Source organism: Halomonas alkalisoli (assembly GCF_021412585.1).
Classification (GTDB): Bacteria; Pseudomonadota; Gammaproteobacteria; order Pseudomonadales; family Halomonadaceae; genus Halomonas; species Halomonas alkalisoli.
This window is the reverse complement of the sequence record NZ_JAKCMI010000028.1, coordinates 1-56,399: the sequence shown is the minus strand read 5'-3', so window position 1 is coordinate 56,399 and position 56,399 is coordinate 1. Positions and strand designations below refer to the sequence as shown.

Genomic DNA, 56,399 nt, shown 5'->3' with positions numbered 1-56,399 from the left:
GATGCAGCCCGCTCAGGGCGGAGAAACACAAATCGTCATCGGCACGGCCAGTCCGACCGGGGTCTATCACATTACCGGCCAGGCATTCTGTCGCCTGATCGAAGGCCCTTGCCATGCCCGCCCGTCGGAAGGCTCGGTAGCCAATCTACACAGCGTACGTCAGGGCGACGTCCCGATCGCGCTGGCCCAATCGGACCAGCAATACTATGCCCTCGAGGGCCTGGAAAACTTCGCCGACGCGGGCCCCGACGATTCGTTGCGCGCCCTGTTCTCGGTGCACAGCGAACCCTTTACCCTGGTGGTACGCCGGGAAGCCGGCATAGAGAACTTCAACGACCTGGAGCAGCGAGCGGTAAACATCGGCAACCCCGGTTCCGGGCAGCGGGCCACCATGCTGCAGCTGATGGCGGCCAGGGGCTGGACGCTGAGAGATTTCGCCATGGTCAATGAGCTACCCGCCGATCAGCAGTCGCTGGAGCTGTGTCACGGCAATATCGATGCCATGGTCTACACCGTGGGTCACCCGGACCTGACGATTCGCCAGGCCGTCGATCTATGCAACGCCGCCGTGGTGGGCGTCGAGGGGGATTTCGTCGAGGCCCTGGTGGCCGAGGCCCCCTACTACAGCCTGGCCGAAATACCCGCCGGGCTCTACTACCCCGAGCAGCCGGAAGTGAAGACCTTCGGCGTCCGCGCTACCGTCGTGGCCAGCGAAGCCACCGATCCGGATCAGGTCTATACCCTGGTAGCCGCCGTGTTCGACAATTTCGAGCGCTTTACCTCCTTTCATCCCGCCTACTCGGTGCTCGAGCCCGAGCGAATGATCAAGGAGGGGCTCTCGGCCCCGCTTCACGAAGGTGCCCTGCGCTACTACCGCGAGCAAGGTTGGATCGAGGATGAGGCCAACGGCGAAGGCAATGACGCAGCCGAGGAGGTGGAGACCAACGCTGCGACGGACTAGAAGCCTGGCGCTTACGCCTTCTTGACGAACATAGACTTCAGCTTCATCGGCCCGATGCCGTCGACCTTGCAATCGATGTCATGATCCCCCGGCACCAGACGAATATTCTTCACCCTGGTGCCGACCTTGACCACCGCGGAAGAGCCCTTGACCTTGAGGTCCTTGATGACGGTGACCGTATCGCCATCGGCGAGCGGGTTGCCGTTGGCATCGCGTACGGCAACCTCATCCTCTGTCGCTTCGGCCCCCGCCCCCTTCGACCACTCATGCCCGCACTCGGGGCAGACGAACTGCAGGCCGTCGTCATAGGTGAACTCCGAGGCGCAGGCCGGGCAATGGGGCAGGTCACTCATGGGCTATATCCTGATGGCAGTGGAGACGAGCCAGCGCAAACACGGCACAGCGGACTGCGCGAGCGAATCGCTGGGTTGCGCGGCGTCGAGGAAAGGCGCATAGCCTACACGGCAGGCCGATGCGACTCCAGCCATCGCGGTCAATCTGGCGTACGCTGAAGCAGTCCGCTGGCACAGACGACACCCAGCACGACCATTGCCATACCGAAGGCCGAGAGTGGATCGAGGCTCTCGTGCCATAGCAGCCAGGCCAGCAGGGAGGCACACACAGGGGTGAGCGAGCCGATAGCGGCGGTGGCCTCCGCCCCCAACTGACGAATGGCGTAGCCATAGAGAAAGCTCGACCCCAACCCCACGGCAACACCCTGCACGACGAGCTGTACCCCCCATTCACTGGCTGGCAGGTCATGCAGCGACAGCGGCGTTCCCGCCAGCCACCAGTACAGAAGCACCAGCGCACCGTTGGGAACCGTCACCACGGCCGCAGCCTCCAGCGGACTCAGGCCGCTCTGTCGCATCGACACCGTGAACACCGCCCACAGCAGGCTGCAGACCAGAAACAGCAATTGCCCCTGGCCCAGTGCGGCGGCCTCTCCCAGCCCCGCGGCAATCAGACAGGCCACCCCCGCCAGCACGGCTGCCAGGCCCACCCGGCGCCAGCGAGAGAAACGCTGGCGGAATACCACAACTGCCAGCAGCGTCACGAACAGCGGCGCCGTACCCGGTATCAGGGTGCTCCCCTGCGCCACGGGTGCCCAACCCATGCCGATGGCGCCGAGCAGGAAGAACGGCAGCCCCGCGCCAAGACTCATACCCAGCAGCCAAACCGGCGAAACCGCACGAATCACCGGCCAGCGGCGCAGCAGCAACGGCAGCAGCAACAGACCCGGCACTGCGTAGCGGAACAGCGTCATGTCCAGTCGCGCCAGGGGCGAAAATGCCCCCTGCCGCAACGACAGGAAATAGGCGGACCAGATCAGCACCATTCCCAATGCCGCGCCGCATCCCATCAGCCGATGAGAATGACTCACGAGGAGGGGACGAACGATGGTCAGGGAGTGAATTCGAGTGTTCATGGGCGCTTGGCTCGGAGAATCGAGTAGAAGCCGACAGTGTGCGCCAATACCACTGGCAAACATGGGCAATCTTACCCAGAATCAAAGAGACTATTAGCCGTCCCAGCCAAGAAATAACGAAAAGTTACACTGATGAGGCAAGGACATGCGCATCTTGAAGCTCGACCGCATCGACCGCATGCTGCTGGAGGCCCTGCAGCAGGACGCCCGCCTGACCACTGCGGAGCTAGCGGAGCGCGTCAACCTCTCGCCCTCCCCCTGCGCCAGACGCATTCGACGACTCGAACAGGACCGCCTTATCACACGCTATCGCGCCGAGCTGGACAAGGAGCGGCTGGGCCTTGATGTCACCATCTTCGTCCAAGTACGCCTCAGCCAGCATCAGGATGCGCTGGTCGAGCAGTTCGAAGCGTCGGTGAGCGAAATGCCGGAAGTCATCAACTGCCACACCATTTCCGGCGCCTTCGACTACCTGCTCCAGGTGGTGACCGCCGACCTGCGCGGCTATGAGCAGTGGGTGAGACGACTGCAGAAGCTACCCATGGTCAACAGCGTGGACAGCAGCTTCGCCATACGCGCCGTCAAGGAGAACGGGGCGCTGCCCCTGCCGCCGGGTTGAAGCATCTAGCCCTTTTGCACCGCTCATGGGCCGCCTGGTAGGTCAAGAGCCCACTCGGGAAAGGATGAAGGGAGTCAACGATGTCGAACGGCTGCGTCACCGTCTTCGGCGGCACCGGCTTTCTCGGCAGCCACGTGGTTCGTGAGCTGGCGGAGGCCGGTCGCACGGTACGCATCGCCGCACGTCGGCCCGCCCTGCCCGACTGGGCGGAACCCGGCGATCCGCTGGAGCTCGTAAGCGTCGATATTCGCAGCAAGGCCGATATCGCCAAGGCGCTCGAGGGTGCCGAGGGTGTGGTGAATGCGGTCAGTCTCTATGTGGAAAGCCGCAGCGCGCGCTTCCAGACCATTCATGTGGACGCTGCCGGGCAACTGGCACGGCTCGCCCATGAGACGGGTATCCAGCGGCTGGTACAGCTATCGGGCATCGGGGCCGACCCGGCCTCGCGCTCGGCCTATGTCCGTGCGCGAGGCCATGGCGAAACGGCAGTGGTCGCGGCGCTTCCCAAGGCCATCATCCTACGACCCAGCGTCATGTTCGGCCCCCATGACGCCTTCCTGTCGGCCCTGGCGGGCTTGACGAGGCTGCCGGTCATTCCCCTGTTCGGCCATGGCGAGACGCGCCTGCAGCCGGTTCACGTGATGGACGTGGCCCGCGCCATCGGCCGGCTGCTGGGCAGCGACCCGCCCGAGCGACGCCTCTTCGAACTCGGCGGCCCCGATATCATTCGCTACCGGGAAGCGGTGGAACTGGTCATGCGCGAACTGTCGCGGGAACGGCCGCTGCTTCCCATCCCATTCCCGCTGTGGCACCTGCTGGCGCTCATGGCCTCCCCCCTGCCCAATCCACCGCTGACCCGCGACCAGGTGGTCTTGATGGCCCAGGACAATGTCGCAAACGACGCCGTTGGCAGCTTCGATGACCTGGGCATACTGCCACGCTCGCTACGAGACAGCCTCCCACTATGCCTGGCGGCTGATGCGGGTTGACCCTACCCCTGCCCGCTCAGCCGTCGTCGTCGGCCTCGGAATAGAAATCCAGGTCTTCCAGCCTTCCCAGAACGGCCGTGGCAATATTGGCCAAGTGAGCGGCCACGCGCTTGTAATGCCGCGCCAGCAGCGAATAGGCCACCGCCTCGTGAAACTCGATCTGAAGCTCATCGCGAAACAGCTCCTCGATCAGGCGATCGCTGCGCTGACGTACCTCCACCGCCTTGGAGAGCGCCTGGCGGGCCTGCTGCTCGTCGGAATTCCGCGTCGCCTTGATCACCTTGTCGAACATGCCGCCCATCTCTAGCGCCATGTTATCGAGCGGCTCCTGGTACTTGGGCACATGGAAGCCTTCGCTGTAGAAATGCCCCACCTCGAAGACATTCTTGCAGTAGTCCCCGATGCGCTCGGCATCCTTGGCCACGCTCATCAAGGCCAGGCAAATGGCGACATCATGTCCGGGATTGACGGTCAGGTGACGCAGCACCTTCCGGCGAATCGAGCGCTCCAGCTCGTTGATTGCCCGGTCGCGGTCATAGAGCGGCTGGCGCACCTCATCGGCCGATGCCTTGCTGTGCAGGACCTCGTTGGCGCGGTCGAACATCCAGGCACCGTGCTTGAGCATCTGGGTCAGATCCTCGAAGGCCAGATTGAGCGTGTTTTCCGAGGTCAGGGCGCTGTATAGCTGTCGAAACATGGCAGAAATCTCCTGAGTCGCCGCGCTCAGCGCAGGCTCGTGAACAGTTCAGTGGCACCGATCCCCAGCAGCGGTATCACCAGGAATACGCCGATCAGGAAGACGAAGGCGTAGCGGGTCTGCCGCGCCGCCAGCCGGCCATACCAGATAGCAATCCGAAGCGGGATATAGCGCAGCGGGTACCAGATGGCGGTGCCGGTCAAATTGAAGATGACATGGAACAGGGCCACGGTCATCGCGGCGGCCACAGGATTCGCCGTGGCGGCCAGCACACTCGTAATCGTAGTACCCAGGTTGGCCCCCATCATGAAGGGCAGCACGCGACGCAGGCGAACCACGCCGGCGCCGGCCAGCGGTACCATCAGGCTGCTGGTGATGGTGCTGGACTGGACCAGGATGGTGGAGACCAGGCCGACACCGTAGGCACGCACATCGCTGCGAAAGAAGTAGGTACGAAACAGGCCGTCCATGTGGCGTAGCAGCGCGCCGCGCAGGTTCTGCACCATGAAGATCAGCGCGGCGAACATCAGCAGCATGCCGAGACCGGCCACCAGCAGCCCCTGGGAAGCGGGGGCCGTCGTCAGGAGGGAAGCGATACCGTTGGCGGCATCGACCACCGGCGCGGTGATCACCTTGATCGGGCTGTTGGGTCGCGCCACCTCTTCCAGGCCGATCAGGTCGGCCAGCCAGCCCGCCATCCGGGTGAAGATCCCCCTTCCGGCCTCGTGAAAGAGGCCGCTGAGCAACTCCAGGGGAAAGACGATCGCCACGGTAAGGATGTTGAAGAAGTCGTGCATCAATGCCGCCGTGAACGAGCGGCGGAAATTGCGCTTGATCCGCACGTTGGCCAACGCCACGATCACCCCGGTGACCGCCGTCCCGATATTGGCCCCCATGATGGCGAACACCGCCGTGCCCAGCGTCATCTCGCCGCTGGCGACCAGCGTCACGATCAGCGCCGAGGTGAAGGACGAACTCTGCACGATCATGGTGACCAGCACACCGGCCAACAGGGCGATGAAGGGGTTCTCGCCGTAGGCGAAGAGCTGGGTCAGGAAATCGCTGGCCCTGCCAAAGGTTCCCAGCCCCGAGCCGAGTACGTTCAGCGCCGCCAGGAAGAAATAGAGACAGAGACCGGCGTAGATGCCGCGCAGCCAGGCCGGTACCTCACGAATCTGCTCGCGGGTGAGAGCCGCTCGGTTCGTGTCGGGAATAGAGGAATCTGGTTTCGACATGAAAAGGCCGTTGAAAGGTTACACGTTCAGGATGACGGGCATGTGACACCCACGTTACTGTCCGCGCACGGTAACCGGGACATGTGACAGTTTCATGACAGCCAGGCACATCGCCTCGCCGGCATGGGTCCGCCTTCCGGTACGGTGCGCTACTCCCCGATGTCTTCGTTCCAGAGTTCGGGCGATGCCTCGATGAAATCGGACATCATGTCGATGCAGGCCTGCGACTGCAGCACCGCGACGTCGACGCCCCGAGAGCGCAACAACGCCTCTTCACCCATGAAGGTCCGGTTCTCGCCAATGACCACCCGGGGAATGCCGTAGAGCAGGATGGCGCCACTGCACATCGGGCAGGGTGACAGCGTCGTATAGAGCACGCAATCCCGATACACTGAGGCTGGCTGGCGCCCCGCATTCTCCAGGGCATCCATCTCGCCATGCAACACCGTGCTGCCCGACTGCACCCGCCGGTTATGGCCCCGCCCCAGGATGCGTCCACGGTAGACCAGTACCGAGCCGATGGGGATACCCCCTTCCGCCAGGCCCCGACGAGCTTCATCCAGGGCAGCTTGCATATACTTGTCCATGGAAGGCTGACTCCAAGTCCATGAGATGGGAAAACGCCGATCGCCGCGTGACCATAGCAAAACAGCGGCAACTCTGCGCGGTGACCGGCCGGCGAAGCGCAGAGTGTAGCAACCTGCCGGCCGGGCTCATCCAAATGACGAAATGGCCCAGGGAGATCCAAGATGTCAGACCAGACCACCGCAGCTCGAATCCTGGTATTCGCCGGAAGCACCCGGGAAGCGTCCTTCAACAAGCGGCTGGCCCGCCTGGGTGCCCGCCGCCTGGACGCGCTGGGCGCCGAGGCCACCTTTATCGACCTGCGCGACTATCCGATGCCGCTCTACCAAGGCGACCTGGAGGCCGAACATGGCCTGCCCGAAAACGCGCTGGCCCTGCGCAAGCTGCTGGCCGAGCATCGGGGCCTGCTGATCGCCTCCCCGGAGTACAACGGCTTTATTACCCCATTGATGAAGAACACCATCGACTGGATCTCGCGTCCCCATGAAGGCGAGAGCGGCCTCAAGCTGTTCGCGGGCCGGGTCGCAGCGCTGCTCGCAGCCTCGCCCGGTGGACTGGGCGGCATGCGCAGCCTGGCGCTGATGCGCCAACTGCTGAGCAATGTCGGGGTGACGGTACTCCCGGACCAGCTGGCCGTGGCCAAGGCGGGTGACGCCTTCGATGACCGCGGGGCCCTGACCGACGAAAGCCAGCAGCAGAAACTGGACGCCATCTGCCAGCGTCTCGCCGAGACAACGAGGCTGTTCGACCGGGCATGAGCGAGTCCGCGCGTAGCTCTGGCAAAGCCAGCAGCAGCTACTCCCAGCGCCAGCCGTGCCGCTGCCACCATGCCAGCGCTATTTCGCGGTTCTCGCGGTTGGTAGCTTCCGTCAGCACCGTACCCAGTTGGATGTAGTCGCCCCCCGTCGCCGCCAGGAGTGCAGGGTCCTGGGTGGCCAGCTGTAGCGCGTAGAGCACCAGCATCAGCTCATAGGCATCGGTAGTATCAATCAGGCCGAACAGCAGCGGCACGGCCGGCTCACCGATCTGCCCAAGCCGCTCCGCGGCGATATACCAGACCCGCGGATGCTCGTCGCCCCCATAGGTGTCGATGAAGCGCCGATCCGCCAGCCGGCTGACGTAGTAATGCGCCTCATCCTGCTCGGTGGCGAACAGGGCCGGCAGCCAGTAGCGATCTTCCCGTGCCGTGCCGCTTGGGGGCGGTTCGGCTTGGGAGGAAGGCGGCGGTGCCTCCGCCTGCGGTGGTGGCGGCTCGGAACGCCCGGCACAGCCAGCGGCCAACAGCGCGGTCAGCAAGCCCAGGCCGGCGAAAAGCGTGCGAATTGACATAGTGCCCCTTCTCCCTACGTTCGGCATGTCATTGCCGGTAACTTTCAAGCCGGCCACCGCCCCTCCCTGCCGGTAGAAGAGGGACGAAACCAGCCGGATTCTATCGCGGTCGCGGCAAACCGCACAGCACTTCACGGGCACTGACGAGCGCTTGCCGTTACACAGGGCTGTCACAGAAGGTTCATCAAACCCCCGGCTTTTGTCACCGAAGTGTCATCCGCTCTCCCTATAGTCGCAGCCATCGGTCATCGCGAATGTGATCGAGATTCCAAGCTGGATGCCAACGCTGCGAAATAGTGGAGAGAAAAAATGAAACTGAAGGTAATGGCTGCTGCCGTCATTGGCGCCTCGTTCATTTCGATGCCTGTCCTGGCGAATGTCGATCCCGATCTGCCCGAGTATGAGCGGGTCAGCGGTATCTCCGGCAACATGACCAGCATCGGCTCGGACTCCCTGAACAATCTGATGACCCTGTGGGCCGAAGAGTTCGCCGGCTTCTATCCCAACGTCAATATCCAGATCCAGGGCGCTGGCTCCTCCACCGCGCCGCCGGCCCTGGCCGAGGGTACCGCCAACTTCGGGCCAATGAGCCGCGAGATGCGCGCCTCCGAGATCGCCGAGTTCGAAGAGCGCTACGGTTATCCGCCGACCATGGTGCCGGTGGCCATCGATGCCCTGGCGGTCTATGTCAACCAGGACAACCCCATCGAGAGCCTGAGCATTCCGCAAGTCGATGCGATCTTCTCCGAAACTCGCCGCTGCGGCTACGACGAGGACATCACCCGCTGGGGACAGCTGGGCCTGGACGGCGCCTGGGAGAACCGTGACTTTACCCTCTATAGCCGTAACGCTGTCTCCGGCACCTACGGATACTTCAAGGAAAACGCGCTGTGCGGCGGTGACTTCAAGGCCTCGATCAACGAGCAGCCAGGTTCAGCCTCGGTGGTGCAGGGTGTCAGCGAGTCGGTCAACGGCATCGGCTACTCCGGCATCGGCTACATGACCTCTCAGGTGCGTGCCGTGCCGCTGTCCCGGGAAGACGGTGGTGAAGCCTTCGACGTTTCTGCTGAGAACGCTGTATCCGGGGATTATCCGCTGGCCCGCTTCCTGATGGTCTACGTCAACAAGCATCCCAACGAGGATCTGGCACCGCAGCAGGCCGAGTTCCTGCGCATGGTGCTCTCCAAGGAAGGGCAGGAAGTCACCCATCGTGACGGCTACATCCCGCTGCCCGAGGCGGTTGCCAGTCGCGTGCGCGGTGAACTGGGCCTCGACTGATCCGGGTGATCGAGCGGGCCATACAAGGGGCGCTTCGGCGCCCCTTTTACTTGGATGTCAGCCAGGGTTGTCACGGTTCTGTCATCTATGCCCCTTACGCTTGCCCTACCCTTTCGCACTCGCCGGGACTGCCAATCCATCATGAATGACATTTCCCAGTCACCTGAACGTCGACAGATCGCCCCGGGTGGCAGCCGCTCGCTGCTACCTTCACCCGATCAAAGAGAGAGGCTGCGCAAGCGGCGCGCCTTCAAGGATCACTTCTCTCGCTACGGAATCGGCATCGCCGGGATCGGCGTGGTCGCCGCCCTGGCGATGATCTTCGTCTACCTGTTCTCTGAAGTGGCTCCGATGTTCCGGTCCGCCTCCGTCAGCCCTCAAGCCAGCTACAACGCGCCCGGCGTCGACGCAGACGACGAGCTCGTACACCTTGCCTTGGAGCGCTACAACATACTGGGCTCCAGTTTTTCGCGCTCGGGACGCGCCACTTTCTTCGAGATCGCCGACGGTGACGTACGCGCCAGCTTCGAACTGCCGACGCCTGATGGTGCCGAAGTCTCGGCGGTCGGCGTCGGTGCACCGCGTTCGCAGTCGATCGCCTACGGCTTTGATAACGGTCAGGTGGCGCTGGGGGTGGTCGAGTACGAGATGACCTTTCCCGACAACCAGCGACATATCGAGCCGAAGCTGACTCAGCCACTGGGCGATGAACCAATCACCCTCGATGAGCAAGGCCGAGCGCTGAGCGTGATCGGCGTACAGGTCAGTGACCGTGGCAGCTACATTGCTGGTGCTACCGACGATGGTCGGCTGCTGGTCGCCTCCTTCGATACCCGCCAGAACCTGATGACCGGTGAGGTCACAGTGGAGCAGACCGTGGTGGAGTTGCCGGGCATCGAGGGCGAGCCGCAGCAAATCCTTATCGACGGCCGCTTTCGCCACCTCTATGTCTCAGACGAACGCGGCTATATCCACCACTTCGATATCAGCAACCTGAATAACGTCGAGTACGTCGAGGCGGTGCAGGTCACCGACAGCGGGTATGTCTCGAGCATGGCCTACCTCAACGGCACGGTGTCAGTGATTGCCGGCACCAGCGAAGGGGAGCTGAGCCAGTGGATCCCGGTGCGCGATAGCCACAATGCATATAGCCTTGTGCGCATTCGCGACTTTGCGAGCTATAACGGCGCGATTCGGCATATTCAGCCGGAGTATATCCGCCGCGGTTTCCTGGTCGGCGATGACCGGGGCAACGTGGGCATTCATTACACCACCTCCGGCCGCGATCTGTTCCAGTCGTCGTTAAGCGATCAAGCGATTCGCATGACCGCCATCTCGCCATCCAATAACCTGGCCCTGATCACCGATCAAGGCAACCAGCTGCAGGTGGCCGAAGTCAGCAACCCGCATCCGGAAATATCCTTCTCGGCACTGTGGAACAAGGTCTGGTACGAGGGGCGCAGCGAGCCGCGCCATGTCTGGCAGGCTTCGTCGGGCAGCAACGAATTCGAGCCCAAGATGAGCCTGATGCCGCTCACCGTCGGCACCCTCAAGGCGGCCTTCTACGCCATGCTGTTCGCCACCCCGCTGGCGCTGATGGGAGCGGTCTACACGGCCTACTTCATGACCCCCAGACTTCGCGGCAAGGTCAAGCCGACCATCGAGATCATGGAGGCACTGCCGACGGTGATCCTCGGCTTCCTGGCCGGCCTGTGGCTTGCCCCCTTCATCGAGGGCAGCCTGCCTGCCGTGTTCAGCATCCTGATCTTCATGCCGCTGGCGATGCTGGCCACTGCCTATGCCTGGAGCCGGCTGCCGGAGAACCTGCGCAATGCGATTCCCGATGGCTGGGAAGCAGTGCTGCTGTTACCCACGATCTTGCTGGTGGGCTGGCTGAGCGTGGCCATGAGCCCCTATCTCGAGATCTGGCTGTTCGACGGCAGCATGCGCCAGTGGCTGACCAATATCGGCATCAACTACGACCAGCGCAATGCCCTGGTGGTGGGCATCGCCATGGGCTTCGCGGTGATCCCGACGATCTTCTCGATCGCCGAGGACGCGGTATTCAACGTGCCGCGCCACCTGACCCAGGGCTCGCTGGCACTGGGGGCCACCCGCTGGCAGACGGTGATGGGCGTGGTGTTGCCCACCGCCAGCCCCGGGATGTTTTCGGCGGTGATGATGGGCTTCGGCCGTGCGGTGGGCGAGACCATGATCGTACTGATGGCTACCGGCAACAGCCCGATCATGAACTTCAACATCTTCGAGGGCATGCGCACCCTATCGGCGAATATCGCCGTGGAGCTGCCGGAAACGGCAGTGGGGTCGAGCCACTTCCGCGTGCTGTTCCTTGCCGCCTTGGTGCTGCTGGGATTTACCTTCGTGATCAATACCGCTGCCGAGATCGTTCGTCAGCGCCTGCGCAAGCGCTACAGCAGCCTCTAACCCGGAGATGAAGATGAAACAGTGGTTCAAGAGCGGTGCGCCCTGGATCTGGCTGAACGGTGGAGCCGTGGCCCTGTGCATGGTCATGGTCCTGGGGCTGCTGGGGCTGATCGCGGTGCGCGGGTTCAGCCACTTCTGGCCGGCCGAGATCGTCGAGTTTCGCGTCGGCAACGACAGCATCGGCCAGGGCCAGCAGGTCGTCGGTCAACATGTGCGCTCCCAAACCATTCCGGTCCAGGTGGCGCGGGATGCCGGCATCGCCGTGCCGCCTGATCTAGGCGAGGACGAACTGGTCACTCGTCACCTGATCAAGCAGGGCAACCGCGACGTCACCGGTCGCGATTTTGCCTGGTACCCCGAGATCCAGATGACCGAGTGGATGGCCCCCCCGGATGTCATAATGCTCGAGCGCCGTGAATGGGGCGATTTCTACGGCTTCCCGAGGCGCTTGCTCGAGGATGGCGAGGTGGTGGCAGAGGGCGACGGTCTGTGGGATGCCCTGCAGGAGCGGGTGGCGCGCAGTAATGCACTGTTCCGCGAGATCCGCCGTATCGAGCGCCGCGATGTCGGTATCATCAGCGAGCGCATGGAGGAGCTACGACTTCAGGAGCGTGGCCTGCAGCGCGACCCCGATATCGATGAAGCGGTGCTCGCCGATCGCCTGGATGCCATGCATGCCGAGCGTGAGGTGCTGGAATCGGAGTTCCGGGTATTGCGTGCCGAACTCGATGAGCTGCATGCCGCCAACCGCCGAGACACCTTGGTGGCAATGATCGCAGGCGGCGAGGAAGTCGAGATATCGGTAGGCGATATCGTGCGCGCCACCAAGAACAATGACATGTCGCTGGCCAGCAAACTTCGGGAATATATGTACCGCTTCTGGCATTTCGTCAGCGGCGAACCGCGCGAAGCGAATACCGAGGGCGGCATCTTCCCCGCGATCTTCGGCACCGTGACCATGGTACTGCTGATGTCGCTGATCGTCAGTCCCTTCGGCGTACTGGCAGCCATTTACTTGCGCGAGTATGCGAAGCAGGGGCCGCTGCTCAAGTTGATCCGGATCTCGGTCTACAACCTCGCCGGGGTACCGTCGATCGTCTATGGCGTGTTCGGCCTGGGTTTCTTCGTCTACACCCTGGGCGGCTCCCTCGATGAGCTGTTCTATTCCGACCGCCTGCCCTCGCCCACCTTCGGCTCACCGGCGCTGATCTGGGCCTCGCTGACCCTGGCGCTGCTGACCCTGCCGGTGGTGATCGTCTCCACCGAGGAGGGCCTGGCGCGGATTCCCTCCTCGGTGCGCCAGGGCAGCCTGGCCCTGGGTGCCACCAAGTCCGAGACGCTGTGGAAGGTGGTGGTGCCGCTGGCCACCCCGGCGATGATGACCGGCATGATCCTGGCCATTGCCCGGGCGGCGGGCGAGGTGGCGCCGCTGATGCTGGTGGGCGTCGTCAAGCTGGCGCCGACGCTGCCGGTGGACGGGACTTTCCCATTCGTGCACCTGGACCGCCAGATCATGCACCTGGGCTTTCACATCTACGATGTCGGCTTCCAGAGCCCCAACGTCGAGGCCGCGCGGCCGCTGGTCTATGCCACGGCATTGATACTGGTGATCCTGATCATCGTGCTCAACATGACGGCAATCAGCGTGCGCAACCGACTGCGCGAACGCTACCGCGCCGCGTCCGATTGACGCCAACCCGACTGCATGGCGGCGGCCTGGGCCGTTGCCACAACACCCAAGAGGTGAGAGATGACTACCATGACGTCAGCCATGACCACCGCCAGCCATCGTGACGCCATGCTCGGCATGGGCAAGACCACCTTCAAGGTGCGCGACCTCAACCTGTTCTACGGTAAGGATCAGGCGCTCAAGGGCATCGACCTTAATATCCCGGCCAACAAGGTGACCGCCTTTATCGGCCCCTCGGGCTGCGGCAAGTCGACCCTGCTGCGCTGCTTCAACCGCATGAACGACCTGGTCGATATCTGCCGCATCGAGGGCGAGATCCTGCTCGACGGCGAGAATATCTACGCCCGCGGCGTGGATGTCGCCGAGCTGCGCCGCAAGGTGGGCATGGTGTTCCAGAAGCCCAATCCCTTTCCCAAATCGATCTACGAGAACGTCGCCTACGGCCTGCGCCTGCAGGGCGTCAACAACAAGTCGGTGCTCGATGAGGTGGTGGAGCGCTCGCTGCGCGGTGCGGCGCTGTGGGACGAGGTCAAGGACCGGCTCGGCGACAACGCCTTCGGACTCTCCGGCGGCCAGCAGCAGCGCCTGGTGATCGCCCGGGCCATCGCCATCGAGCCGGAGGTGATCCTGCTCGACGAACCGGCCTCGGCGCTGGACCCGATCTCGACGCTGAAGATCGAGGAGCTGATCCACGAGCTCAAGGAGCAGTACACCATCCTCATCGTCACCCACAACATGCAGCAGGCGGCGAGGGTCTCCGACTACACCGCCTTCATGTACCTCGGCGACCTGGTCGAGTTCGGTGAGACCAACACCATCTTCACCGAGCCGGAGAAGAAGCAGACCGAGGATTACATCACCGGACGCTATGGATGATGCCGGCACCCACCGTCGTCACTTCCACCGGGTCGCCGGGTGCGATAGCGCTGTCATCGGAATGACATGATATCGTGCTGTTATCGTCATCGACCCGCTACTGAGCTAGAGGCCCCGAATGACAGCCAAGACCGTTCTGATCGTCGATGATGAAGCGCCGATCCGCGAAATGATCGCCGTGGCCCTGGAAATGGCCGACTACCGGGTGCTCGAGGCCGACAACGCCCAGACCGCCCACGCCATGGTCGTCGACCACCAACCCGACCTGCTGCTGCTCGACTGGATGATGCCCGGCACCAGTGGGATCGAGCTGGCCCGTCGCCTCAAGCGCGAGACCGCCACCAGCGAGCTGCCAATCATCCTGCTCACCGCCAAGGGCGAGGAGGACAACAAGATCCTGGGGCTCGAGGCCGGCGCCGACGACTACATCACCAAGCCCTTCTCGCCGCGGGAACTGGTGGCCCGGCTCAAGGCCGTGCTGCGCCGTTCCACCCCGAAGGGGGTGGAAGACCTTGTCGAGGTCGAGGGGCTGCAGCTCGACCCGGTCAGCCACCGGGTCAGCGCCAACGGCAAGTCGCTGGAAATCGGACCCACCGAGTACCGCCTGCTGCAGTTCTTCATGACCCACCAGGAACGAGCCTATACCCGCGGCCAGCTGCTGGACCAGGTGTGGGGCGGCAATGTCTATGTCGAGGAGCGCACCGTGGACGTGCATATCCGTCGCCTGCGCAAGGCCCTGGGCGATGACCATCAGCATCTGATCCAGACCGTGCGTGGCACCGGCTACCGTTTTTCCATCAAGGTCTGACATGCGCCTATGGAGCCATGAAATCTGGCGGCTAGGGCTGATGGCCGGGGCCGGCGGCCTGATCGGCTGGTTCTTCTCGGCCTTCGGGCTCGGCCTTGCCGCCGGCATGGGCGTCTACCTCTACCGCCACCTGCGCCGGCTTCGCGCCCTTCACCGCTGGCTCACCCGCAACCCCCAGGCCGAGCCACCCGCCGCCAATGGCCTGTGGGGGGAGCTGTTCGATCGGCTCTACCGCTATCAGAAAGGCCAGCGCCATACCCAGGAACGGCTTCGCACCACGCTCAAGCGCATCCAGGAGTCCTCCGAAGCCATGCGCGACAGCGTGGTGATGCTCGACCAGCATGGCGACCTGGAGTGGTGGAACGGCGCCGCCGACCGCATGCTGGGCCTGCGCACCCACCAGGATCGCGGCCAGCACATCACCAACCTGGTGCGCGATCCGCGCTTCGTCGCCTACTTCAATGCCCGCGACTACCGTGACCCCCTGACGCTGCCCTCGCCCATCGACGAGCGGATGGTCCTGCAGATCCAGATCACCCTCTACGGTGACGACGAGCGCCTGTTGATGGCGCGGGACATCACGCGCCTGCATCGCCTGGAGCAGATGCGGCGCGACTTCGTCGCCAACGTCTCTCACGAACTGAGGACCCCGCTGACCGTGCTGGCCGGCTATCTCGAGACCTACGCCGACAACGCCGACCAGCTGCCACCCCGCCTCGCCCGCAGCCTCGCCCAGATGCAGGGGCAGACCACGCGCATGCAGAGCCTGGTCAACGACCTGCTGCTGCTGTCACGTCTGGAGCTCGAGCAGAGCGGTGACGACCACGCGCCGCTGGACATGAGCGAGCTGCTCGAGAGCGTCCGCCACGATGCCGCAGCGCTCGCCAACGGCCAGCAGCAGATCTCGGTGGAAATCGACGAGCAGCGGCCGCTGCTCGGCAGCGAACAGGAGATACGCAGTGCGGTATCGAACCTGGCCTACAACGCCGTGCGCTACACCCCGGCAGGCAGCCATATCGTCCTGCGCTGGAAGGCGTGCGGCCCAGGTGCCTGTATCGAGGTAGAAGACAACGGCGACGGCATCGACCCGGAGCATGTGCCCCGGCTCACCGAGCGCTTCTACCGGGTCGACAAGGGTAGAAGCACTGCCACCGGCGGCACCGGCCTGGGGCTGGCCATCGTCAAGCATGTGCTGCTGCGCCACGACGCCAACCTGGAGATCGATACGCGCCCCGGCCAGGGGGCGCTGTTCCGCTGCATCTTTCCCGAAGGGCGGCTGGTCTCACGGCGCCTCAACCACGACGCTTGAGCGCATCCTCATCGATCTGATCCGGGTCCATGTGACGAATATCCAGCCCCTTGACCAGGTAGATGACGTACTCCGCCAGGTTGTCGGCATGATCACCGACCCGCTCCAGGGCACGCAGTATCCACATCACGCTTAGCACCGGACCGATGGCGCGGTTGTCCTCCATCATGAAGGTCATCAGCGAGCGCATGGCGCTGCCGTATTCGTCGTCCACCGCCTCGTCCTCCCGCACCACCTGCAGCGCCAGCTCGGTATCGAAACGGGCGAAGGCGGTCAGCGCATCGCGTAGCATCTTGCGCACGTGCTCGCTGATGTGGCGAACTTCCACCAGTCCGCGCACGGTGGTGCCGCTTTCGATCAGGCTCAGGGCGTTGCGGGCGATCTTGCTCGCTTCGTCGCCGATCCGCTCCAGGTCCGCCGTGGCACGGATCACCGCCAGTACCAGGCGCAGGTCCGACGCCGCCGGCTGCCGGCGCGCCAGCACCCGGGTACACTCGTCGTCGATCTTGAGCTGCATGTCGTTGACCTGGCGATCTCTGTCGCGGACCTTCTCGGCCAGCCGGCTGTCGCCCTCGAGCAGGGCCCTGACCGCCTCCAGGACCTGGTTCTCGACCAACCCCCCCATGGTCATCAGGTGGGTCTTGAGCTCCTCCAGCTCCTGATTGAACTGCCGGGAGATATGCTGGCTATGGGTGTCGCTGGTAATGTCCATGTGACTCTCCTGATGAGCGTCGAGGTCAGGCCATACGGCCGGTGATGTAGTTTTCGGTGCGCGCCAGGCGCGGGTTGGTGAACAGACTGGCCGTGGGGGCGTACTCCACCAGTTCGCCGTCGTGGAGGAAGGCGGTATAGTCCGAAACCCGCGCCGCCTGCTGCATGTTGTGGGTGACCAGCACCAGGGTCAGCTGCGACTTCAGGCTGCGAATCAGCTCCTCGATCTTCAGCGTCGAGATCGGGTCCAGCGCCGAGGCCGGCTCGTCGAGCAGCAGAACCTCGGGGCGAACGGCCAGGGTCCTGGCGATCACCAGGCGCTGCTGCTGGCCGATGGAGAGCGACCAGGCCGAGGCACGCAGGCGATCCTTCACCTCATCCCACAGCGCCGCCGCCTCCAGCGCCCACTCGACGATGTCGTTCATCCGGCGCCGCGTCAGGCCGCCCTGCAGCCGGAGTCCGAAAGCCACGTTCTCGTAGATCGACATGGGAAACGGGTTGGGTGCCTGGAACACCATCCCCACCCGGCGCCGCAGCTCGTCCACCGCCACCTCGGGCGCATGGATCTCCTGTCCCTCCAGGCGGATGCTGCCCTGCCGACTCACCGCCTCGTTGAGGTCGTGGAGCCGGTTCAGGGCCCGCAGCAGGGTCGACTTGCCGCAGCCGGAGGGCCCGATGAAGGCCGTGACCCGGTGCCGCGGCACCCGCAGGGTCAGGTCGCGAAGCGCCGGCTTGCCGCCGTAGGCCAGGCTCAACCCCTCGACATCGAGACAGCTGACATCGGGGGCGAAATCGATGATCGGCCCCGCTGAGTTGGGGCGACCCGATTCCAGACGACTGGCATCCGATCGCTGGCTTGGCTGTGAGAGCGGCAGTTCGGGCATCGCTTGGCTCTATCCTCGGTCAGTGGCGCGACAGCGCACCGTGACGCGCCCTGAAATAATGGCGCAGAAATATTGCAGTCAGGTTAAGCACCACCACCACCAGAACCAGCAGCAGCGCGGTGGCATAGACCACCGGCATGGCCGCCTGGATATCGTCGCCATGGAACGCGGTATCGTAGACGTGATAGCCCAGGTGCATGAACTTGCGATCAAGATGCAGGAAGGGGAATTCGCCGTCCACCGGCACCTGTGGCGCCAGCTTGGCGACACCCACCAGCATCAGTGGCGCCACTTCGCCGGCGGCACGGGCGACGGCCAGGATCACGCCGGTCAGCATGGCGGGTACGGCCATGGGCAGCACCACCCGGGTCAGCATCTCAAGACGCGTGGCTCCCAGCGCCAGCGCGCCTTCCCGCTGGTGGTCGGGAATCCGCACCAGCCCCTCTTCGGTGGCCACGATCACCACCGGCAGGGTCAGCAGCGCCAGGGTCAGCGAGGCCCACAGCAGGCCCCCGGTGCCGAAGGTGGGCGACGGCAGCTCATCGCTGAAGAACCACTCATCGAGAGAGCCGCCAATCCCGTAGACGAAGACCCCGAGGCCAAACACGCCATAGACGATGGAGGGCACGCCGGCCAGGTTGCGTACCGCGATGCGTACCCAGTTCGTCAGTCGGCCCTGGTGGGCCACCTCGTTGAGGTAGACCGCCGCCAGCACGCCGAAAGGCGTGACCAGCAGCGACATCAGCATCACCATCAGCACGGTACCAAAGATTGCCGGCCATACGCCGCCGGCGGTATTCGCCGCCCGCGGCCCCTCGGAAAGGAAGCGCCACACGCCCCGCGACCAGGCGCCGATCTTTTCCGGCAGCGGCATGGCATTGGGCCGCCAGGCCCTGAGCACCTCGTCCAGGGTCAGGAGCAGTCGCCGGCCATCGGCGCTCTCCAGCACGACCACATCCCTCCGCATGCTCTCCTGAAGCCCACGAACCCGCTCGTTGGTCTCGGCCAGCCTGCGCTGCGCCGCCCCATCGCCGGGGTCCTTCTCGAGCCGGCGCACCAGCGGCTGGATCACGCCGTGCTGGAGGTCATCGCGCTCGCCACGCAGCGCATCGACCGCGGCTAGGCGCGCCTGGAGCGCTGCCCAGGCCGCTTCGCCGCCTGCGGCTGTCCGAGCCCCTGTCTGCCCCGCGGGTCGCACGTCGACCAGGCGGCCGATGAAGTCACCATGGCGCAGACGTTCCATGACCACAAGCTCACGGGGGCGGTCGCTTTCGACGATGCGGTCGACTTCTACCCACTGCCAGACATGGCCGTCGAGATCGCGATTGCCGGTAAAGTAGAGCCGCTCCCGGCCCCCGCTTGCGCCATCCGCTGCCGGCAGCGGCAGTTCGCGCACCGCACGGCCCGCGAACACCTGGCCATCGTCGAGTTCCACCAGCGACACTGATGCCGGCCAGAAGTGTGCGAGGCCGCGCACGGCGATCAGCGTCAGCAGTCCCCCGAGCAGCAGCAGCGACAGGGCCACGCTGCCGGCGGCCAGCCAGGCCCAGGCCCCCTCGCCCCGGGGCAGCCGGGCGCGCCTCGTCAACGCGGCCGGACTCATGACAGGTCTCCCAGCCGACGATAGCGGCGCCGCAGCCGGCTGCGCACCACCTCGGCCAGGGTATTGACCAGGAAGGTGAACAGGAACAGCAGCAGTGCCGCCAGGATCAGCAGCCGGTAGCTATCGCTGCCCGCTACCGCCTCGGGCAATTCGATGGCGATGCCCGCCGCCATGGAGCGCATCCCCTCCAGCGGGCTGAGGCTCATCAGTGCGGTATTACCGCTGGCCATCAGGACAATCATGGTCTCGCCCACGGCTCGTCCCGCGCCGATCATCACGGCGGCGAAAACGCCAGGCGCCGCCGCCGGCAGCACCACCTTCCACAGGGTCTGCCACCGGGTTGCCCCCATGGCCTGGGCGCCCTCTCCCAGGCTGCTCGGCACCCCCGACAGGGCGTCTTCCGCCAGGGCGTAGACACTGGGCATCACCGCAAAGCCCATGGCCAGGCCGACGATAAGGGCGTTACGACTGGCATAGTCGATGCCCAGCTCGGCATCCAGCCAGCCCCGCAGGTCACCGGCGAAGAGCCGTGCCTCCAGCCAGGGGACCAGTTCCAGCGCAGCCAGCCCCAGCATGGCCAGCCAGGGCACCAGCCATAGACCGGCCCAGGCCAGCGGCAGTCGCTGGCGTAGTGCAGGGCTCAGCCATCGCCAGGCGCCACCCGCCATCAGGATGCCCAGCGGCATCACCAGCAGCAGGGCGAAGGCCCCGGCCAGGTGGCGCTCCACCCAGGGGGCCAGCACCAGGCCCGCCACGAAGCCGATGACCACCCCGGGCAGGGCTTCCATCAGCTCCAGTGTGGGCTTGATCCGGCTGCGCAGCCCTGGAGACATATACACGGCGGAATGAATGGCCGCCCCCAGCGCCATGGGGACGGCGAATACCAGCGCCCAGAAGGCCGCCTTCAAGGTCCCCCAGGCCAGCGGCGACAGCGACAGGGTGATCTGCTCCTGGCCAAGTGCGCCGCTGAATAGTGACGGCACCACTTCAATCGCCAGGAAGGCGCCAATGGCCAGCACCGCCAGGATCACGCCGATACCCCCCGCCGCAATCAGCCCCGTCGCCAGGCGATCGAGCAGATGGCGCCGCGGAGACCGGTGTGCAGGAGAAGCGGGAAAGGGCTTGGTCATGAGCAGGAGAATATAACGGCTTGATGACAATTGGATGACAAGCTCACGGCGCCAGGCCGAGGTCATGCCGCTGGCGCGACAGTGTTGCTTCTGGCAAGGCCACGAAGCCCAGGGACGCTACCGTCTCCTGCCCCTGCGGGGAAAGCACCAGGTCGAGAATGGCCCGCTCCGGCGCCGGCAACACTTCGCCCGGGGGGAGGTTGAGGTAGAGATAGAGCGAGCGCCCCAGCGGATAGTCACCGCGTTGCACGCTCTCGGTGTCCGGGGTGTGCAGCGCTCCCTCGGCATCCACCAGGCCCAGTGCCTTGACCCCGGGGGTCAGGTGGTTGAGGCCGGCATAGCCGATGGCGTCGAGGCTTTCGGTGACCGCCGCCACTACGGCCGCCGAGCCGGGGTGCTCGTTCAGCCTGTGCCGATACTGGCCGCCGCACAGCGCACGCTGGCGGAACAGGCCATAGCTGCCCGATGCCAGGTTGCGGCCATGCAGCTCGATGCGCCGAGTGGGGAAGTCGAGGCCCAGCTGTTCCCAGCGATCAATGGCATGCTCGGCGCCACAGCGACGGGTACGCGAGAAGATCGCATCGAGCGCCTCCAGCGGGAGGACTTCGAGTGGATGATGGCGATGCACCACCACCGCCAGGGCATCGCGGGCCACCTCGACCTCAAGTGGCGGATAGCCGTGACGCGCCATGAACGCCTCGCGCTCCTCGCCGGTCATGCGGCGCGACATGGGGCCCAGCCGGGTGGTGCCGGCAGTCAATGCGGGTGGGGCACTGGCGGAACCGCTGGCCTGCAGTTGCAGGCGTACGCCGGGGTAATGGTGGGTGAGCTGTTCGCCCCAGCGCAGCATCAGCCCGGCCAGGGTATCGGAACCCACCGCACCCAGCGTTCCCGTGGGAATATCGTTACGCGCCTGCGCAAGCGGCTGGCCTTGGACAAACAGCAGGGCAAGGCAAGCCAGCGCAACCCGAAGGCCGAGCCGCCAAGGTGACAGTCGCATCAAGGCCAGCGTCACTTCTTCGTATCCTGCATTAATCGGCCACGCACCCTACACTCGAACAAGACGCCTCCTTCACTTTACAGGGTTTTACTGACGTAGCGCTGCCACTGCATCATCTGGCGCATGGAGTCCGGCAGCTCGTCCATGTCGCCCTTGAGGATATACCCTGCGGCACCAGCCTCGAAGGCCTCCCGGCCACGGAAAAAAATGGCCCATCGCCGATGGAACCGATTTCTGCATCGACGGACATTATCGCTATTCTGATAACCATACCCCCGAAACTTACTCCAATCGAAGGAGGCAGGATGAAATTCGCAATCATGGGCAGCGGTGGCGTCGGTGGCTACTTCGGGGCCCGACTGGCCGAAGCGGGCGAGGACGTGACCTTCATCGCCCGTGGCGAGCATCTGGCCGCCATCCGCCAGGATGGGCTGAGCGTCACCAGTATCAAGGGGGATGTCTCGATCAAGCCTGCCCAGGCCACCGACGACCCGGCCAGCGTCGGCGTGGTGGATTGCGTGATCGTGGCGGTGAAGGCGTGGCAGGTGCGCGAGGCGGCGGAAGCAATCCGCCCGATGATCGGCCCGCACACCATCGTGCTGCCGCTGGAGAACGGCGTGGAAGCCGCCGACACCCTGATCGATGTGCTGGGCTCGGCACCGGTGATCGACGGCCTGTGCGGCATCCTGGCCTGGCGCGAGGCCCCGGGGCATGTGCGTCACGCCGGGGTGGATCCCTTCGTGCGCTTCGGCGAGTGCGACAATCATGCCAGCGAGCGAATCAGCCAGCTCAAGGCCGTCTTCGATGGGGCCCGGGGTGTCAGCGCCGAGATCCCCGATGACATCAAGGTCGCCCAGTGGAGCAAGTTCCTGTTCATCTGCGCCATGAGCGGCATCGGCAGCATCACCCGCGCGCCCATCGGGGTGACGCGCCAGCTGCCGGAGACAAGGGCCATCATCGAACGCATGCTCGAGGAGATCGATGCCGTCGCCCGCGCCCACGGGGTGGGCTTCCCCGAGGACGCCGCCGTCCGTGCCATGCAGTTCATCGATGCCATGCCGGCGGAAAGCACCTCCTCCATGCAGCGCAACATCATGGCCGGTCAGCCCTCGGAGCTGGAGTCGCAGAACGGTGCCGTGGTGCGTCTCGGCCGCGCCGTGGGCGTCGCCACACCGACCCATGAGTTGATCCACGCCGTCCTGCTACCCCAGGAGCTCGCGGCTCGCGACGAAGCGGCGAGCGACCGATAGGCCGGTCCACGATGCCCCCTGTCCGACGGCCGTTCAGCAAGCCACTGGAATGAGCGCCACGGATGGCGGGGTCGCATTAATGCGGTAATCTAGGTGAAACAACAACTCACCCCCGGAGGCACCATGAACGACGTCCCCCACAACGCCCCCGGGCAGCATTGGCAGGCCAGTGGCTATGCCCATCACGCCGACTTCGTTCCCGCCCTGGGCGACGAAGTGGCCGCGCTGCTGGCTCCGAAGGCCGGCGAGCGCATCCTCGACCTGGGCTGCGGCGACGGCAGCCTGACCGAGGTCCTGGCCAAGTCCGGTGCTACGGTCATCGGTGTGGATGCGTCCCCCGACATGGTCGAGGCCGCCAGGGCACGCGGCCTGGACGCGCGAGTGGTGGATGCCCACCACCTGCCCTTCGATCATGAGTTCGATGCGGTATTCAGCAATGCCGCGCTGCACTGGATGCTCAACTACGAAGCCGTCATCGCCAGCGTGCACCGCGCACTCAAGCCCGGGGGACGCTTCGTCGCCGAATTCGGCGGTCACGGCAACGTCGCCGCCATCTGCACCGCCTTGCTGGCCGCGCTCCAGGCTCGCGGCATCAGCGGCAAGGCGCGCTTCCCCTGGTTCTTCCCTACCGTGGAGGAGTACAGCACCAGCCTGAAGGCGGCCGGCTTTACCATTGATTCCATCGAACTGATCCCGCGCCCCACCCCCCTGCCCACCGGAATGGCCGGCTGGCTGGCCACCTTCGCCAATCCCTTCCTGCATGGCCTCGAGGAAGAGGTGCGCGCAGCCATTCTCGACAACGCCGTCGACCTGCTGTCCCATAGCCTGAGCGACAGCCGCGGTAACTGGACCGCCGACTACGTCCGCCTGCGTCTCAAGGCATACCGCTGAGGAACGAGGCAGGGGCCGGGTGCAGGATGAGGATCAGATTCCGGTGTCAGCCGGGCCAATCCAGACGAAGGGATTGTGGGCCACCTCCCAGAGATAGCCATCCGGGTCGGCGAAATAGCCGGAGTACCCACCCCAGAACACCTTCTCGGCCGGCTTGACCAGCGTCGCCCCCGCAGCCACGGCCTGGGCGATCAACTCATCGACCTCCGCTTCCGAACCCAGGTTATGCGCCAGGGCGATGCCGGCAAAGCCGCTGCCTTCTGGTGAGACGCCGGCATCCGCCGCCAGCGCTTCGCGGCCATACAGGCCCAGCCAGCTACCGTTCAGGGTAAAGAATGCCACTTCCGGTGGCGACTCCATGCGCGGCAGTCCCAGCCCCTGTTCATAGAAACGAACGGACCTCTCCAGGTCATCTACACCGAGTGTGATCATGCTGATTCTGGGCTGCATGGCAAACCTCTGGCTAATCTCTAGGAAACGCTGCACAAATCGTAGTTTCTGGCTGATCTTCAGGCGAGCATTTCGGGCCTTGCCGGCTGCTTACGGGAATCGCCAACAGGCAGTAACTCGCTGTCGGGACTGTTGGGGAAAGCGTTCATAGCCCCTGGGCGCCTCGACGCAGCCAGTCATGCATGAAGACAAGCTTGCGGCGCGACATTTCGGAAAGCACGAAGGGATACAGGTCCAGCAACCCCATTGAGCGATTGGTGTGATTGACCCCCATGACCAGATGAGTCGCAACATGGATCAAGCGCTCGGCATCCGCCTCCATGTAGGGATCCCACCCGTAATGCGGCAGGTCGGCAGAGGAAAGGCCGGCGGCAACGAAGCTATCGGCGATATCCGTGAGATGCAGCAGATGGGCAGCGGTTTCTGCCCAGTCCTCATGGGGATGAGCGGAGGCATAGGTGCTGACAAAGTTCGAGCGCCAGCCCGCAGGCGGGCCTTGTCTGTAGTGCCGCTGCAGGGCCTCGGCGTAATCTTCACGCTCGTCTCCAAACATCGCCCGGAAGGCGTCGAGAAAGTCGTCTCGCAGGCTGAGTCGCCACCAGAGCATATGCGAAACTTCGTGCCGCATATGGCCGATCATGGTCCGGTATGGCTCTTCAAGCGCCTCACGACGGGTGGTTCGCAGCACAGGGTCCGCTTCCGCCACGCTGATGGTGACTACCCCCCCTACATGCCCCATGGCAACGGGCGTTGGCCCTTCGGCCAGCAGATGGAACACCGGGGGAGCCCCGGGATCTTCCGGCCGGAACCAGTTCCACCGGCCCAGGTTATCGATCACCCAGCGCTTGGCGGCCTCGGTTTTGGCCCAGTGGGGCATGGCATTGGGTATGGAAGGGTCCGGGGCCAGTGCCGTCATCGCACAAGAGCGACAGAAGCCCCCCTGCTCGGGGGCGATCCAGTTGCATCCTATGACGTCGCGATTGGCGCAGAACGGCGGCATGGTGATGAAGGCCCTGGCCTGCGGGTCATAGGCAACAGGCGTACCCGTGGCTGTAGCAAGGTTGTCAAACCACAGAGACCCGCGACCGACTGGATTGGCATAGACACGCATAGGCAGTGACTCCTGGACTACGGCAGAGCGCGCTCAGGATAAGAGCGCTGTTCTCTGGCGCAGTACTCTGGATTAGGAGCGCGGCTGCATGCCGCACTCCACCTGTCAGCCTATCACTTAAGCAGCAAGTGCCCAGGCATCTCTTGTTACCCAAAGTAAGAAGCCAAAATCTCGATCGGCGACGACATCAAACGTCGGCTACAGAAACGACGCCATCGGCGCTTCTCGCCCGCAGTGCCACGGTTCAGGGCGATGCACGACGACACGACGAATGGCAGCGGCATGGAACTTTCCAAGTCGTCTGCACGGCGGTGAACGAGAATCGGATCGCCGCGCGCTATCGGGAAGCCCCAAACGACACGCCATCATGGTTCATCCCGCCGAGCAGAAAGGGCCGAACTGGTAAAAGCGACGACAGCGCAGTTCCGCTTCGCAGGCGGGAAGTTGCGCCTGGTAGCGGGCGGCTCGCGAACTGACCTGATTGGCGGCTCGAAGAACCTGGGGCTTGTTCTGGTAAGTGCCTCGGCGATAGCCACCCTGGCCTTCATGATAGGCCAGGTAGAGGTGCTCGGGATTCTGCAGCGATATGCCGAGTTGGTCGTGCGTGCGGCGGTTGTACCAGCCAATGAAGTCGGTGGCATGCTTCATATGGCTGCGGCGTGCCAGGGTACTGCCCGCATCCTCCCGGTACTCTCCCCAGACGGGATCCATGGCCTGTGAATAGCCTCGCGCCGAGGAGGGGCGGCTCCCGGGAATGAAGCCCAGGATGCGATTCCTGGGTGGTCGAACATGGCTCCGGAAGGAGGACTCCTGTTGAATGAAGGCCATCTGGGTGGCAATGGGCGTGCCCCACGCCTCTTCCGCAGCGCGTGCGTAGTCATACCAACTCGGCTGTTCATGAAATATCTTGCAGATATTGGTCTGATCCTGCGGAGGCGATGGCGCCATCATCGCACAGCCCGATCCCAGCAGGCCGATGGCCATCACCAATAACCCAGGCGCCAGGCGCCGAGCACCGCTCGCAAGCCACCGTTGGCGGCCCTGGTTCCCGCCTCTCCGAGCCACAAAACCCAGCGTCATCACGCACCTATCGGTCGGCCTCTCCAGCCTGGGAGGCTACGCTAGTGCCAGTCGGCCGGCAAACCCGGCAGGCCTACTCCCCAGCCAGCTCCTGCTGGTGTGCATACTCGCGCCATTTCTGATCGAGGTAAGTCGCCCGGTCGATCTCGAAGAGCTGCCTGGGGTAGCGCATGGTCAGGGTGAACCAGCGCTGCAGACTGGCTTCCAGGCGCTCGGACTCGGGAAGGTCACGGCTTTCGAGGTGCGCCTCGAGCGCCAGATAGAAGCGCATGACGTTACGCTCGATCATGCCCCGGGTGCCTCCCACATGGATCGGTTCTCCGCCGGCAGTCGTCCCCTCGACCGTAAAACCCACCCGATCCCGTCCAATGAAGGTGAGATAGCCATGAAGGGCAAGCCGCCCCCGCATCCCGAAGACCAGGGAGTAGCGCAACTGGACCAGACTGTGATCATCGTCCTCGGGCACCGCCCGCAACTGCAAGCGAAAGGCGCGGGTGCCGTAGGGCCCCTGGTCGCCCTCCAGCATCACATCCAGATAGCGCGGCTGGCGGTCCACGACTCGCCATCTCAGATCGAGGCGCTCTGCATCCACCAGGGCGGCGAAATCCCGGTGCCCGACGAAGAGGGCCAGGCCACTGCCGAGAACCCTGTCCTCCTCCTCGACGAGGCAGCCCTTGATGTTCACGTGCAGGAAGAGAATCTCGCACCAGGCCGTGACCGAGGCCAACTCCTCCGCGAGCGGCTCGAACGGATGGTGGAGCCGGGCATGGACGCTACCGCTCACCGAATGACTGCGCGATTGCGAGTCGACCTGCAGAGGCTCGTCGAGGGGGGAGCCAGCTATCACCTCCCGCCAGCTATCGCGCAGCCAGTCGTCCTGAGCCATGGCCGGCCCCGGCAGCAGCCAGGCCAGCCATGCCCAGAGCATCAGCCACACCGGCCAGGGGAGGCGATCCGCCCGGACCGGGGTTATGAACCGATATCCTCGTTCCATAGCACAGGCGGCTCCTGGATGAAGCCCTCCATCAGGGCGATGCGTTCGGGCGCCTGGAGGAGTGCTGACCCTATCCATAAGACTAGCCCAGATGCTCCCCGCCAGCCGATACAGATCGGCCCTGGCGCCCATGTTGTCTACCATCGGGATTCCAGCCGGTATTGCCTGGGTGTTTCGGGGGCCGCGAGCGTGGGGAATCTCCAGCGGGGTGAACCATACTGACAGCGAAGCCCGGCAACCGGAGGCACCGGCATGGTCCTGGACACACTCGATGGCCCCTTTCGTCATCGCTACCTGACCCACGAGGCGCTGACCCGACAGCTCGAGGCATGGGCACGGACCTATCCGCAGCTAACCCGCCTGCAAAGCATCGGCACCAGCCCCGAAGGCCGTGAGATCTGGGTGCTTGCCATCGGCCCCGAGCCGGAGCGCCGGCGCCCCGCCGTGTGGGTGGACGGTAACCTGCACGGCGTCGAGCTGGCCGGCTCCAGCGTCGCGCTCGCGGTGGCCGAGACCGCGCTGGCCGTGCATACGAACCCCACCGCCCTGCCCCGGCACTTGCCCGATCACCTGCTCGAGTTCCTGCGCGGCGTACTGTTTTACATCTGCCCGCGGATCTCGCCGGACGGGGCCGAACAGGTACTGCGCCTGAGTGGTTTCGTGCGCTCGGCCCCTCGCCGCACCCCTCACGCCCCCGACCTGCCCTACTGGCGCCTCCAGGACATGAACGACGATGGCCGCTGCCGCTATCTGCGCGTGCCGGACGAGGCTGGCGACTTCATCGAGTCGACGACCTGCCCCGGCCTGATGCTGCCACGCCGAGTCGACGACCCGCCGCCCTACTGGCGGCTCTACCCCGAGGGGGTGATCGAGCACTGGGACGGCGAAACCATTCCCGAGCCCAACTGGCTGCTCGACACACCGGATTTCAACCGCAACTTCCCGTGGAGCTGGCAGCCGGAACCCGAGCAGATCGGCGCCGGCCACTACCCTGGCTCCGAGCCCGAGACCCGTGCGGTCATCGACTTTGCCATCGCCCACCCCAACCTCTACGCGTGGCTGAACCTGCACACCTTCGGCGGGGTATTCATCCGCCCGCTGATCGACGCGCCGGACAGCCGCATGGACCAGAGCGATCTGGCGCTCTACCGGCAGCTGGCCGCGTGGGCCCAAGACCTGGTCGGCTACCCGACCGTCAGCGGCTACGAGGAGTTCACCTACGAACCCGAAACGCCCTTGCGCGGCGACTTGACCGACTTTGCCTATCATCAGCGTGGTTGCGTCGGCCTCGTCTGCGAACTATGGGACCTGTTTCACCGCCTCGGACACCCAAAGCCCATGCGCTTTGTCGAGCACTACACCTCGTTCGAGCGTGAGGACATGGAACGGCTGGCCCAGTGGGATGCCGATCACAATCAGCGGCGAATGTTCGGCGCCTGGCAGCCCCTGCAGCACCCGCAGCTCGGGGCGGTGGAAGTCGGCGGCCTGGACCCATGCATCGGTCTTTGGAACCCGCCGCCGGAGATGCTGCCGGCGCTGTGCGACAGCGTGGCCACCTACTGGCTGCATGTCGCGGCGCTGGTGCCACGCCTGGCCCTGGAGTCCGTTAGCACCATTGCCCTGGGCAACGACCACTGGGAGTTGAAGGTTACCGTGGCCAACCGCGGCTACCTGCCGACCCACGGCGTCAATGCCGCGGCCCGACGCCCCTGGAACACCGGCGTGGAAGCCCGAGCCAGCGCCGAAGGCGGTTGCCAGTTGCTCGATCCCGAACGGGCCCGCCAGCGGCTGGGCCATCTCGACGGCTGGGGCCGTGGCCTCGGCGAAGGCGCACACATGCCCTGGTATCAACGCTCACGGGGTAGCAGCCATCGTGCGAGCGTCCGCTGGCTGATCCGCGGCGCGGGTGAAGTCCGATTGAACATCGGCGGCCCACGGCTGGGCTACCTGAGCCGCACGATCGAAATTCCGGGTGGCGCGGCGCTCCCCGGTCACGGGAGCCGCCCTTCCCGGGCGAGCCGCCGCCGCACCCAGCATCGATAGGCCCACTCCAACAGCGGTTTGAGACCCGGCAGGCCGATCAACCAGGCCAGCAGCGCGAGTCGCGGCACCCGTCGCATCAGCAGGATGTAGGCATCAATGCCCTGCACGATTCGTCCCCGGTGGTCCTCCACGTGGAGCGACAGCAACGCCTCGCCAGGATCGACCTTGGCGGCACGCAGGGTGTCCTCGTTGGCGGTGACGTCGACCCACTCCACCGAGTTCGCCGCGTCACCGGCCCAACGCTCGTAGCGTGCCCTGTCCCGCCGGCAGATGGGACAGATGGCGTCGTAGTAGACCTTGAGAAGGGGCCAGTCGCGCATGGAAACTCCGTTCATATCGGAACAGGCTCGGCCTCAGGCTCGCTGGTAGGTTCCGATCAAACGGTTCATGCCAATCAGATGGGGCTCGAGCTGCTTGAGCAGCTCGGGCAGGCCGAGGCCTTCCGGAAGATCGGTCGGCTTGTCCAGGGCCAATACCCAGAAATAGTAGTGATGCTGGCCATGTCCCTCCGGCGGCATGGGTCCGCCATAGCCCATCTTGCCGAAATCGTTCTTGCCTCGGGTGCCCTCACCGGTGTTCTCAGCCAGGGAGGTGGTCGAACCCGGCAGGTTGTAGAGCAGCCAATGGACGAACCCGTAGCCGCCGTTCTGCACCAGGGGGGCATCCGGGTCGTGGCAGATGATCGCATACCCCCTGGTGTCCTCCGGCGCATCGCGCCAGCTCAGAGACGGCGAGACATCGTCGCCCTCACCGGTGTATTTCTCGGGTATCGCGCCATGGGCAGTAAACGCGGAACTCTCCAGCTGCATATTCGAAAGTGCAAAGGCCATTCAGGCATCCTCCTCAGTTCCAGTGATAGTTCCAGTGCTAGTTTCTGTGATGGTTCCTGTGATAGCGCCTGTGATTCCAGGGATTCGAAAGCGAAAGGGCGAGCTGCTGAAACAGCGTCGGAAAAAGCCGTTAGACTGTCAATATGAGACAGCTTCTGATCGTGGCCCATGCGCCCTCCCCCAATACGCAGAGACTCCGCGAAGCCGCCGAACGCGGGGCGCGACACCCAGAGATCGAGGCGGTAGAAGTCATCGTCAAGCCCCCGCTGGAAGCGGAGCCCGATGACGTGCGGGCCTGCGATGCCATCCTGCTGGGGACCACCGAAAACCTGGGCTACATGAGCGGTGCCCTCAAGGATTTCTTCGACCGCTGCTACTACCCGGTGCTGGAAGAGAAACAAGGCCTTCCCTGTGCCCTCTATATCCGCGCCGGCCACGACGGCACCGGCACACGCCGGGCGGTGGAGAGCATCGTCACCGGGCTGCGCTGGAAGTGGGTACAGGAGCCGCTGGTATTACGCGGCGAGTGGCAGGAAGACTTCGTGGCTCAAGTCGAGGAGCTAGGCCTCTATCTGGCCGCCGGGCTCGAAGCGGGCGTGCTATAGCGCGCAGGCTAGACCTTGGGAGCAACCCGCGACTTGTGAAAAAACGGGCGTGCGCCGAAGGGCACACCCGCTGCTTTCGTTTGGCAATGGCTATTGGCCGGGAACGCTCGAGACACCACCGCTGTCGCTCGGGGTTAGCTGCACGACCCGCAGCAGACACCAGGCTCCCCATGCTTAGCCTTCTTTGCTGCGTCGGTGCCGGCACTCTCGCCGACGTTGGCGACCGTATCCGGCGTCGTTGACACCGCAGGTTCAAAAGCCTGAACGGCTTGCTTGTCTTCTGTCTTGTCTTTCTTGAAAAGGTTCTTGAGACGGCCCATGAGTCACCCCGCAGTGGATTCCATAAGAAGTATAAAAAATGCATCTTATTGCTCATCCACCAGATCGTCAACGCCTCAAAACAAGAACGGCCCCGTACCTGTAAGGACGGGGCCGCCGGCTGCAGAAGTGCTTATTTCAACCGTTCAAACACCGTGGCCACGCCCTGCCCCATGCCGATACACATGGTGGCCAGGCCCAGCGTGGTATCGCGCTGCTGCATCACGTTGAGCAGCGTGGTGCAGATACGGGCACCGGAGCAGCCCAGCGGGTGCCCCAGGGCGATGGCACCGCCATTGAGGTTGACCTTCTCGTCCATGGCGTCGAGGAAGCCGAGGTCCTTGAGCACCGGGATCCCCTGGGCGGCAAAGGCCTCGTTAAGCTCCACGGTCTGGATGTCGTCGCTGGTCAGGCCCGCCACCTTGAGCGCCTTCTGCGAGGCCGGCACCGGGCCGTAGCCCATGATCGAGGCATCGCAGCCGGCAACGCCGGTCGACAGCACCCTGGCGATCGGCTCGAGGCCCAGCGCCTGGGCGCGTTCGTAGCTCATCACGGCCATACCGGCGGCGCCCACGGAGAGCGCCGAGGAAGTCCCGGCGGTAACGGTGCCGCCCCGCGGGTCGAAGACCGGCTTGAGCTCGGCCATCTTCTCCAGGCTGGCATCGCTGCGCACGACTTCATCATGCTTGAACAGGGTCTTGAAGCCACGTTGATCATGGCCCTCGATACCGATGATCTCGTTATCGAAATAGCCCTTCTCGTTGGCCGCAAGGGCACGCTGGTGCGAACGCACGCCGAACTTGTCCTGCTCCTCACGGGTGACGCCGTGCATCTTGCCCAGCAGCTCGGCGGTGAGGCCCATCATCATGGCCGCCTTGGCGGCATACTTGCTGGCCGCCGGGTTGACGTCCACACCGTGGGCCATGGGCACGTGCTCCATGTGCTCGACGCCGCCGATGATATAGAAATCACCCATGCCGGCCTTGATGTTGGCAGCGGCGATATGCAGCGCGGTCATGGAAGAGCCACACAGGCGATTGACGGTCTGGGCCGGCACGCTGCGGGGAATGCCGGTCATGATCGCCGCGTTACGGGCAATGTTCATGGCCTGTTCGAGGGTCTGGTTGACGCAGCCCCAGATCACGTCATCGACTTCGGACGGATCCAGGTTGGGGTTGCGATCGAACAGCGCCTGCATCACCGCGGCGGAGAGGTTCTCGGCCCGCACGTTGCGGAAAGCCCCGTTCTTGGCCTTCGCCATGGCAGTGCGGACACAGTCGACCACCACGATGTCTCTCGGATTCAAACTCATATCAACTCACCTCCTGATCGTGGTGGATTCAGCTCTGGGCCTGGGTGGAATAGAAGCGTTCGCCGGCTTCGGCCATCTTGCGCAGCTTGTCGGTGGGGGCGTACAGCGGCCCCAGTTCATCGGCGAGACCCTCGGCCAGCTTGACGAACTCGCCGACGCCCATGGCATCGATATAGCGCAGCGCACCGCCGCGGAACGGCGGGAAACCGATACCGTAGATCAGCGCCATGTCCGCTTCGGCCGGGGTCTCGACGATACCGTCCTCCAGGCACCGCACGGTCTCCAGGCAGAGCGGCACCATCATGCGGGCAATGATGTCGTCGTCGGAGAACGTCTTCTGCTCCTTCACCACCTGCTTGACCAGCGCGTAGGCGTCAGCGTCGCTGACCTTCTTCGGCTTGCCCTTCTTGTCCTCCTCATAGGCGTAGAAGCCCTTGTCGTTCTTCTGGCCCAGGCGCTCGTTCTCGTACATCACCTGGATCGCCGTCTTGCCCTCGCGCGCCATACGGTCGGGGAAGCCTTCGGCCATCACCTCATTGGCATGCACTGCGGTATCCATACCCACCACGTCGAGCAGGTAGGCGGGGCCCATGGGCCAACCGAACTTCTCCATCACCTTGTCGATGTGCTGGAAGTCGGCACCCTGCTCGACCAGCAGGCTGAAACCGCCGAAATAGGGGAAGAGCACGCGGTTGACCAGGAACCCCGGGCAGTCATTGACCACGATGGGGGTCTTGCCCATGGCCCGGGCGTAGGCCACGGTGGCCGCCACGGCGGCGTCACCGGTCTTCTCGCCACGGATGACCTCGACCAGCGGCATGCGATGCACCGGGTTGAAGAAGTGCATGCCGCAGAAGTTCTCGGGGCGCTTGAGGTTCTGCGCCAGGCGAGTGATCGAGATGGTCGAGGTATTGGAGGTGAGGATGGTCTCCTCGCCGACCAGGCCTTCCACTTCGGTCAGCACCGCATCCTTGACCTTGGGGTTCTCGACCACCGCTTCGACCACCAGGTCGACGTGGCCGAAATCGCCGTAGGAGAGGGTCGGACGAATGAGGGTCAGCTTCTCGGCCATCTGCTCGGTGGTCAGCTTGCCACGCTCGGCCTGCTTGGCGAACAGCTTGCGCGACTCCTTGAGACCCAGCTCGATGGCCTCTTCCTTGATGTCCTTCATCAGGATGGGCGTGCCCTTGGAGGCGCTCTGGTAGGCGATGCCGCCACCCATGATGCCGGCGCCCAGCACGGCCGTCTGCTTGACCGCCCTGGCCTGCTTCTCGTACTTGCCGGCCTTCTTCTTGACCACCTGATCGTTGAGGAACAGCCCGACGAGGTTGAAGGCAACATCGCTCAGCGCCAGCTTGGCGAAGGCCTTGGCCTCGATGGCCTGGGCCCGCCCGCGCTCCTCGCCGGCGCCCTTCTGGATCACCTTGATCGCTTCCACCGGTGCCGGATAGTGCGGCCCCGCCTTGCCCTTGACGTAGCCCTTGGCGGTCTCGAAGGCCATCATCTGCTCGATGGGGTTGAGCTTGAGCGGCCCCTTCTTCTCGTCGCGTCGCGCCTGGTAGTCCAGCTCGCCGCTGAAGGCACGCGCCAGAATATCCAGCGCGGCGGCTTCGAGGGATTCATCCGGCACCACCGCATCGACCGCACCCACCTTGAGAGCGGCATCTGCACGGTTCTCGGTGCCACCGGCGATCCATTCGATGGCGTTGTCGGCGCCGATCATGCGCGGGAGTCGCACGCAGCCACCCCAGCCCGGCAGGATGCCCAGCTTGGTCTCGGGCAGGCCGATCTTGGCCTTCTCGCCCATGACACGAAAATCGGTGGTCAGGGTCACCTCACAGCCGCCGCCCAGCGCCAGGCCGTTGATGGCGGTAACGGTGGGGAACGGCAGGTCCTCGATGGCGTTGAAGATGTCGTGAACCTTGAGGTTCATCTCGACCAGATACTCCTCGCCCTTGTCGAACAGACCATGGAATTCGGTGATATCGGCGCCCACGATAAAGACATCCTTGGCGCTGCCGATGACCAGGCCCTTGAGACCGCTCTCGCCCTGGATCGCCTTGACGGCATCGTCCAGCTCGGCCACCACCGTGCTGGACAGCTTGTTGATGGACTCGTCCTTCAGGTCGAAGGTGAGCATGGCGATGTCGTCGCCCCCGGTCTTGGTACCGCGTGCCACCGTGATGGCGTTGCCTTGATAGATCATCCACGAATCTCCACACAGAGGTTGGCGTTGGAGGAGTGCCCAATTTCATACGGCCGTTTGATTCCTTGAAGCTTGGTGTACTACAGCCAGTACGTCAAGCCCCGGGTGCATCACCAATGGTCTAGCACAGGCCACAGGCAGTACATCGCTACACCGGCGATACCGGATGGCTGATAGGATAGTCCCAATGTCCCGCCAAGGTGTCGTCCATGAATCTGCCCGATACGGCGCCCTCCTCGCCTCCGCCCAGCGCATCGCCCCGGATGCGGCGTTTCCATGACCGCGTCGAACGACTGGTCGAGCATGTCCGTCCCTGGAGCTGGCTGTGGCCGCCCGTGGCCTTTGCCGCCGGGGTAGGCAGCTTCTTCCTGGTGGATCGCCAGCAATGGCTGGGCGTCGTGCTGGCATTGAGCATGCTGCTGGCCTGGGCCCTGCTGCTCTCCGAGAGCCTGATCGGGCGCCTGCTGGCCCGCCGTGGCCACCCCAGCCTGCCCAAGGGCGTCACCACCTTCATCGCCCAGATGGTGCACCAGGAGACACTGTTCTTCTGCCTTCCCTTCGTACTGGCCACGACCGTCTGGGCCAGCGGTCAGGGGCTGTTCGCCCTGCTGGTGCTCGGCATGGCACTCTTTTCGATTCTCGACCCGATCTACTACAAGCTGGCCGAGCGCGCCCGCTGGCTCTATTTCGCCTTCCATGCCCAGTGCGTCTTCCTGGTCGTGCTGGTGATCATGCCGCTGATGCTTCAGTTGACCACCGGCCAGAGCCTGAGGCTGGCTCTGGCATGCATGCTGGTATTCAGCCTGCCCAGCCTGCTGCAGCTCTTGCGGCCGATGACCATCCGACGCTGGGCGATCGTACTGGTCACGCTACCGTTATTGACGCTAGTGGCATGGACCGGACGTGCCTGGGTGCCGCCTGCCAACCTCTGGATATCGGCCAGCGCCCTGTCACCGGCCTTCGATGTCGCGCAGCGAAGTCCTCAAGGCAGCGCCCTGCTGACGCCCGACACCCTTCGCAGCCAGGGGCTCTATGCCTACACGGCCATTCGCGCGCCGCGGGGCCTGCGCGAAGAGGTCGTACACGAGTGGCGGCATGAAGGTGAGCTGGTCGACCGCATTCCGCTGACCATCAACGGGGGGCGCCAGGAAGGCTATCGGGCATGGACCCACAAGCTGAACTTCCCCGAGGACCCCGCCGGCAAGTGGCGCATCGATGTGATGACGGACAGCGGGCAGCGCATCGGGGTGCTGCGCTTTCAGGTAGCGCAGGATGCATCGGAGGCCACCCTGGCCGATGGCCGGGCCTCACCGCCGCCGGGGCTGCCTGGACTCGACCTGCGGCGCCTGGTTCCGGGAAATCGCCACAGCCAGACCGAACGACCCGATGAGCGGAATACACCAGTTGAATCCGCTCCTCATACCCGGGAAAACAACGAATCCGACGCAGGTGACACGGAGGCTCCGGAGGCAGACACAGACTCGTAGCCCCTCCTCGACAGCGCCTGTCACATGCCGCTGTTCGCTTGGAGTTGCATTACACGCTGCGGGTCCGGACAATTCGGCAAATTCAACGCAATTGCGGAGTCCCATGCACCAGAACATCGGCTTCCGGCTCTCCCGCCTGCCCCGGCTGTGGCGGGCCATCATCGACGAGCGGCTGGCGCCCCTGGGCCTGACTCAGACGCGCTGGATCACCCTCTACCATCTCTGGCGTCTCGGCGACGGCCAGCCCCAGTGCGACCTGGCCCGCGCCATCGGCGTGGAAGCGCCATCGTTGGTACGTACCCTCGACCAGCTCTCGGAGCAGGGCCTGATCGAACGGCGGCCCTGCGAGCAGGACCGCCGCACCAAGCGGGTTTTCCTCACCCCCGATGCGACACCACTGCTGGAACAGATCGACGAGGTAGTGACCCAGGCCCGCCGCGAAATGCTGGCAGGCCTCAGCGAGGACGATATCAAGCGCCTCGACGCCCTGCTGGCCCATATCGAAAACAACGGCCTGGCCATACAGGCCCGCGAAAGCGGCGCCTGACCGGCTCAGCGAGAGTCACCGAGGTGTCGAGCCGTCTCCCTCGCCGAAGGCACGGGTGGCCGGCGGCCGGTCGGCATGGCCGGCCAGGGCATCGCGCAGGCGGCGAAAGTCTTCCACGTAGGTCAGAAAACGCTCGGCGCCCTGGGACTCCCACCACCAGAGCGTGATGCCATGCTCGCTGGACTCGACCACCAGGGCATCTTGTGGCAATCGCATCAGCAGCGCTTCCAGCGGCTCCCGCGCCCTTTCCGGCAGGGCACGCAGGGGCTCGATGCGCCAGCGCCAGCCTGCCAGACAGGGCTTGAGGGCGTCGCTGGCCACGCTGTCGCGCACCAGCAGAAACCGGGGACCGGGCGACTCGACCGGATAGGACCAGCGATAGCCTGGCATGGCCGTACCGATGCCATGCAGCGGCGGCGTCTCCAGCTTTACCTTGACCCCGGCCTTCGCCGCGGCATTGCGCAGCGGTGCGATGCGGCGCTGCCTCGGGCTGGGCTTGAGCCACATCACTGGCGCGACCATCAACAGCAGCACCCCGATTATCATTGCCCAAACCATCGGCTTCTCCTGAATGAATCTTGACGCAAGTCGTTGTCTTGGCTCGGCAGTCGTCCTAGAGTGAAGGCATGACACCAATTACCATGCCGTTCCGCAGGAGCCTGACATGAGCAATGAATACCGCCACATCCTGGTCGCCGTCGACCTGACCAAGGATTCACACAAGGTATTGGAGCGCGCCTTGCAGATCGCCGAGCGCAACCAGGCCAAGCTCTCGATCATGCACACCCTGGAGCCGCTGGGCTTCGCCTACGGCGGCGACATCCCCATGGACCTCACCAGCATTCAGGACCAGCTCGACGAGCACGCCAAGCAGCGCTTGGCCGAGATCGCCGACCCCCACGTCGCCAAGGAGAACCAGCACGTGGTGGTGGGCATGCCCGACACCGAGATCCACCGCTTCGCCGAGGAATACAATGTCGACCTGATCGTGGTGGGCTCCCATGGCCGCCACGGCTTCGCCCTGCTGCTCGGCTCCACCTCCACCGGCGTGCTGCACGGCGCCCGGTGCGACGTCCTTGCCGTTCGCGTCGGCAAGAAGGGCGAAACCAGCGAGGAATAGTCTCCGTCACGAGCGCAGATAGGTTGGCCGCCGCCGGCGGCCAGCTTACTCCTCAAGTGCGCAAGCACAGTAGTGAATCATCGCTTACTCCCCCGCCGCCATCGCCTCCAACTCCATCCAGCGCTCCATGGCAGCCTCCAGCTCGGCCTGCTTGTCATTGAGTGCCTGCAAGGTGGCGGTAACACTGTCGGCGTCCTGCTGATAGAAGCCAGGATCACCCACTCGAGACTCGAATTCAGCCACTTCGGCCTCCAGGGTCTCGATCCGTGACGGCAGCGTATCCAGCTCGCGCTGCAGCTTGTAGGAGAGCTTGACCGCTTTCTTCGCCGCTTCGGGCTGGGATTTCCTCTTGTCCTCGGCCGGCTCGGCCGCCTGGCGCGTGGGCTCGATGCCCTGGCGGGCAGCGCCTTCCCAGGGCGCCGGCGGCAGGCTGCCGCCCTGGCGCACCCAGTCGGTATAGCCACCCACGTATTCACGGACCTGGCCGTCGCCCTCGAAGGCCAGCACTCCGGTCACCACGTTATCCATGAAAGCGCGGTCGTGGGAGACCAGCAGCAGCGTGCCCTCGAAGTTGAGCAGCAGCTCCTCCAGGAGCTCCAGCGTCTCGACATCGAGGTCGTTGGTCGGCTCGTCGAGCACCAGCACGTTGGCCGGCTGGGTGAACAGCTTGGCCAGCAACAGGCGGTTGGACTCACCGCCGGAGAGCGCCTTGACCGGCTGGCGCGCTCGCTCGGGGGTGAACAGGAAGTCCTGCAGGTAGCTGATGACATGCTTGTCCTTGCCGCCCACGGTGACCCGGTCGCTACCCTGCGCCACGTTGTCGTAGACGGTCTTTTCCGGCTCCAGGCCGGCGCGCAGCTGGTCGAAATAGGCCACCTGCAGGTTGGTGCCGAGCCGCACCTCTCCCTCGCTGGGCTCGAGCTGTCCGAGCAGTATCTTGAGCAGGGTGGTCTTGCCGGCGCCGTTGCGACCGATCAGGCCGATTCGGTCACCGCGCTGGATCTCCAGGCTGAGGTCGCGGATCACCACCTCGTCGCCGAAGCGATGGGTAACATGCTTGAGCTCGACGACCCGCTTGCCGCTGCGCTCGCCGCCGTCCACGCTGAGGTTGGCCTTGCCCTGGCGCTCACGGCGCTGGCTGCGGTCGCGACGCAGCTGCTCCAGGGCACGCACCCGGCCCTCGTTGCGGGTGCGACGGGCCTTGATGCCCTGGCGAATCCACGCTTCCTCCTGGGCGAGCTTCTTGTCGAACTCGGCGTGCTCCCGGGCCTCTACCTCCAGCTCATGACTCTTCTGTTCCTGATACTTCGCATAGTCGCCGGGATAGCGACCCAGGCGGCCGCGGTCGAGCTCCAGGATGGCCGTCGCCAGCTTCGACAGGAAGGCCCGGTCGTGGGTGATGAACAGCACCGAACCGGGGAAGGCGGCAAGCTGTTCCTCCAGCCAGGCGATGGTATCCAGGTCCAGGTGGTTGGTGGGTTCGTCGAGGAGCAGCAGGTCCGGCTCGGCAACCAGGGCCCGGGCCAGGGCCACGCGACGGCGCCAGCCACCCGAGAGCGAGGCCATCTCGTCGTCGGCGGGCAGTCCGAGACGGGTCAGCACCACGTCGATGCGCTGGTGGAAGGACCAGCCGTCGATGGCTTCCAGCCGGGTCTGGAGCTGTGCCATGCGGTTCATGTCGGGGTCGGGGTCCTGAACCAGGTGATGATACTCGGCGAGCAGCTTACCGGCCTGGGGCAGCCCTTCGGCCACCACATCGAAGATGGTCTCGCCGGAGGCCGCCGGCAGGTCCTGGGCCAGCACGCCGATCTTGAGTCCCGGCGCGCGCCATATGCTGCCGCCATCGGGCAGGATCTCGCCGGCGACCAGCTTGAGCAGCGTCGACTTGCCGGTGCCGTTGCGGCCCACCAGCGCCAGTCGCTCGCCCCTCTCCAGCACCAGGTCGGCGCCGTCGAGCAGTACATGGTTGCCATAGGCCAGTTGCAGCCGTTCCAGACGTAGCAGGGTCACGCGCACACCTCATCCAGTCATCGAGGCGGCTAGTGTAACGCATGGCCGGCTCGGCGTGGTCCTGTACAATACGCCGCATCCCGGAGGCACTCGCCCCGACGCCCTGATGACAGTAGGAGTTCTGCCTTGGTTGACCCGACCGAGACCTGCGATGATTTCCTGCCCGAGGCCCTGCGGTTTCGCGCCCCAGCACCGCTGGTGGATATCGGTGCCAACCTGACCCACGAGAGCTTCGCCCGCGATCTCGACGCGGTGATCGCCCGCGCCCGGGCGGCCAACGTCACCGACCTGATCCTGACCGGCACCGACCGGGAGCACGCCGAGCAGGCCGTGGCGCTGGCACGACGCCATCCTGGGCTGCATGCCACCGCCGGTGTCCATCCCCACGATGCCAGCCGCTGGGACGCCTCACTGCAGCAGGCAATGCGCGAGCTGCATCGGCAGCCCGAGGTGGTGGCGGTGGGCGAATGCGGGCTGGACTTCAATCGCAACTTCTCGACGCCCGCAGAGCAGGAGCGCGCCTTCGAGGCGCAGCTGGGCCTGGCGGTGGAATGCGGCAAGCCGCTGTTCATCCATGAGCGCGACGCCGGCAAGCGCATGCGGGACATCCTCCATGCCTGGCGCGACGATCTCCCGGATGCCGTGATCCACTGCTTCACCGCCGATCGTGAGACACTCTACGGCTATCGTGATCTCGACCTGCATATCGGCCTGACCGGCTGGATCTGCGATGAACGGCGCGGCCACCACCTGCGCGAACTGGTCGGCGAGATCCCCCTGGATCGCCTGATGGTGGAAACCGACTGCCCCTACCTGCTGCCGCGCAATTTACCTGCCAAACTCAAGGGCAGGCGGCACGAGCCCTCGTTGCTGCCCTGGATCGTGAGAGAGATCGCCCATTGGCAGGGAATCAGCGAAGGCGAGCTGGCCCAGGCCACTACCCAAACCGCTCGGGCCTTCTTCCGGCTGGCAGAGACCGAGGACCGTAACGTTGCTGGCAATTTCCAGCAGGAGGAGCACTGAGATGGCCGACATTCCCGGATTCATTGCCGTGGAGACCGGCGACGACAGCGACCTGCCCCTGGCCATCGCCTGGGTGCTGCCTGACGGACGCATCAAGCACACCCTGATCCAGCCGGATGATGACTGGCTCGACGACGAGATGAATGCCCTGAACGGCTACAGCATGGAAGAGCTGACCAGTTTCGGCGCAAGCCCCTTGGACGTGATACGGGAGTTGGAAAACGACCACTTCAACGCCACGCTGTTCACAGCCGGCATCAGCGACGACGAGGCCGCCCTGGCGCGCCTCTTCGACACCTACGGCATCGACCCCTTCGTCGAACTGGCGCCGGCCGACAGCCTCTATCCCGCCCTGTCCGGCGGCGAGTGGAGCCGTGCCCGCAACGAGCTGTTCGGTGAGATGGGGCTCGAGCCGATGCGGCCCGAGCACGAGGTCGAGGTCATGCTTCGGCTGCACGAGCGCCTGGGCCTGGCGGAATAGCGAGCCTCAGCGCAGCAGCCAGTCACGCTGCTCAGGCATGCCCATGCAGATCAGCAGGGGGTCGTCGGCCTGTCGGGCCTGGAAGGCTTCCTTGCTGTCGAGCCCTTTCCAGCCCAGCTGAATCAGCGCCTGGGCGGTGGCACCACCCAGCGTCGCGCCCGGCCCCGGAATGACGATACGGTCCGGCGCAAACTCCCTCACACCGACCCGTAGCGCCGCCGTAAAATCATAGGGCGCCACCAGCTGTTCACCGAGGGTGTAGTCCCACAGTGCCTGGGGAGCCGTGCTCCAGGGCGTCCAGACATGGCCACGCCCGTCGATCATCGGCACCCTGGGCACCCGGAACGGGGCATCCGTCAGCCGCTGGCGAGCCGCCTCCCGCACCTCCTGCTGCAGCGGCGTGTGAAAGGCCGAGTGTTGATGCAGCCGCATCGGGAAACGCTCCCGGGGCGGCAGCGCCTCGGTCAGCCTGGCCAGCCCGGCCTCATTGCCGCCGAAGACCAGCATGCCGCCCAGGTCGATGGAGAGGTAGAGCGCCGCGCCCTGTTCACCATGCAGCCGCTCCACCAGCCCCAGCAGGTCACGGCGTAGCGACCACTGCGGCCGCCACTGCTCGTCCACCCAGGGGTAGAGTACCTGCCCGCCGACCAGGGTCTCCTGCATCATCTGGCCCATGGTACCGATCAGGTGGTGGGCATCCTCGGGCGCCAGGGCACCGCTGCCCGCCAGGGCGATATACCAGCCCATGGAGTTGCCGGTGACGGCGACGACCTCATAGCGCTCGGGATCGATGGCCTGCATATCGGCCAGGGCACAGGCATAGATCAGCGGCGAGGCGTGTTCGCCTCTCCCATGCAGGCTCTGGCGAAAGGGAATCTCGCCGTCCAGCTCGCTGAGACTCGGCAGCCCCGCCTCGCGGCGCTGGGCATCGAAGCGGGCCAGCCACTCGCTGCCTGACGCCTGGCGCTTGAGGCTGCCCCACTCCGGGGCATTGTAGGTACCGCGGCCGGGGCAGACGAGCAATAGCCGTTCGCGTGTCACTGTCGTATTCGAGGCTGTCATTCGCTGTCGCTCCCTGCCGATACCTTGCCGCTGGACGCTGCCGCCGGCACGCCGGAGACTGCCGAAACCGACCTGCCGACGGCTCGCCGCGCCCGTTCGACGATGGCATCCGCCGAGGGCAGGGTCACCGTGGCCGCCCGACCCAACGGAATGAAGCTGTCCTCGGCCGTCAGCCGATGCAGGCGGTGGCTTTCCATGCCGCGCTCCACCAGGCCGGTGATCAGCTCTTCGCTGACCGAGCCGCTGCGGCGACACTCATCCACCACCAGCACCTGTTCGCACTCGGCAAGGTGGCGATGCACGGCCTCATGGTCGATGGCGGTCAGCCAGCGCAGGTCGATAATGCGCAGGGCAATGCCTTCGGCTTCCAGACGCACGGCGGCCTGCCGGGAGAGGTAGACCCCGTTGCCGTAGGTGACGATGGCCAGGTCGCGCCCTTCGCCCCATGCACCGAGTTCACCCACGCCGAGGCGATGCTCCGGCCCCGGATCGGCGAAGCACCACTCCTGGTCCCCCTCTTCATGCAGGTCGCGGTTGTGGTAGAGGGCAATGGGCTCGAGCATGACCACGACGCGCTGCTCCTCGTCGGCCAGGCGCACCGCCTCCTGCATCAGCCCGACGGCATCGGCGGCGTTGGAGGGGCACGCCACCAGCAGGCCGGGGATGTCGCGCAACACGGCGATGGCGTTGTCGTTGTGGAAATGGCCGCCGAACCCCTTCTGGTAGCCGAGCCCGGCAATGCGCACCACCATGGGATTGGTGTACTGGCCGTTGGAGAAGAAGCTGAGCGTCGCCGCCTCGCCGCGCAGCTGGTCCTCGGCATTGTGCAGGTAGGCGAGAAACTGGATCTCCAGAATCGGTACCAGGCCGTTGTGACCCAGGCCGATCCCGAGCCCGAGGATGCTCTGCTCATCGAGCAGGGTATCGATCACCCGGTGCGGGCCGAACTGGGCCTGCAGCTTCTGGGTGACGCCGTAGACGCCGCCCTTGCGGCCGATATCCTCGCCGGCCATCACCAGGTGGGGATGGCGGGACATCAGGCGATGCAGCGATTGGTTCAACAGCTTCGCCATGGGGCCGGGGGAGGTGTCGACATCCCCCTCCCACGGCCGCTGACGCCCTGGCCGCAGCGGCGGCACGATGCTGGCCATGACCTGCGCGGCGGTTTCGAGCCGAGGCCGGCGAATCGCCTCTTCGGCGACCCGGGCCACGCGCTCCCCCACGGCCCGGTAGAGCTCGCCGACCTGCGCCTTGTCGAGCACCCCATGGCGCTGGAGCAGCCCGGCGCTGACCAGCAAGGGGTCACGCGCCTCGTCGGCCTTGATGCGTTGGGGCGTCATGTAGGCCTGCTGGGCATCCGAGCCGGCATGGCCAAACAGCCGCACGCAGCGCATGTGCAGGAACACCGGCTGCTTGCGACTGCGCGCGATACGCTCCGCCTCCCGGGCGGCGCGCCAGGTATCGAGCAGGTCGAGCCCGTCACAGCTGAGATAGTGAAAGCCGGGGCGAGCGCGCATGCTCGCCTCGATCCAGCCATCGGGCGTGAGGGTGGAGATGCCGATGCCATTGTCCTCGCAAACCATCACCAGGGGCATGGGCGAGCCCTGGTAGGCGGTCCAGCCGGCGGCGTTGAGCGCCCCCTGGGCGGTGGAGTGGTTGAACGAGGCGTCACCGAAACTGCAGATCGCCACGCTATCGGCCGGCCATTCGCCGCCGCCGCCCAGGCGTCGCCACAGGCCGAGGCCGTAGGCGGCCCCCATCGCCTTGGGCAGGTGCGAGGCGATGGTGCTGGTCTGGGGCGGAATATGCAGCGCCTTCGAACCCAGCACCTTGTGCCGGCCACCGGAGATCGGGTCGTCGGCCGAGGCGGCGAAGCTCAACAGCAGGTCCCAGAGCGGCGTCTGTCCCGGCACCTGTCGAGAGCGCTGGATCAGGAAGGCGGCGTCGCGATAGTGCAGGAAGGCGGGATCGGTGTGGCGAAAGGCCCGGGCAATCGCGGCATTGCCTTCGTGACCGGCGCTGCCGATGGTATAGAAGGCCTCGCCCCGGGCCTGCAGCCGCCGGGCATGCAGGTCCAGGTGACGGCTCATGAGCTGGGATTCGAACAGCTCGGCCAGGCCGGCGGGGCTGAGTCCGGCCTCGTCGAGCGTCCACGCCTCCTCGGGTTCGGGCCAGTCGCCGGAACGCAGGGCAGAGAAGAACAGTTTTTCCTGAGGCAGCGGGTCGGCCACGGTAGCGGGCTCCTGTCGGCATTCGCGAGAGTGAATGCCTACAGCCTAGCGCGCCTGCTTGATAAAGGGATAATATCGATATCCTGGATCAGGTATAGGTAACCTTTATGGATGTGCGCAGCCTGCGCTACTTCATTGCGGCCTACGAGAGCGGCTCGATCAGCGCCGCCGCCCGGCGCTGCCATGTGGCCCAGCCCTCCATCTCCACGGCGCTGGCCCAGCTGGAGGAGCGGCTCGGCACGCCGCTGTTCGAGCGGCACCGTCGTGGCATCACCGCCACCGAGGAGGGGCACCGGCTCTATCCACTGGCGCGCCAGGTCAGCGAGAACCTGGACGCCATCAGCCGCCTGTTTCGCACCGACTCGCCGCCCACGCCGGTTCGCCTGGGCCTGATGCGCTCATTGGGCGCCAGCCGCATGACGACGCTGCTCAAGGAGTACATCGGCCGTGGCGACAATCTGGCCCTGACGCTGGTCAATCCGGAAGAGCGCTGCGATGCCCGCATCATCGGCGAACAGGACCTGGCCCATGGAGAGCGCTTTCAGCCGATCTGGCACGACAGCTATCGCCTGGCGCTGCCGAGCGGACACCCGCTGGCCATGCAGGCGTCGATCTCACTGGGTGACCTGGATGGGCTGCCCTTCATCTGGCGCCACCCCTGCGCCGCCATGGAGCAACTCGCCGCCGCGCTGAACGCGGTGGAATTGCGCTGCCAGATCCGGGCGCGCCTGCGCACCATCGAGTACACCCTGGGCCTGGTTGCCGCCGGGGTCGGGGTCTCCCTGGTACCGGCCTGGCCCGAGATCCTCGCGCGACACGACGTGCAGTGCCGCCCCATCGATGGCCTGGTCATCCATCAGACCATTGGCGTCGCCTATCCGACCCACCACACCCCACCCGCGCTGGCACCGCTGCTGGCCCTGGGCAAGGAAGCGTGGCGTCAGGCCGGCAGCGACACCGGTAGCGAAGCGCGCCCTGACACGACGGCGTCGTCCAGGCTTCGCCCCTCGCGGTAGAACGCCGCCAGCGCGGCCTGGAACGCCGCCGCCCGTGGCGGCAAGCCCTCACGTTCATAACGAGAAGCCCTCGCCTCGACCCGGGCCAGGAAGGCGACACGGTCCACCTCCGCCTCGCCACCCAGGTTGTCGACGCTGACATTGAACGGCCGGCCGCAGGCGCGTGTGAAGAGCAACTCCAGCGCCTGGGGGGCCACCTCCGCGGCCTCGAAGGCGCGCTGCTGCTCGGCATCGCGGCCATCGGGAAGGTACCAGTAGCCGTAGTCTTCAAAGCGACGACGCCGCTCCCCGGCGATGCACCAGTGGCTGATCTCATGCAGGGCGCTGGCATAGAAGCCATGTGCGAAGATCACCCGATGAAAGGAGCAGCCGGCATCGGCCGGCCGGTAGAGCGGCTCATCGCCACCGCGCACCAGCCGCGTATTGAAAGTGTCCTGGAAGAGTCCGTCGAACAGCGCGATCACATCGTCGAGTCGGTGGGTCACGTGGGCTCCGGGTCATTGAGAAGGATTCATTATAAGCAAGTGACACATCGGGCGAAAACCACCGGTAGTTGCTAACATAACCGGTTCCCTCGGTCGTTGAGACCAGGCATTACGACGTCATGGCGGTCCATATCGCCTGCATGGAGCTTGACCCTTGGCCACCTTTTTCACCCAACTCGCCGGCGTCAGCCGCAAGGAAACCCGGCCGCTGATCACCCTGGCGCTGCCGATCTGCGGCGCCCAGCTGGCCCAGGCCGGCATGAGCGTTGTCGACGTGATGATGACCGGGCGCCTGAGCGCCACCGACCTGGCGGCGGTTTCCGTGGGCTCCAGCATCTGGCTGCCACTGATGCTGTTCATGACCGGCACCCTGATGGGACTCACCCCCATCGTCGCCCAATTGCTGGGCGGCGGTACCACCGCTCGCATCCGCCCCAACGTGCATCAGGCGCTGTGGGTGGCCCTGGCACTCGGCCTGGGCGCTGCCCTGCTGCTGTGGTTCACGGTGATGCCGATCTTCCGGCTGATGGAGGTGCCCGACGAAGTGGCACGGCGCTCGGCCGCCTACCTCTCCGCCGTCGCCTTCGGCATGCCCGGGATCGCCCTGTTCCAGGCCCTGCGGGCCTTCTCCGACGGCATGAACCACACCCGCCCTGCGCTGTGGATCAGCCTGGTGGGCCTGGCCGTGAACATACCCAGCAACTATGTGCTGATCTATGGCGGCGACGGGCTCACCGAGCTGTTCGGCGAGTGGCTGCCCGCATGGGTACAGGGAATTCCTGCACTTGGCGCCTTCGGCTGCGGTATCGCCACCGCACTCTCCATGTGGGTGATGAGCCTGGCGATGATCGCCTATACCCGGCGCTCCCGGGCCTACGGCGATGTCGAGCTCTGGTGCGACCCCGCGCCGCCGCGATGGAAACTGATCGGCGAGCTGCTCTATGTCGGCGTACCGATCGGCGTGGCGATCTTCGTCGAAGTGACGCTGTTCACCCTGATTGCACTGTTCATTGCCAGCCTCGGCGAGGTGACGGTCGCGGCACACCAGGTCGCACTCAACTACACCTCGATCCTGTTCATGCTGCCGCTGTCGCTGAGCATGGCGCTGACCGTGCGGGTCGGCAACACCCTGGGCCAGGGACGCCCCGACCATGCCCGCCTGGTGGCCTGGAACGGTATCGCCATCTGCCTGCTGGTGGCCGGGTTCAACAGCCTGGTGCTATGGTTCACCGCCGAACCGGTCATCGCCCTCTATACCCACGACGTCGCGGTGCAACGCCTGGCGGTTTCACTGGTCATATTGGCCATGATCTATCAGGTTTCCGACTCGCTGCAGGTCAATCTGGCCGGCGCGCTGCGTGGCTACAAGGACACCCGCATCGTCATGGTGATCACGCTGGTCGCCTACTGGCTGGTCGGGCTGGGCGGCGGACACTGGCTGGGCATGCATGGCCTTGCCGGCTGGAGCGGCCCCCTCGGGGTGCACGGCTACTGGATCGGGCTGATCGCCGGGCTGACCGTGGCGGCCCTGCTGCTCGGCGAGCGACTGCGGCGACTGGCCAGGGGGGTGGCGAATGGCGCAATCGAGATCCCGCGCAGCTGAGTGCTGCCTGAAGCGATGCATGGCCGGCCTGATGACCGCGGCCTTGCTGGTCGGCTGCGGTGGCAGTGGCGAAGGTGAAGCCCTGCTGACGAGCTACCAGCGCGACCTCGCCGAGGCGCTGGGGCAACCGGCGCCACAGCCCGGCGCCCCCACCAATATCGGCGCCTTTCCCGAACGGCGCGAGCGCCTGTTCGAGATTCCCGAAACCCGCGAGGGCATGCTCGATGTCTACGCCCTGCGAGAATGTCATATCACCTCGCTGGTGGCTGCCAGGAACAATCAGCTAGGCCGGGTCGCTCCACCCAGCCAGCGCTGGATCTACGAACTGGAGCTCTGGCGACGCCTCCATGACTGCTGGCACAGCGAGGTGCCGGCGGCACTCTCCGAGAACAATCGCGATCGCCTGGCACGACTTACCATGGCCAAGACCGAGCAACTGCCACTGGTCAGTTGGAACACCCTGTTTGACTCCGATGAGTGGACCGGCAGCTTCTCCCGGGCCAGCTCTCCTCTGGAACCCGATTCACGTGACGCCATCGATGAGCAATTGGCAGCCATCGAGTGGCTGCACGCCGCCACGCTGAACCAGTTCAGCCAGGAGTGGCAGCATGCGTCGTCAACCCTCGAGGGGCACCTCGACACCCTTCGCCGCCGACCACTGACAGCAGAAGTGCTGCGGGCCCTGCTGCTGGCAGAACAGCGCCTCGGTGAAGCCAATGCGCTACTGGAAGCCAGTCTGGCCGATACAGCAAGCTGTCGGCCGCTGGCTGAGGCCGGCTCCGAACTGAAGTCGCTATTCCAGCAGAAGCCGGCAGCCGAGTGGCTGGACGACCTCGAAGCACAAGCCACCCACTGGCTGGGCGCCATCGACGCGCTGCTGGAGAGCCATGTCCCCCCTCCCGAAGCCGTCGCCCACTATCGTGACCGCTGGCTGTCGCTGGATAATCCCGCAGCGCCGCTCCCCGCTTTTCTCGCCGCACGCGATATACATCGGCGTCATTGGCAGGCGCTCGCCGAGCGCTGTGAGTGAAAAACCTTTCGTCAGGCTTAACTTGCAAGGTGACTCTGTGATATTGGTGGGAACAAGTAGGTAGGTGTGGATCCCGTCAGCCTTGCCGCAGCCGTGACCCTTTACAGCTCGGCCCATGCAGAATCTGGAGGGAGATCATGGGTATGACAATGTCACCCCGCCCTGCCCGGGTCATCGACCTGGAAACGATGCGCCAGAAACAGTTGGCCAAGCGACGCCTGATACGCCTTTCTCCAGAGCTCGACGGCCTGGAGATGGTCTATCGTCTCGCCTCCGACCCCGACTCCTTCTACGGCATGCCGATTCTCGCCTGGGGCCTCCGCGAGGATGGAGAGGTAGTGGGCCTGGTCCCCTGGATGGAGGCGCTGACGCCCTGCCATTACATCGACGACTCCGAGCACGGCAGCTTCGTCGGTTACCGAGATCCGGAAACCGAGGAACTGATGGAGACGGCACCGCCTCACAAGGCCTACGAGCTGGAGCATGCCGCCGCCTACTTCGATTACGAAGAGACGCGTGACATCACCCTGATACAGCAATTGCCAGACACCCTGGGCACCCATGCCCTATGCGTCGATGACGACCGCGGCCCGTGGCAGCTGAAGCAGGTATTCGGCTGGCGCCTCTACAGCGATGGCAACACTGAAGCCTTGCTGGCCGACGAGAAACTGATCGAGTCCACTCCCGTGCTCCCCGGAGACCCCTGCCTCTACCCCGGCCACAGCCGCCACCGCATGGTCTATTTCTTCCAGCGCAGCATCGCCAGCCGCATCCGGGAACAGGACCCCGGCACGCTGGAAGCCCTGGCACTGATGGTGGCTCCCGAAGAGTCGGCGACCTCCGGCTGAGACTGCCAGGGCATAGGTCGTCGCCCACCACAGCTCCCTACCGCCGGGCCAGACCATGCACGAAAGCCAGCAAGCTCAGGCACTTTTCGTGCAAGGTCTGGCGATACATCAGCCTAAGCGGATAAAGTAGAGGTACCGTTCATCCGACGCCTGCTGAGCCAGCAACTCATGACCCAGAAAGCTGCAGAATTTCGGCACGTCCCGGGTGGTGGCCGGGTCGGTGGCCACCACCTTGAGTACCTCGCCTGTCTGCATGTCCCGGACCTTGTTGTGCATCAGCATGATGGGTTCCGGGCAGTAGAGACCGCTAGTGTCCAGTTCAGCCTGAAATTCCGGCAGGGAGTCGGCAGTATCAACCATCGATCGACCTCGGTGTAGGGAGTCAGCTTAGATGATCAAGATCATTATCGAACGTCGCATCATGCCCGGCCTGGAAGAAGAATACGAGGAGGCTGCCCGTGAGGCCATCCGCTGGTCCTTGGGAGCCAGGGGCTTTGTGGGCGGCGAGACACTCATGGAACTCGGGCACAGCGACAGACGCCTGATGATCACCAAGTGGCGCGACCTTCGCGCCTGGAAGGAGTGGTACAACAGCGAGGAGCGTTCCCGGGTCATGCAGCGCATCTGGCCGCTTCTGACCGAGGATGAGACCATCCGTATCTATGAGCCGTCCTATTAGGCCACCCACATCGGACCGCTCCGGTTTGAATGGACTGATTCTACCACCCTCAGTCATTGCAGATGGAATCAGTCCAGCAACCTGACATGCACCGTGACCTCTTCCCGGTCATGGTAAAGATGCCGGCAGCGTATCTCCGCCCGCACGCCGGCTTCAAACAGCGCAGCCTCCAGCCCGGAAAGGCAGAGAGTCACCTCCTCCCAGCGGCGCTTCATCGGCAGCTTCAGGTTGAAGACCGCCTCCCGACACCAGCGTTGCACCAGCCAGCGCTGCACCATGGCCATGACTCTTGATGGCTTGTCGACGATGTCGCACACCAGCCAGTCGAGCCGGCCAGGCGGCTGCCAGACGAAGCCGTCTTCTCGCAGGTGCTCCACCAGTCCCGTCGCCATCAGGGCTTTATCCATCGGACCGTTATCGATGGCAAAGACATTCATGCCTCGCGCCACCAGCTGCCAGGTCCAGCCTCCCGGCGCCGCACCGAGGTCGGCCGCCTGCATGCCCTCGGCCAATCGCTCGTCCCACTGATCGCGCGGCACGAACTCATGCCAGGCCTCCTCCAGCTTGAGGGTCGAGCGACTCGGTGCGGCATGAGGGAAACGCAGGCGCCGAATGCCACCCGGCAGCTCGCTGCGGTTGCCGGGGAAGCTCATCCCAAGCTGCACCCGATCGCCATCGCTCCACAACAGGTGAAGCCTGCGACCGGCGGCCTTGCGGCGTAGCGCCCCCCGCTTCTTCAGCATCGACTCGAGGGGGCGTGTCAGCGCCTTGATCAGCCCCGAGAGAGCCTTGCCGTCATTGGTATCGGGCGTTTCATGCCAGATGGCATCGAAGCTCCAGCCACTCGCCACCACCTGCTCGATGATCGGCGACAGACGGTTCTCCCGTGACAGCGTCAGTGCCGGAAGCGCAACCAGGCTCTGCCGCGCAAATATCAACCCTTCCAGCGGCAGTTCACGCTGGAGCAGGTTGACGGAACGTGCGTCCGACACATGAAAGCAGACGTACCCGGCCTGAGGGTCGTATTCCGCCTGCCCGGACCACCCGAGCCCCCTGGCGCGGGAATCGATTTCAGCCGCCAGGTCAGCCTCGAAACCGGGCCGGCAATAGAACAGCATCCGATCGGGTAGCGGGGACTTCTCTTCCGCTTGAACTTGCCGTGTCAAGGGGCCTCCTTCGGCTCATCTCGCGAGGCGCTCCCGCTACGGCTCTGCCTGCCACCCAGCGCCTCGATATCCTGTAGCTGCACGTTCAGCGCATTCGTTGAAATCGTCACCTCCCAGAGTGAATAGACCAGGGACACGGACAGCGTGACCAAACTCGCCCCGAACAGGATCATGCCCAGCAGCTCTAGCGAGAGGAAAAGGGCAAACATCGACAGGGTGCAAAGCAGAAAACTCAGCACACCAGCAACCTGCATGCGCTTGGTCAGTGAGATCCTTCTGCGCAGCAGCAAAATCTGGCGTGCCGTAGCGGCCTGGTGAAGGCTGCGCTCCTCCTCCGCCAGCTTGCGGATCAGCTGCGCCAGTACCAGAAACCGATTGGTATAGGCCAGCAGCAGCAGCGAAATGGCAGGAAACAGCAGGGCCGGTGTCGTCAGGGTCAAGGTTTCGGAACTCCCGGTCTATTCAAGGGAATACATGATACCAGCCATCTGTCGGGCATGGGCGTGAACAGACATATCGTTTGAACATCGTTTATGAACAATGCTTAGTGGTCGATAATGGTGCACAGCTTATTGCCTTTTAAAAGCAATTTCGCCTCATATCTATGTCTAATCCCAGCATGACCCATACAGTTGCTGCATAATGGTGCATTGGATTATAGTGGCCTCAATCCACTTTTAATCGGGAATACACATGACCTACGTGCACGATACCCTTGAAGGGCTCAGGAAAAGCAGTCCGGCCCAGGGCGAGTTCTATCAGGCTGCAGAAGAAGTGCTCGAGTGCCTGCGCCCGCTCCTCGACACGACGCCTCGCTACCATCAGCACAGCATCATCGAGCGTATCGTCGAACCTGAACGACAGATCATGTTTCGCGTCAGCTGGACCGATGACGCCGGACGGGTACATGTCAACAAGGGCTATCGGGTCCAGTTCAATTCTGCGCTGGGCCCCTATAAGGGAGGCCTGCGCTTTCATCCCAGCGTCAATGCCAGCATCATCAAGTTCCTGGGCTTCGAACAGATCTTCAAGAACGCGCTGACCGGACTTCCCATCGGCGGTGGCAAGGGTGGCTCCAACTTCGATCCGAAGGGCAAGTCCGATGGCGAAATCATGCGTTTCTGCCAGTCCTTCATGGCCGAGCTGTATCGTCATATCGGCCCTACCACCGACGTGCCAGCCGGTGACATCGGCGTTGGTGCCAGAGAAATCGGCTACCTGTACGGCCAGTACAAGCGTCTCACGGGCCGCTATGAAGGCATTCTCACCGGCAAGGGGCTGAACTGGGGCGGCTCCCTCGGCCGCAAGGAGGCCACCGGCTATGGTGCGGTCTACTTTGCCCAGAACATGCTCGAGGCACGCGGCGACAGCATCCTGGGCAAGACCTGCCTGGTATCGGGTGCCGGCAACGTGGCCACCTACACCATCGAGAAGCTCTACCAGCTCGGCGCCCGGCCGGTCACCTGCTCCGATTCCCGCGGCACCGTCCATCATCCAGAAGGTATCGACCTGGATACCCTCAAGCTGCTCAAGGAGGTCAAGCGCACCTCCTTGCGTGAATATGTCGAGCATCACCCCGAAGCTCACTACATCGACGCCCAGGACTACCCCTCAGACGGCCACGCCGTATGGCGCATCAAGGGCGATATCGCCTTCCCCAGCGCCACCCAGAACGAGGTAACGGAAGCCGATGCCCGGGCCCTGCTCGAGAACGGTATCCACTGCATCAGCGAAGGCTCCAACATGGCCTCCACCGCCGATGCCGTCGATCGCTTTCTCGAGTCTCGAATCGCCTACGGGCCCGGCAAGGCCGCCAATGCCGGCGGCGTGGCCACCAGCCAGCTCGAGATGGCCCAGAACAGCAGCATGCAGCAGTGGCCCCTTGAGAAGGTCGACACCAAGCTGCAGGCCATCATGGCCGACATCCACAAGCAATGTTCCGATACCGCCAGTGAGTTTGACGAACCGACGAACCTGGTACTCGGTGCCAACATTGCCGGCTTCCGCAAGGTAGCCGATGCCATGATCGAACAGGGTGTGGTCTAGACCGCACTCACCAGCACCCTCCCCGCCCTCCAAACCCGGCGCCACTGGCACCGGGTTTTTTCGCCCCCCCGGGCAACCCCCTTCACATCCGACAGCCAAGCGAAGGAAAGGAAGTGAGAACAACTCGCACGTGTTACATGGGCGCATGTGTCAGATATCACCACTTTTTCAGCCCATCAACCGGCACCAGCCGACCCACGAATCAGCGCACAAATAATTGATATAAAAAGATTTATCATATTCTTGGCAAAACTGGTCCGTAGTCTGCATTCCTCAGAGTGAGCAAGACGTGCGGGTTGAGCTTTATGATCGAGGCGACTCTCGAGGCCACTCTTCACCGCCATGACGCACGAAGCCCCAGGCTTCACCAAGGCACTTCAAGTCAGACTCCAATGGAGGTATGCACATGATGTCCAAGGAATTCCTCAAGAAACTCGGTATTGTTGGTATCACTTTTGGTCTTGCAGCCAGCCCGCTGGCATTTGCCGACTTCCACGAGGAAGAGGAGCAAGAGCCGGTTCCGCAGGAAACCGCTCCTGAGGGCGAAGCCGATGACGGCTTTGGCGCCGGTGCTGGCACCGAGTATGAGAACGAAGAGGAAGAGTGGAACGCCGAGGAGTGGGAAGAAGAGAATGAGGAGGAAGAGTGGGAAGTTGAGGACGAAGATGATGATCAGAATTGGTAATAGCTGATCGCCCTCACGGACGCTCGACTCTACCCAGGGACGGGTAACCAACCACTCCTCAGGTTGGTCCGCAATAATCACCTCCGGTACTTCCGGAGGTGATTTAGTTTTATGCAGAGCAATATAGAAAAAACCCCAGCCTCTTTCGAGACTGGGGTTTTTGGGATAGGTGCCTGACGATGATCCGGGCGGCGCTCCGCTACTCTCCATGGGAGACCCCCAAATAGCGAAGCCCCGACCAATGGCCGGGGCTTCTGAATAAATGCCTGACGATGACCTACTCTCGCATGGGGAGACCCCACACTACCATCGGCGCTGAGCGGTTTCACTGCTGAGTTCGGCATGGGATCAGGTGGTTCCCGAACGCTATGGTCGTCAGGCAAAACTGGTTGGAATCATGCTGGCGTGATCGTCTCGGCCACGGTGCTCACCGGGCCTTGCGTATCCGTCAATTGCGCGCGTAATGCGCAGACCCCTTGGGGTTATATGGTCAAGCCTCACGGGCAATTAGTACCGGTTAGCTCAACGCCTTGCAGCGCTTCCACACCCGGCCTATCAACCAGCTGGTCTCGCTGGGCCCTTCAGGAGGCTCAAGGCCTCAGGGATGTCTCATCTTGAAGGGGGCTTCCCGCTTAGATGCTTTCAGCGGTTATCCTGTCCGCACATAGCTACCCGGCAATGCCACTGGCGTGACAACCGGAACACCAGAGGTGCGTCCACTCCGGTCCTCTCGTACTAGGAGCAGCTCTTCTCAAACATCCAACGCCCACGGCAGATAGGGACCGAACTGTCTCACGACGTTCTAAACCCAGCTCGCGTACCACTTTAAATGGCGAACAGCCATACCCTTGGGACCGACTTCAGCCCCAGGATGTGATGAGCCGACATCGAGGTGCCAAACACCGCCGTCGATGTGAACTCTTGGGCGGTATCAGCCTGTTATCCCCGGAGTACCTTTTATCCGTTGAGCGATGGCCCTTCCATACAGAACCACCGGATCACTAGAACCTACTTTCGTACCTGCTCGACGTGTCTGTCTCGCAGTCAAGCACCCTTATGCTCTTGCACTCACTGCACGATTTCCGACCGTGCTGAGGGTACCTTCGTGCTCCTCCGTTACTCTTTAGGAGGAGACCGCCCCAGTCAAACTACCCACCACACACTGTCCTCGATCCGGATAACGGACCTGAGTTAGAACGCCAATGATGCCAGGCTGGTATTTCAAGGTTGGCTCCACCTGAACTGGCGTCCAGGGTTCAAAGCCTCCCAGCTATCCTACACAGGCAACATCAGCGTCCAGTGTGAAGCTATAGTAAAGGTTCACGGGGTCTTTCCGTCTAGCCGCGGGTACACAGCATCTTCACTGCGATTTCAATTTCACTGAGTCTCGGGTGGAGACAGCGTGGCCATCATTACGCCATTCGTGCAGGTCGGAACTTACCCGACAAGGAATTTCGCTACCTTAGGACCGTTATAGTTACGGCCGCCGTTTACCGGGGCTTCGATCAGGAGCTTCGCCCGAGGGCTAACACCATCAATTAACCTTCCGGCACCGGGCAGGCGTCACACCCTATACGTCCGCTTACGCGTTTGCAGAGTGCTGTGTTTTTAATAAACAGTTGCAGCCACCTGGTATCTTCGACCGGTTCGAGCTCCAGCAGCAAGTGCCTTCACCCTACGCCGGCGTGCCTTCTCCCGAAGTTACGGCACCATTTTGCCTAGTTCCTTCACCCGAGTTCTCTCAAGCGCCTTGGTATTCTCTACCTGACCACCTGTGTCGGTTTGGGGTACGGTCCCACATGATCTGAAGCTTAGAGGCTTTTCCTGGAAGCGTGGCATCGATGACTTCCTGACCGTAGTCAGTTCGTCTCGTCTCTCGGCCTTAGGAGTCCGGATTTGCCTGAACCCCCAGCCTACTGACTTTCACCAGGACTACCAACGCCTGGCTCACCTAGCCTTCTTCGTCCCCCCATCGCAACCATGTGAGGTACGGGAATATTGACCCGTTTCCCATCGACTACGCCTTTCGGCCTCGCCTTAGGGGCCGACTCACTCTGCTCCGATTAGCGTCGAACAGAAACCCTTGGTCTTCCGGCGGGGGAGTTTTTCACTCCCCTTGTCGTTACTCATGTCAGCATTCGCACTCGTGATACCTCCAGCAGACTTCTCAATCCACCTTCATCGGCTTACACGACGCTCCTCTACCGCTTGC

Annotated in this window: 54 protein-coding genes and 2 rRNA genes (1 of these 56 running past the window's edge); 26 read left to right on the top strand and 30 right to left on the bottom strand. The window is 64.2% G+C overall.

What is annotated here, in order from left to right; all coding sequences use genetic code 11:
• Positions 1-961: the 3' portion of a TAXI family TRAP transporter solute-binding subunit gene (locus LY622_RS12795; protein ID WP_234291245.1), read on the top strand. 80 nt of this gene lie to the left of the window's left edge; the window shows 961 of its 1,041 coding nt (coding positions 81-1,041); its start codon lies beyond the left edge, outside the window; the stop codon is at positions 959-961.
• An 11-nt stretch (positions 962-972) separates the two neighbouring features.
• On the opposite strand, the gene LY622_RS12790 is transcribed toward LY622_RS12795, so the two are convergent.
• Together LY622_RS12790 and LY622_RS12785 are read right to left on the bottom strand one after the other, a co-directional pair.
• Positions 973-1,314, bottom strand: coding sequence for a zinc ribbon domain-containing protein YjdM (locus LY622_RS12790; protein ID WP_234291244.1), 342 nt, complete (start codon positions 1,312-1,314; stop codon positions 973-975).
• A gap of 140 nt (positions 1,315-1,454) precedes the next feature.
• Complete coding sequence (locus tag LY622_RS12785; RefSeq protein WP_234291243.1) at positions 1,455-2,390, bottom strand: DMT family transporter; 936 nt, start codon at positions 2,388-2,390, stop codon at positions 1,455-1,457.
• 145 nt (positions 2,391-2,535) lie between these two features.
• Between LY622_RS12785 and LY622_RS12780 the strand changes: the two genes are divergently transcribed.
• A complete protein-coding gene (locus LY622_RS12780) occupies positions 2,536-3,009 on the top strand; it encodes an Lrp/AsnC family transcriptional regulator (RefSeq protein ID WP_234291242.1) in 474 nt (157 codons plus the stop codon).
• 80 nt (positions 3,010-3,089) lie between these two features.
• Positions 3,090-3,998, top strand: coding sequence for a complex I NDUFA9 subunit family protein (locus LY622_RS12775; protein WP_234291241.1), 909 nt, complete (start codon positions 3,090-3,092; stop codon positions 3,996-3,998).
• A gap of 16 nt (positions 3,999-4,014) precedes the next feature.
• Here LY622_RS12775 and LY622_RS12770 read toward each other — a convergent pair whose 3' ends face one another.
• The 3 genes from LY622_RS12770 to LY622_RS12760 form a co-directional block, all read right to left on the bottom strand.
• Positions 4,015-4,695 (bottom strand): phosphate signaling complex PhoU family protein, encoded by a 681-nt coding sequence (locus LY622_RS12770; RefSeq protein WP_234291240.1) that lies wholly within the window; start codon positions 4,693-4,695, stop codon positions 4,015-4,017.
• 26 nt (positions 4,696-4,721) lie between these two features.
• Complete coding sequence (locus LY622_RS12765) at positions 4,722-5,930, bottom strand: Na/Pi symporter (protein ID WP_234291239.1); 1,209 nt, start codon at positions 5,928-5,930, stop codon at positions 4,722-4,724.
• A gap of 149 nt (positions 5,931-6,079) precedes the next feature.
• Positions 6,080-6,517, bottom strand: a complete 438-nt coding sequence (locus tag LY622_RS12760; RefSeq protein ID WP_234291238.1) for a nucleoside deaminase — start codon at positions 6,515-6,517, stop codon at positions 6,080-6,082.
• Between the two features lie 162 nt (positions 6,518-6,679).
• Between LY622_RS12760 and LY622_RS12755 the strand changes: the two genes are divergently transcribed.
• Positions 6,680-7,273, top strand: a complete 594-nt coding sequence (locus LY622_RS12755) for an NADPH-dependent FMN reductase (protein WP_234291237.1) — start codon at positions 6,680-6,682, stop codon at positions 7,271-7,273.
• Between the two features lie 37 nt (positions 7,274-7,310).
• On the opposite strand, the gene LY622_RS12750 is transcribed toward LY622_RS12755, so the two are convergent.
• Positions 7,311-7,844: a hypothetical protein gene (locus LY622_RS12750; protein ID WP_234291236.1), complete on the bottom strand. Its 534-nt coding sequence runs from the start codon at positions 7,842-7,844 to the stop codon at positions 7,311-7,313.
• Between the two features lie 309 nt (positions 7,845-8,153).
• On the opposite strand from LY622_RS12750, the gene LY622_RS12745 reads away from it, so the two are divergent.
• From LY622_RS12745 to phoR, 6 genes are all read left to right on the top strand, one after another.
• The gene (locus tag LY622_RS12745; RefSeq protein WP_234291235.1) at positions 8,154-9,122 is read left to right on the top strand and encodes a PstS family phosphate ABC transporter substrate-binding protein; all 969 of its coding nucleotides are present in this window, start codon (positions 8,154-8,156) and stop codon (positions 9,120-9,122) included.
• A gap of 141 nt (positions 9,123-9,263) precedes the next feature.
• Positions 9,264-11,567, top strand: a complete 2,304-nt coding sequence (locus LY622_RS12740; protein ID WP_234291234.1) for an ABC transporter permease subunit — start codon at positions 9,264-9,266, stop codon at positions 11,565-11,567.
• A gap of 13 nt (positions 11,568-11,580) precedes the next feature.
• Positions 11,581-13,257 carry a phosphate ABC transporter permease PstA gene (pstA, locus tag LY622_RS12735; RefSeq protein ID WP_305038584.1) on the top strand — a complete coding sequence of 559 codons (1,677 nt, stop codon included), beginning with the start codon at positions 11,581-11,583 and terminating at the stop codon, positions 13,255-13,257.
• 117 nt (positions 13,258-13,374) lie between these two features.
• Positions 13,375-14,133, top strand: coding sequence for a phosphate ABC transporter ATP-binding protein PstB (pstB, locus tag LY622_RS12730; RefSeq protein ID WP_439649591.1), 759 nt, complete (start codon positions 13,375-13,377; stop codon positions 14,131-14,133).
• A gap of 118 nt (positions 14,134-14,251) precedes the next feature.
• Positions 14,252-14,941, top strand: coding sequence for a phosphate regulon transcriptional regulator PhoB (gene phoB, locus LY622_RS12725; RefSeq protein ID WP_234283256.1), 690 nt, complete (start codon positions 14,252-14,254; stop codon positions 14,939-14,941).
• A gap of 1 nt (position 14,942) precedes the next feature.
• On the top strand, positions 14,943-16,250 hold the full coding sequence (gene phoR, locus LY622_RS12720; protein WP_234291232.1) for a phosphate regulon sensor histidine kinase PhoR: 1,308 nt from the start codon (positions 14,943-14,945) through the stop codon (positions 16,248-16,250).
• On the opposite strand, the gene phoU is transcribed toward phoR, so the two are convergent.
• The 5 genes from phoU to LY622_RS12695 are packed head-to-tail and all read right to left on the bottom strand — an operon-like array spanning position 16,234 to position 21,578.
• Positions 16,234-16,962 carry a phosphate signaling complex protein PhoU gene (gene phoU / locus LY622_RS12715; RefSeq protein WP_066451271.1) on the bottom strand — a complete coding sequence of 243 codons (729 nt, stop codon included), beginning with the start codon at positions 16,960-16,962 and terminating at the stop codon, positions 16,234-16,236. The genes phoR and phoU overlap by 17 nt on opposite strands.
• Positions 16,963-16,987: 25 nt before the next feature.
• Positions 16,988-17,845, bottom strand: coding sequence for a phosphate ABC transporter ATP-binding protein PstB (pstB, locus tag LY622_RS12710; RefSeq protein WP_255762574.1), 858 nt, complete (start codon positions 17,843-17,845; stop codon positions 16,988-16,990).
• A gap of 19 nt (positions 17,846-17,864) precedes the next feature.
• Entirely contained in the window at positions 17,865-19,448 is a 1,584-nt protein-coding gene (pstA, locus tag LY622_RS12705) for a phosphate ABC transporter permease PstA (RefSeq protein WP_234291231.1), read from the bottom strand.
• Complete coding sequence (locus tag LY622_RS12700; RefSeq protein ID WP_234291230.1) at positions 19,445-20,578, bottom strand: ABC transporter permease subunit; 1,134 nt, start codon at positions 20,576-20,578, stop codon at positions 19,445-19,447. The genes pstA (LY622_RS12705) and LY622_RS12700 overlap by 4 nt, the downstream gene beginning before the upstream one ends.
• A 43-nt stretch (positions 20,579-20,621) precedes the next feature.
• Positions 20,622-21,578 (bottom strand): PstS family phosphate ABC transporter substrate-binding protein, encoded by a 957-nt coding sequence (locus tag LY622_RS12695; protein WP_439649590.1) that lies wholly within the window; start codon positions 21,576-21,578, stop codon positions 20,622-20,624.
• A gap of 305 nt (positions 21,579-21,883) precedes the next feature.
• On the opposite strand from LY622_RS12695, the gene LY622_RS12690 reads away from it, so the two are divergent.
• Positions 21,884-22,828: a 2-dehydropantoate 2-reductase gene (locus tag LY622_RS12690; protein ID WP_234291228.1), complete on the top strand. Its 945-nt coding sequence runs from the start codon at positions 21,884-21,886 to the stop codon at positions 22,826-22,828.
• Between the two features lie 123 nt (positions 22,829-22,951).
• A complete protein-coding gene (locus tag LY622_RS12685; RefSeq protein WP_234291227.1) occupies positions 22,952-23,719 on the top strand; it encodes a class I SAM-dependent methyltransferase in 768 nt (255 codons plus the stop codon).
• 33 nt (positions 23,720-23,752) lie between these two features.
• Here the strand turns inward: LY622_RS12685 and LY622_RS12680 are convergent, their stop codons facing one another.
• The 4 genes from LY622_RS12680 to LY622_RS12665 all read right to left on the bottom strand — a co-directional run bounded on the left by LY622_RS12680 (position 23,753) and on the right by LY622_RS12665 (position 27,354).
• Complete coding sequence (locus tag LY622_RS12680) at positions 23,753-24,169, bottom strand: VOC family protein (protein ID WP_234291226.1); 417 nt, start codon at positions 24,167-24,169, stop codon at positions 23,753-23,755.
• A 145-nt stretch (positions 24,170-24,314) separates the two neighbouring features.
• Positions 24,315-25,280 carry a zinc-binding metallopeptidase family protein gene (locus LY622_RS12675; RefSeq protein WP_234291225.1) on the bottom strand — a complete coding sequence of 322 codons (966 nt, stop codon included), beginning with the start codon at positions 25,278-25,280 and terminating at the stop codon, positions 24,315-24,317.
• Positions 25,281-25,652: 372 nt separating this feature from the next.
• The gene (locus tag LY622_RS12670) at positions 25,653-26,264 is read right to left on the bottom strand and encodes a transglycosylase SLT domain-containing protein (protein ID WP_234291224.1); all 612 of its coding nucleotides are present in this window, start codon (positions 26,262-26,264) and stop codon (positions 25,653-25,655) included.
• A 169-nt stretch (positions 26,265-26,433) separates the two neighbouring features.
• On the bottom strand, positions 26,434-27,354 hold the full coding sequence (locus LY622_RS12665; RefSeq protein ID WP_234291223.1) for a hypothetical protein: 921 nt from the start codon (positions 27,352-27,354) through the stop codon (positions 26,434-26,436).
• A gap of 252 nt (positions 27,355-27,606) precedes the next feature.
• On the opposite strand from LY622_RS12665, the gene LY622_RS12660 reads away from it, so the two are divergent.
• On the top strand, positions 27,607-29,397 hold the full coding sequence (locus LY622_RS12660) for a M14 family metallopeptidase (protein ID WP_234291222.1): 1,791 nt from the start codon (positions 27,607-27,609) through the stop codon (positions 29,395-29,397).
• Here the strand turns inward: LY622_RS12660 and LY622_RS12655 are convergent.
• Both LY622_RS12655 and LY622_RS12650 read right to left on the bottom strand, forming a co-directional pair.
• On the bottom strand, positions 29,346-29,717 hold the full coding sequence (locus LY622_RS12655) for a thiol-disulfide oxidoreductase DCC family protein (RefSeq protein WP_234291221.1): 372 nt from the start codon (positions 29,715-29,717) through the stop codon (positions 29,346-29,348). The two genes, LY622_RS12660 and LY622_RS12655, sit on opposite strands and share 52 nt — an antisense overlap.
• A gap of 33 nt (positions 29,718-29,750) precedes the next feature.
• Positions 29,751-30,227, bottom strand: coding sequence for a YbhB/YbcL family Raf kinase inhibitor-like protein (locus tag LY622_RS12650; protein ID WP_234291220.1), 477 nt, complete (start codon positions 30,225-30,227; stop codon positions 29,751-29,753).
• 143 nt (positions 30,228-30,370) lie between these two features.
• On the opposite strand from LY622_RS12650, the gene LY622_RS12645 reads away from it, so the two are divergent.
• Complete coding sequence (locus LY622_RS12645) at positions 30,371-30,832, top strand: flavodoxin family protein (RefSeq protein WP_234291219.1); 462 nt, start codon at positions 30,371-30,373, stop codon at positions 30,830-30,832.
• 134 nt (positions 30,833-30,966) lie between these two features.
• On the opposite strand, the gene LY622_RS12640 is transcribed toward LY622_RS12645, so the two are convergent.
• From LY622_RS12640 to fadB, 3 genes are all read right to left on the bottom strand, one after another.
• Positions 30,967-31,152 carry a CCGSCS motif protein gene (locus tag LY622_RS12640; protein WP_234291218.1) on the bottom strand — a complete coding sequence of 62 codons (186 nt, stop codon included), beginning with the start codon at positions 31,150-31,152 and terminating at the stop codon, positions 30,967-30,969.
• Positions 31,153-31,283: 131 nt separating this feature from the next.
• Positions 31,284-32,462, bottom strand: coding sequence for an acetyl-CoA C-acyltransferase FadA (gene fadA / locus LY622_RS12635; RefSeq protein WP_234291217.1), 1,179 nt, complete (start codon positions 32,460-32,462; stop codon positions 31,284-31,286).
• 28 nt (positions 32,463-32,490) lie between these two features.
• A complete protein-coding gene (gene fadB / locus LY622_RS12630; RefSeq protein ID WP_234291216.1) occupies positions 32,491-34,668 on the bottom strand; it encodes a fatty acid oxidation complex subunit alpha FadB in 2,178 nt (725 codons plus the stop codon).
• Between the two features lie 209 nt (positions 34,669-34,877).
• Between fadB and LY622_RS12625 the strand changes: the two genes are divergently transcribed.
• Together LY622_RS12625 and slyA are read left to right on the top strand one after the other, a co-directional pair.
• Entirely contained in the window at positions 34,878-36,155 is a 1,278-nt protein-coding gene (locus LY622_RS12625) for a DUF5924 family protein (RefSeq protein ID WP_234291215.1), read from the top strand.
• Between the two features lie 103 nt (positions 36,156-36,258).
• Positions 36,259-36,702 carry a transcriptional regulator SlyA gene (gene slyA / locus LY622_RS12620; protein ID WP_234291214.1) on the top strand — a complete coding sequence of 148 codons (444 nt, stop codon included), beginning with the start codon at positions 36,259-36,261 and terminating at the stop codon, positions 36,700-36,702.
• Between the two features lie 15 nt (positions 36,703-36,717).
• On the opposite strand, the gene LY622_RS12615 is transcribed toward slyA, so the two are convergent.
• A complete protein-coding gene (locus LY622_RS12615) occupies positions 36,718-37,260 on the bottom strand; it encodes a preprotein translocase subunit YajC (RefSeq protein ID WP_234283272.1) in 543 nt (180 codons plus the stop codon).
• 106 nt (positions 37,261-37,366) lie between these two features.
• Between LY622_RS12615 and LY622_RS12610 the strand changes: the two genes are divergently transcribed.
• Positions 37,367-37,822 (top strand): universal stress protein, encoded by a 456-nt coding sequence (locus LY622_RS12610; RefSeq protein ID WP_234283273.1) that lies wholly within the window; start codon positions 37,367-37,369, stop codon positions 37,820-37,822.
• An 84-nt stretch (positions 37,823-37,906) separates the two neighbouring features.
• Here LY622_RS12610 and LY622_RS12605 read toward each other — a convergent pair whose 3' ends face one another.
• On the bottom strand, positions 37,907-39,832 hold the full coding sequence (locus tag LY622_RS12605) for an ATP-binding cassette domain-containing protein (protein ID WP_234291213.1): 1,926 nt from the start codon (positions 39,830-39,832) through the stop codon (positions 37,907-37,909).
• Positions 39,833-39,958: 126 nt separating this feature from the next.
• On the opposite strand from LY622_RS12605, the gene LY622_RS12600 reads away from it, so the two are divergent.
• Together LY622_RS12600 and LY622_RS12595 are read left to right on the top strand one after the other, a co-directional pair.
• Positions 39,959-40,855, top strand: a complete 897-nt coding sequence (locus LY622_RS12600; protein WP_234291212.1) for a TatD family hydrolase — start codon at positions 39,959-39,961, stop codon at positions 40,853-40,855.
• Position 40,856: 1 nt separating this feature from the next.
• Positions 40,857-41,336 (top strand): hypothetical protein, encoded by a 480-nt coding sequence (locus LY622_RS12595; RefSeq protein ID WP_234291210.1) that lies wholly within the window; start codon positions 40,857-40,859, stop codon positions 41,334-41,336.
• Between the two features lie 6 nt (positions 41,337-41,342).
• On the opposite strand, the gene LY622_RS12590 is transcribed toward LY622_RS12595, so the two are convergent.
• Positions 41,343-42,398: an ACP S-malonyltransferase gene (locus tag LY622_RS12590; RefSeq protein ID WP_234291209.1), complete on the bottom strand. Its 1,056-nt coding sequence runs from the start codon at positions 42,396-42,398 to the stop codon at positions 41,343-41,345.
• Complete coding sequence (locus LY622_RS12585; RefSeq protein WP_234291207.1) at positions 42,395-44,629, bottom strand: thiamine pyrophosphate-dependent enzyme; 2,235 nt, start codon at positions 44,627-44,629, stop codon at positions 42,395-42,397. The genes LY622_RS12590 and LY622_RS12585 overlap by 4 nt, the downstream gene beginning before the upstream one ends.
• A gap of 107 nt (positions 44,630-44,736) precedes the next feature.
• On the opposite strand from LY622_RS12585, the gene LY622_RS12580 reads away from it, so the two are divergent.
• Positions 44,737-45,645: a LysR family transcriptional regulator gene (locus LY622_RS12580; RefSeq protein ID WP_234291206.1), complete on the top strand. Its 909-nt coding sequence runs from the start codon at positions 44,737-44,739 to the stop codon at positions 45,643-45,645.
• Here the strand turns inward: LY622_RS12580 and LY622_RS12575 are convergent.
• Positions 45,570-46,130, bottom strand: coding sequence for an elongation factor P hydroxylase (locus tag LY622_RS12575; RefSeq protein ID WP_234291205.1), 561 nt, complete (start codon positions 46,128-46,130; stop codon positions 45,570-45,572). The genes LY622_RS12580 and LY622_RS12575 overlap by 76 nt on opposite strands.
• A gap of 154 nt (positions 46,131-46,284) precedes the next feature.
• Here LY622_RS12575 and LY622_RS12570 point away from each other — a divergent pair, with 154 nt between their 5' ends.
• The 3 genes from LY622_RS12570 (at position 46,285) to LY622_RS12560 (ending at position 49,611) form a co-directional block, all read left to right on the top strand.
• A complete protein-coding gene (locus LY622_RS12570; RefSeq protein ID WP_234283281.1) occupies positions 46,285-47,733 on the top strand; it encodes an MATE family efflux transporter in 1,449 nt (482 codons plus the stop codon).
• Between the two features lie 19 nt (positions 47,734-47,752).
• Positions 47,753-48,763 (top strand): DUF3080 family protein, encoded by a 1,011-nt coding sequence (locus LY622_RS12565; protein ID WP_234291204.1) that lies wholly within the window; start codon positions 47,753-47,755, stop codon positions 48,761-48,763.
• Positions 48,764-48,900: 137 nt separating this feature from the next.
• Complete coding sequence (locus LY622_RS12560) at positions 48,901-49,611, top strand: hypothetical protein (RefSeq protein WP_234291203.1); 711 nt, start codon at positions 48,901-48,903, stop codon at positions 49,609-49,611.
• A gap of 108 nt (positions 49,612-49,719) precedes the next feature.
• Here LY622_RS12560 and tusA read toward each other — a convergent pair whose 3' ends face one another.
• Entirely contained in the window at positions 49,720-49,971 is a 252-nt protein-coding gene (gene tusA / locus LY622_RS12555) for a sulfurtransferase TusA (protein WP_234283284.1), read from the bottom strand.
• A gap of 31 nt (positions 49,972-50,002) precedes the next feature.
• Here tusA and LY622_RS12550 point away from each other — a divergent pair, with 31 nt between their 5' ends.
• Positions 50,003-50,290, top strand: coding sequence for an antibiotic biosynthesis monooxygenase family protein (locus tag LY622_RS12550; protein ID WP_234283285.1), 288 nt, complete (start codon positions 50,003-50,005; stop codon positions 50,288-50,290).
• A gap of 68 nt (positions 50,291-50,358) precedes the next feature.
• Here LY622_RS12550 and rlmM read toward each other — a convergent pair whose 3' ends face one another.
• Together rlmM and LY622_RS12540 are read right to left on the bottom strand one after the other, a co-directional pair.
• Positions 50,359-51,408: a 23S rRNA (cytidine(2498)-2'-O)-methyltransferase RlmM gene (gene rlmM, locus LY622_RS12545; RefSeq protein ID WP_234291368.1), complete on the bottom strand. Its 1,050-nt coding sequence runs from the start codon at positions 51,406-51,408 to the stop codon at positions 50,359-50,361.
• Between the two features lie 44 nt (positions 51,409-51,452).
• The gene (locus LY622_RS12540; RefSeq protein ID WP_234291202.1) at positions 51,453-51,896 is read right to left on the bottom strand and encodes a DUF2721 domain-containing protein; all 444 of its coding nucleotides are present in this window, start codon (positions 51,894-51,896) and stop codon (positions 51,453-51,455) included.
• 253 nt (positions 51,897-52,149) lie between these two features.
• Here LY622_RS12540 and gdhA point away from each other — a divergent pair, with 253 nt between their 5' ends.
• Together gdhA and LY622_RS12530 are read left to right on the top strand one after the other, a co-directional pair.
• Positions 52,150-53,502, top strand: a complete 1,353-nt coding sequence (gene gdhA, locus LY622_RS12535) for an NADP-specific glutamate dehydrogenase (RefSeq protein WP_234291201.1) — start codon at positions 52,150-52,152, stop codon at positions 53,500-53,502.
• 406 nt (positions 53,503-53,908) lie between these two features.
• Positions 53,909-54,187, top strand: a complete 279-nt coding sequence (locus LY622_RS12530; RefSeq protein ID WP_234291200.1) for a hypothetical protein — start codon at positions 53,909-53,911, stop codon at positions 54,185-54,187.
• A gap of 264 nt (positions 54,188-54,451) precedes the next feature.
• On the opposite strand, the gene rrf is transcribed toward LY622_RS12530, so the two are convergent.
• Together rrf and LY622_RS12520 are read right to left on the bottom strand one after the other, a co-directional pair.
• Positions 54,452-54,567: ribosomal RNA gene (rrf, locus tag LY622_RS12525) — 5S ribosomal RNA — on the bottom strand.
• A 106-nt stretch (positions 54,568-54,673) separates the two neighbouring features.
• A 23S ribosomal RNA gene (locus tag LY622_RS12520) occupies positions 54,674-56,399 on the bottom strand; the annotation flags it as partial.

Coding starts and splice junctions, on each gene's coding strand:
- LY622_RS12790 (WP_234291244.1), bottom strand. CDS start 1,314: ATGAGTGACCTGCCCCATTGCCCGGCCTGCGCCTCGGAGTTCACCTAT.
- LY622_RS12785 (WP_234291243.1), bottom strand. CDS start 2,390: ATGAACACTCGAATTCACTCCCTGACCATCGTTCGTCCCCTCCTCGTG.
- LY622_RS12780 (WP_234291242.1), top strand. CDS start 2,536: ATGCGCATCTTGAAGCTCGACCGCATCGACCGCATGCTGCTGGAGGCC.
- LY622_RS12775 (WP_234291241.1), top strand. CDS start 3,090: ATGTCGAACGGCTGCGTCACCGTCTTCGGCGGCACCGGCTTTCTCGGC.
- LY622_RS12770 (WP_234291240.1), bottom strand. CDS start 4,695: ATGTTTCGACAGCTATACAGCGCCCTGACCTCGGAAAACACGCTCAAT.
- LY622_RS12765 (WP_234291239.1), bottom strand. CDS start 5,930: ATGTCGAAACCAGATTCCTCTATTCCCGACACGAACCGAGCGGCTCTC.
- LY622_RS12760 (WP_234291238.1), bottom strand. CDS start 6,517: ATGGACAAGTATATGCAAGCTGCCCTGGATGAAGCTCGTCGGGGCCTG.
- LY622_RS12755 (WP_234291237.1), top strand. CDS start 6,680: ATGTCAGACCAGACCACCGCAGCTCGAATCCTGGTATTCGCCGGAAGC.
- LY622_RS12750 (WP_234291236.1), bottom strand. CDS start 7,844: ATGTCAATTCGCACGCTTTTCGCCGGCCTGGGCTTGCTGACCGCGCTG.
- LY622_RS12745 (WP_234291235.1), top strand. CDS start 8,154: ATGAAACTGAAGGTAATGGCTGCTGCCGTCATTGGCGCCTCGTTCATT.
- LY622_RS12740 (WP_234291234.1), top strand. CDS start 9,264: ATGAATGACATTTCCCAGTCACCTGAACGTCGACAGATCGCCCCGGGT.
- pstA (WP_305038584.1), top strand. CDS start 11,581: ATGAAACAGTGGTTCAAGAGCGGTGCGCCCTGGATCTGGCTGAACGGT.
- pstB (WP_439649591.1), top strand. CDS start 13,375: ATGGGCAAGACCACCTTCAAGGTGCGCGACCTCAACCTGTTCTACGGT.
- phoB (WP_234283256.1), top strand. CDS start 14,252: ATGACAGCCAAGACCGTTCTGATCGTCGATGATGAAGCGCCGATCCGC.
- phoR (WP_234291232.1), top strand. CDS start 14,943: ATGCGCCTATGGAGCCATGAAATCTGGCGGCTAGGGCTGATGGCCGGG.
- phoU (WP_066451271.1), bottom strand. CDS start 16,962: ATGGACATTACCAGCGACACCCATAGCCAGCATATCTCCCGGCAGTTC.
- pstB (WP_255762574.1), bottom strand. CDS start 17,845: ATGCCCGAACTGCCGCTCTCACAGCCAAGCCAGCGATCGGATGCCAGT.
- pstA (WP_234291231.1), bottom strand. CDS start 19,448: ATGAGTCCGGCCGCGTTGACGAGGCGCGCCCGGCTGCCCCGGGGCGAG.
- LY622_RS12700 (WP_234291230.1), bottom strand. CDS start 20,578: ATGACCAAGCCCTTTCCCGCTTCTCCTGCACACCGGTCTCCGCGGCGC.
- LY622_RS12695 (WP_439649590.1), bottom strand. CDS start 21,578: ATGCGACTGTCACCTTGGCGGCTCGGCCTTCGGGTTGCGCTGGCTTGC.
- LY622_RS12690 (WP_234291228.1), top strand. CDS start 21,884: ATGAAATTCGCAATCATGGGCAGCGGTGGCGTCGGTGGCTACTTCGGG.
- LY622_RS12685 (WP_234291227.1), top strand. CDS start 22,952: ATGAACGACGTCCCCCACAACGCCCCCGGGCAGCATTGGCAGGCCAGT.
- LY622_RS12680 (WP_234291226.1), bottom strand. CDS start 24,169: ATGCAGCCCAGAATCAGCATGATCACACTCGGTGTAGATGACCTGGAG.
- LY622_RS12675 (WP_234291225.1), bottom strand. CDS start 25,280: ATGCGTGTCTATGCCAATCCAGTCGGTCGCGGGTCTCTGTGGTTTGAC.
- LY622_RS12670 (WP_234291224.1), bottom strand. CDS start 26,264: ATGGCCATCGGCCTGCTGGGATCGGGCTGTGCGATGATGGCGCCATCG.
- LY622_RS12665 (WP_234291223.1), bottom strand. CDS start 27,354: ATGGAACGAGGATATCGGTTCATAACCCCGGTCCGGGCGGATCGCCTC.
- LY622_RS12660 (WP_234291222.1), top strand. CDS start 27,607: ATGGTCCTGGACACACTCGATGGCCCCTTTCGTCATCGCTACCTGACC.
- LY622_RS12655 (WP_234291221.1), bottom strand. CDS start 29,717: ATGCGCGACTGGCCCCTTCTCAAGGTCTACTACGACGCCATCTGTCCC.
- LY622_RS12650 (WP_234291220.1), bottom strand. CDS start 30,227: ATGGCCTTTGCACTTTCGAATATGCAGCTGGAGAGTTCCGCGTTTACT.
- LY622_RS12645 (WP_234291219.1), top strand. CDS start 30,371: ATGAGACAGCTTCTGATCGTGGCCCATGCGCCCTCCCCCAATACGCAG.
- LY622_RS12640 (WP_234291218.1), bottom strand. CDS start 31,152: ATGGGCCGTCTCAAGAACCTTTTCAAGAAAGACAAGACAGAAGACAAG.
- fadA (WP_234291217.1), bottom strand. CDS start 32,462: ATGAGTTTGAATCCGAGAGACATCGTGGTGGTCGACTGTGTCCGCACT.
- fadB (WP_234291216.1), bottom strand. CDS start 34,668: ATGATCTATCAAGGCAACGCCATCACGGTGGCACGCGGTACCAAGACC.
- LY622_RS12625 (WP_234291215.1), top strand. CDS start 34,878: ATGAATCTGCCCGATACGGCGCCCTCCTCGCCTCCGCCCAGCGCATCG.
- slyA (WP_234291214.1), top strand. CDS start 36,259: ATGCACCAGAACATCGGCTTCCGGCTCTCCCGCCTGCCCCGGCTGTGG.
- LY622_RS12615 (WP_234283272.1), bottom strand. CDS start 37,260: ATGGTTTGGGCAATGATAATCGGGGTGCTGCTGTTGATGGTCGCGCCA.
- LY622_RS12610 (WP_234283273.1), top strand. CDS start 37,367: ATGAGCAATGAATACCGCCACATCCTGGTCGCCGTCGACCTGACCAAG.
- LY622_RS12595 (WP_234291210.1), top strand. CDS start 40,857: ATGGCCGACATTCCCGGATTCATTGCCGTGGAGACCGGCGACGACAGC.
- LY622_RS12590 (WP_234291209.1), bottom strand. CDS start 42,398: ATGACAGCCTCGAATACGACAGTGACACGCGAACGGCTATTGCTCGTC.
- LY622_RS12580 (WP_234291206.1), top strand. CDS start 44,737: ATGGATGTGCGCAGCCTGCGCTACTTCATTGCGGCCTACGAGAGCGGC.
- LY622_RS12565 (WP_234291204.1), top strand. CDS start 47,753: ATGGCCGGCCTGATGACCGCGGCCTTGCTGGTCGGCTGCGGTGGCAGT.
- LY622_RS12560 (WP_234291203.1), top strand. CDS start 48,901: ATGGGTATGACAATGTCACCCCGCCCTGCCCGGGTCATCGACCTGGAA.
- tusA (WP_234283284.1), bottom strand. CDS start 49,971: ATGGTTGATACTGCCGACTCCCTGCCGGAATTTCAGGCTGAACTGGAC.
- LY622_RS12550 (WP_234283285.1), top strand. CDS start 50,003: ATGATCAAGATCATTATCGAACGTCGCATCATGCCCGGCCTGGAAGAA.
- rlmM (WP_234291368.1), bottom strand. CDS start 51,408: ATGCTGTTCTATTGCCGGCCCGGTTTCGAGGCTGACCTGGCGGCTGAA.
- gdhA (WP_234291201.1), top strand. CDS start 52,150: ATGACCTACGTGCACGATACCCTTGAAGGGCTCAGGAAAAGCAGTCCG.
- LY622_RS12530 (WP_234291200.1), top strand. CDS start 53,909: ATGATGTCCAAGGAATTCCTCAAGAAACTCGGTATTGTTGGTATCACT.